At 71.2% G+C, this 56,144-nt stretch carries 53 protein-coding genes (1 of these 53 running past the window's edge); 15 read left to right on the top strand and 38 right to left on the bottom strand.

Going from position 1 to position 56,144, the window contains the following annotated elements; all coding sequences use genetic code 11:
* Window positions 1-246, bottom strand: partial view of a translation initiation factor IF-3 gene (gene infC, locus AB0411_RS24565; RefSeq protein ID WP_366419445.1) — the start only. Its footprint begins 465 nt before the window's first position; 246 of the gene's 711 nt are visible here — the first part of the coding sequence; its start codon is at window positions 244-246; the stop codon falls past the left edge of the window.
* 332 nt (window positions 247-578) lie between these two features.
* Here infC and AB0411_RS24560 point away from each other — a divergent pair, with 332 nt between their 5' ends.
* On the top strand, window positions 579-959 hold the full coding sequence (locus tag AB0411_RS24560; protein WP_086719722.1) for a DUF1844 domain-containing protein: 381 nt from the start codon (window positions 579-581) through the stop codon (window positions 957-959).
* A gap of 82 nt (window positions 960-1,041) precedes the next feature.
* On the opposite strand, the gene AB0411_RS24555 is transcribed toward AB0411_RS24560, so the two are convergent.
* From AB0411_RS24555 to AB0411_RS24540, 4 genes are all read right to left on the bottom strand, one after another.
* Window positions 1,042-1,803: an aquaporin gene (locus AB0411_RS24555; protein ID WP_366419444.1), complete on the bottom strand. Its 762-nt coding sequence runs from the start codon at window positions 1,801-1,803 to the stop codon at window positions 1,042-1,044.
* 115 nt (window positions 1,804-1,918) lie between these two features.
* On the bottom strand, window positions 1,919-2,650 hold the full coding sequence (locus tag AB0411_RS24550; protein WP_366419443.1) for an SseB family protein: 732 nt from the start codon (window positions 2,648-2,650) through the stop codon (window positions 1,919-1,921).
* A 77-nt stretch (window positions 2,651-2,727) separates the two neighbouring features.
* A complete protein-coding gene (gene mycP / locus AB0411_RS24545; RefSeq protein WP_366419442.1) occupies window positions 2,728-3,897 on the bottom strand; it encodes a type VII secretion-associated serine protease mycosin in 1,170 nt (389 codons plus the stop codon).
* Window positions 3,894-5,165, bottom strand: a complete 1,272-nt coding sequence (locus tag AB0411_RS24540; protein WP_366419441.1) for a hypothetical protein — start codon at window positions 5,163-5,165, stop codon at window positions 3,894-3,896. Before AB0411_RS24540 ends, mycP begins: the two co-directional genes overlap by 4 nt.
* Before the next feature lie 203 nt (window positions 5,166-5,368).
* Here AB0411_RS24540 and AB0411_RS24535 point away from each other — a divergent pair, with 203 nt between their 5' ends.
* On the top strand, window positions 5,369-6,589 hold the full coding sequence (locus tag AB0411_RS24535) for an amino acid deaminase/aldolase (protein ID WP_366419440.1): 1,221 nt from the start codon (window positions 5,369-5,371) through the stop codon (window positions 6,587-6,589).
* A 42-nt stretch (window positions 6,590-6,631) separates the two neighbouring features.
* Here AB0411_RS24535 and AB0411_RS24530 read toward each other — a convergent pair whose 3' ends face one another.
* The 4 genes from AB0411_RS24530 to AB0411_RS24515 all read right to left on the bottom strand — a co-directional run bounded on the left by AB0411_RS24530 (window position 6,632) and on the right by AB0411_RS24515 (window position 11,542).
* Window positions 6,632-7,900: a haloacid dehalogenase-like hydrolase gene (locus tag AB0411_RS24530; protein WP_366419439.1), complete on the bottom strand. Its 1,269-nt coding sequence runs from the start codon at window positions 7,898-7,900 to the stop codon at window positions 6,632-6,634.
* A gap of 112 nt (window positions 7,901-8,012) precedes the next feature.
* Window positions 8,013-8,798, bottom strand: a complete 786-nt coding sequence (locus AB0411_RS24525) for a 3-oxoacyl-ACP reductase (protein ID WP_366419438.1) — start codon at window positions 8,796-8,798, stop codon at window positions 8,013-8,015.
* A complete protein-coding gene (locus AB0411_RS24520; protein ID WP_366419437.1) occupies window positions 8,795-10,165 on the bottom strand; it encodes an aldehyde dehydrogenase family protein in 1,371 nt (456 codons plus the stop codon). The genes AB0411_RS24525 and AB0411_RS24520 overlap by 4 nt, the downstream gene beginning before the upstream one ends.
* Window positions 10,166-10,174: 9 nt before the next feature.
* Window positions 10,175-11,542, bottom strand: a complete 1,368-nt coding sequence (locus AB0411_RS24515; RefSeq protein WP_366419436.1) for a glutamine synthetase family protein — start codon at window positions 11,540-11,542, stop codon at window positions 10,175-10,177.
* 73 nt (window positions 11,543-11,615) lie between these two features.
* Here AB0411_RS24515 and AB0411_RS24510 point away from each other — a divergent pair, with 73 nt between their 5' ends.
* From AB0411_RS24510 to AB0411_RS24500, 3 genes are all read left to right on the top strand, one after another.
* Window positions 11,616-12,347 (top strand): FadR/GntR family transcriptional regulator, encoded by a 732-nt coding sequence (locus AB0411_RS24510; protein ID WP_366419435.1) that lies wholly within the window; start codon window positions 11,616-11,618, stop codon window positions 12,345-12,347.
* A gap of 149 nt (window positions 12,348-12,496) precedes the next feature.
* Window positions 12,497-13,966 carry an ethanolamine permease gene (gene eat, locus AB0411_RS24505; protein WP_366419434.1) on the top strand — a complete coding sequence of 490 codons (1,470 nt, stop codon included), beginning with the start codon at window positions 12,497-12,499 and terminating at the stop codon, window positions 13,964-13,966.
* A gap of 107 nt (window positions 13,967-14,073) precedes the next feature.
* Entirely contained in the window at window positions 14,074-14,772 is a 699-nt protein-coding gene (locus AB0411_RS24500) for a gamma-glutamyl-gamma-aminobutyrate hydrolase family protein (RefSeq protein WP_366419433.1), read from the top strand.
* Between the two features lie 37 nt (window positions 14,773-14,809).
* On the opposite strand, the gene AB0411_RS24495 is transcribed toward AB0411_RS24500, so the two are convergent.
* Window positions 14,810-15,742, bottom strand: a complete 933-nt coding sequence (locus AB0411_RS24495) for a LysR family transcriptional regulator (protein ID WP_366419432.1) — start codon at window positions 15,740-15,742, stop codon at window positions 14,810-14,812.
* An 86-nt stretch (window positions 15,743-15,828) separates the two neighbouring features.
* Between AB0411_RS24495 and AB0411_RS24490 the strand changes: the two genes are divergently transcribed.
* Entirely contained in the window at window positions 15,829-16,971 is a 1,143-nt protein-coding gene (locus tag AB0411_RS24490) for a TDT family transporter (RefSeq protein WP_366419431.1), read from the top strand.
* Between the two features lie 18 nt (window positions 16,972-16,989).
* On the opposite strand, the gene AB0411_RS24485 is transcribed toward AB0411_RS24490, so the two are convergent.
* Window positions 16,990-17,727: a helical backbone metal receptor gene (locus tag AB0411_RS24485; protein WP_366419430.1), complete on the bottom strand. Its 738-nt coding sequence runs from the start codon at window positions 17,725-17,727 to the stop codon at window positions 16,990-16,992.
* Window positions 17,728-17,863: 136 nt separating this feature from the next.
* Here AB0411_RS24485 and AB0411_RS24480 point away from each other — a divergent pair, with 136 nt between their 5' ends.
* Complete coding sequence (locus AB0411_RS24480) at window positions 17,864-18,244, top strand: hypothetical protein (RefSeq protein WP_366419429.1); 381 nt, start codon at window positions 17,864-17,866, stop codon at window positions 18,242-18,244.
* Between the two features lie 8 nt (window positions 18,245-18,252).
* A complete protein-coding gene (locus AB0411_RS24475) occupies window positions 18,253-18,600 on the top strand; it encodes a hypothetical protein (RefSeq protein WP_366419428.1) in 348 nt (115 codons plus the stop codon).
* A gap of 125 nt (window positions 18,601-18,725) precedes the next feature.
* Here the strand turns inward: AB0411_RS24475 and AB0411_RS24470 are convergent, their stop codons facing one another.
* Complete coding sequence (locus AB0411_RS24470; protein WP_366419427.1) at window positions 18,726-21,335, bottom strand: ABC transporter permease/substrate binding protein; 2,610 nt, start codon at window positions 21,333-21,335, stop codon at window positions 18,726-18,728.
* Window positions 21,328-22,560 (bottom strand): quaternary amine ABC transporter ATP-binding protein, encoded by a 1,233-nt coding sequence (locus tag AB0411_RS24465; RefSeq protein ID WP_366419426.1) that lies wholly within the window; start codon window positions 22,558-22,560, stop codon window positions 21,328-21,330. Before AB0411_RS24465 ends, AB0411_RS24470 begins: the two co-directional genes overlap by 8 nt.
* Window positions 22,561-22,787: 227 nt before the next feature.
* Here AB0411_RS24465 and AB0411_RS24460 point away from each other — a divergent pair, with 227 nt between their 5' ends.
* On the top strand, window positions 22,788-23,702 hold the full coding sequence (locus tag AB0411_RS24460) for a 5'-3' exonuclease (RefSeq protein ID WP_366419525.1): 915 nt from the start codon (window positions 22,788-22,790) through the stop codon (window positions 23,700-23,702).
* Between the two features lie 51 nt (window positions 23,703-23,753).
* Window positions 23,754-24,611 (top strand): siderophore-interacting protein, encoded by an 858-nt coding sequence (locus tag AB0411_RS24455; RefSeq protein WP_366419425.1) that lies wholly within the window; start codon window positions 23,754-23,756, stop codon window positions 24,609-24,611.
* 27 nt (window positions 24,612-24,638) lie between these two features.
* On the opposite strand, the gene AB0411_RS24450 is transcribed toward AB0411_RS24455, so the two are convergent.
* Window positions 24,639-24,995, bottom strand: a complete 357-nt coding sequence (locus AB0411_RS24450) for an L-rhamnose mutarotase (RefSeq protein ID WP_366419424.1) — start codon at window positions 24,993-24,995, stop codon at window positions 24,639-24,641.
* A gap of 301 nt (window positions 24,996-25,296) precedes the next feature.
* Here AB0411_RS24450 and AB0411_RS24445 point away from each other — a divergent pair, with 301 nt between their 5' ends.
* Window positions 25,297-26,418 (top strand): LLM class flavin-dependent oxidoreductase, encoded by a 1,122-nt coding sequence (locus tag AB0411_RS24445; protein WP_366419423.1) that lies wholly within the window; start codon window positions 25,297-25,299, stop codon window positions 26,416-26,418.
* A gap of 91 nt (window positions 26,419-26,509) precedes the next feature.
* On the opposite strand, the gene AB0411_RS24440 is transcribed toward AB0411_RS24445, so the two are convergent.
* The 11 genes from AB0411_RS24440 to AB0411_RS24390 form a co-directional block, all read right to left on the bottom strand.
* Window positions 26,510-29,326, bottom strand: coding sequence for a DEAD/DEAH box helicase (locus tag AB0411_RS24440; RefSeq protein WP_366419422.1), 2,817 nt, complete (start codon window positions 29,324-29,326; stop codon window positions 26,510-26,512).
* 243 nt (window positions 29,327-29,569) lie between these two features.
* Window positions 29,570-30,535, bottom strand: coding sequence for a twin-arginine translocase subunit TatC (gene tatC, locus AB0411_RS24435; RefSeq protein ID WP_366419421.1), 966 nt, complete (start codon window positions 30,533-30,535; stop codon window positions 29,570-29,572).
* Between the two features lie 65 nt (window positions 30,536-30,600).
* Window positions 30,601-30,900, bottom strand: coding sequence for a Sec-independent protein translocase subunit TatA (gene tatA, locus AB0411_RS24430; RefSeq protein WP_366419420.1), 300 nt, complete (start codon window positions 30,898-30,900; stop codon window positions 30,601-30,603).
* 222 nt (window positions 30,901-31,122) lie between these two features.
* On the bottom strand, window positions 31,123-31,326 hold the full coding sequence (locus AB0411_RS24425; protein ID WP_366419419.1) for a hypothetical protein: 204 nt from the start codon (window positions 31,324-31,326) through the stop codon (window positions 31,123-31,125).
* 17 nt (window positions 31,327-31,343) lie between these two features.
* Entirely contained in the window at window positions 31,344-31,598 is a 255-nt protein-coding gene (locus tag AB0411_RS24420; protein WP_260637983.1) for a hypothetical protein, read from the bottom strand.
* 55 nt (window positions 31,599-31,653) lie between these two features.
* On the bottom strand, window positions 31,654-32,604 hold the full coding sequence (locus AB0411_RS24415) for a helix-turn-helix transcriptional regulator (protein WP_366419418.1): 951 nt from the start codon (window positions 32,602-32,604) through the stop codon (window positions 31,654-31,656).
* Window positions 32,605-32,620: 16 nt separating this feature from the next.
* A complete protein-coding gene (locus AB0411_RS24410) occupies window positions 32,621-33,589 on the bottom strand; it encodes a helix-turn-helix transcriptional regulator (protein ID WP_366419417.1) in 969 nt (322 codons plus the stop codon).
* Between the two features lie 194 nt (window positions 33,590-33,783).
* On the bottom strand, window positions 33,784-34,158 hold the full coding sequence (locus tag AB0411_RS24405) for an FKBP-type peptidyl-prolyl cis-trans isomerase (RefSeq protein ID WP_018087767.1): 375 nt from the start codon (window positions 34,156-34,158) through the stop codon (window positions 33,784-33,786).
* Window positions 34,159-34,226: 68 nt separating this feature from the next.
* Window positions 34,227-35,216 (bottom strand): FKBP-type peptidyl-prolyl cis-trans isomerase, encoded by a 990-nt coding sequence (locus tag AB0411_RS24400; RefSeq protein WP_366419416.1) that lies wholly within the window; start codon window positions 35,214-35,216, stop codon window positions 34,227-34,229.
* Between the two features lie 135 nt (window positions 35,217-35,351).
* On the bottom strand, window positions 35,352-36,713 hold the full coding sequence (pafA, locus tag AB0411_RS24395) for a Pup--protein ligase (protein ID WP_366419415.1): 1,362 nt from the start codon (window positions 36,711-36,713) through the stop codon (window positions 35,352-35,354).
* Window positions 36,714-36,722: 9 nt separating this feature from the next.
* Window positions 36,723-37,982 carry an MFS transporter gene (locus tag AB0411_RS24390; RefSeq protein ID WP_366419414.1) on the bottom strand — a complete coding sequence of 420 codons (1,260 nt, stop codon included), beginning with the start codon at window positions 37,980-37,982 and terminating at the stop codon, window positions 36,723-36,725.
* Between the two features lie 122 nt (window positions 37,983-38,104).
* Here AB0411_RS24390 and AB0411_RS24385 point away from each other — a divergent pair, with 122 nt between their 5' ends.
* Window positions 38,105-39,181 carry a LacI family DNA-binding transcriptional regulator gene (locus tag AB0411_RS24385; protein WP_366419413.1) on the top strand — a complete coding sequence of 359 codons (1,077 nt, stop codon included), beginning with the start codon at window positions 38,105-38,107 and terminating at the stop codon, window positions 39,179-39,181.
* Window positions 39,182-39,224: 43 nt separating this feature from the next.
* Here the strand turns inward: AB0411_RS24385 and prcA are convergent, their stop codons facing one another.
* The 6 genes from prcA to arc form a co-directional block, all read right to left on the bottom strand.
* A complete protein-coding gene (prcA, locus tag AB0411_RS24380; RefSeq protein WP_366419412.1) occupies window positions 39,225-40,082 on the bottom strand; it encodes a proteasome subunit alpha in 858 nt (285 codons plus the stop codon).
* Between the two features lie 68 nt (window positions 40,083-40,150).
* Window positions 40,151-40,996, bottom strand: coding sequence for a proteasome subunit beta (prcB, locus tag AB0411_RS24375; RefSeq protein WP_366419411.1), 846 nt, complete (start codon window positions 40,994-40,996; stop codon window positions 40,151-40,153).
* Window positions 40,911-41,183 carry an endonuclease domain-containing protein gene (locus AB0411_RS24370; RefSeq protein WP_366419410.1) on the bottom strand — a complete coding sequence of 91 codons (273 nt, stop codon included), beginning with the start codon at window positions 41,181-41,183 and terminating at the stop codon, window positions 40,911-40,913. The genes prcB and AB0411_RS24370 overlap by 86 nt, the downstream gene beginning before the upstream one ends.
* A gap of 251 nt (window positions 41,184-41,434) precedes the next feature.
* Window positions 41,435-41,653 (bottom strand): ubiquitin-like protein Pup, encoded by a 219-nt coding sequence (locus AB0411_RS24365; protein WP_006607619.1) that lies wholly within the window; start codon window positions 41,651-41,653, stop codon window positions 41,435-41,437.
* Between the two features lie 189 nt (window positions 41,654-41,842).
* Entirely contained in the window at window positions 41,843-43,354 is a 1,512-nt protein-coding gene (gene dop / locus AB0411_RS24360) for a depupylase/deamidase Dop (RefSeq protein ID WP_086718561.1), read from the bottom strand.
* A 276-nt stretch (window positions 43,355-43,630) separates the two neighbouring features.
* The gene (gene arc, locus AB0411_RS24355; protein WP_366419409.1) at window positions 43,631-45,397 is read right to left on the bottom strand and encodes a proteasome ATPase; all 1,767 of its coding nucleotides are present in this window, start codon (window positions 45,395-45,397) and stop codon (window positions 43,631-43,633) included.
* A gap of 249 nt (window positions 45,398-45,646) precedes the next feature.
* Here arc and AB0411_RS24350 point away from each other — a divergent pair, with 249 nt between their 5' ends.
* Entirely contained in the window at window positions 45,647-45,940 is a 294-nt protein-coding gene (locus AB0411_RS24350; RefSeq protein ID WP_366419408.1) for a ferredoxin, read from the top strand.
* A 46-nt stretch (window positions 45,941-45,986) separates the two neighbouring features.
* Here AB0411_RS24350 and AB0411_RS24345 read toward each other — a convergent pair whose 3' ends face one another.
* The 3 genes from AB0411_RS24345 to AB0411_RS24335 form a co-directional block, all read right to left on the bottom strand.
* Window positions 45,987-46,568 carry a hypothetical protein gene (locus AB0411_RS24345; RefSeq protein ID WP_366419524.1) on the bottom strand — a complete coding sequence of 194 codons (582 nt, stop codon included), beginning with the start codon at window positions 46,566-46,568 and terminating at the stop codon, window positions 45,987-45,989.
* A 202-nt stretch (window positions 46,569-46,770) separates the two neighbouring features.
* Window positions 46,771-47,697, bottom strand: coding sequence for a tRNA (adenine-N1)-methyltransferase (locus AB0411_RS24340; protein ID WP_366419407.1), 927 nt, complete (start codon window positions 47,695-47,697; stop codon window positions 46,771-46,773).
* A 99-nt stretch (window positions 47,698-47,796) separates the two neighbouring features.
* On the bottom strand, window positions 47,797-49,062 hold the full coding sequence (locus AB0411_RS24335; RefSeq protein WP_366419406.1) for a site-2 protease family protein: 1,266 nt from the start codon (window positions 49,060-49,062) through the stop codon (window positions 47,797-47,799).
* A 173-nt stretch (window positions 49,063-49,235) separates the two neighbouring features.
* On the opposite strand from AB0411_RS24335, the gene AB0411_RS24330 reads away from it, so the two are divergent.
* Window positions 49,236-50,201, top strand: a complete 966-nt coding sequence (locus tag AB0411_RS24330) for a RecB family exonuclease (RefSeq protein ID WP_366419405.1) — start codon at window positions 49,236-49,238, stop codon at window positions 50,199-50,201.
* A 38-nt stretch (window positions 50,202-50,239) separates the two neighbouring features.
* The gene (locus tag AB0411_RS24325; RefSeq protein ID WP_020929992.1) at window positions 50,240-50,911 is read left to right on the top strand and encodes a response regulator; all 672 of its coding nucleotides are present in this window, start codon (window positions 50,240-50,242) and stop codon (window positions 50,909-50,911) included.
* A gap of 103 nt (window positions 50,912-51,014) precedes the next feature.
* Here the strand turns inward: AB0411_RS24325 and AB0411_RS24320 are convergent, their stop codons facing one another.
* The 4 genes from AB0411_RS24320 to AB0411_RS24305 form a co-directional block, all read right to left on the bottom strand.
* Window positions 51,015-52,613 carry an ABC transporter substrate-binding protein gene (locus AB0411_RS24320; RefSeq protein ID WP_366419404.1) on the bottom strand — a complete coding sequence of 533 codons (1,599 nt, stop codon included), beginning with the start codon at window positions 52,611-52,613 and terminating at the stop codon, window positions 51,015-51,017.
* A gap of 89 nt (window positions 52,614-52,702) precedes the next feature.
* Entirely contained in the window at window positions 52,703-54,310 is a 1,608-nt protein-coding gene (locus tag AB0411_RS24315) for an ABC transporter substrate-binding protein (protein ID WP_366419403.1), read from the bottom strand.
* Window positions 54,311-54,673: 363 nt separating this feature from the next.
* Entirely contained in the window at window positions 54,674-55,387 is a 714-nt protein-coding gene (locus tag AB0411_RS24310) for an HAD family hydrolase (RefSeq protein ID WP_366419402.1), read from the bottom strand.
* Window positions 55,388-55,635: 248 nt separating this feature from the next.
* On the bottom strand, window positions 55,636-56,144 hold a 509-nt coding region (locus AB0411_RS24305), incomplete at its 5' end, for a vitamin B12 dependent-methionine synthase activation domain-containing protein (protein WP_366419401.1).

Genomic DNA, 56,144 nt, shown 5'->3' with positions numbered 1-56,144 from the left:
GAGCTTGCAGACGGGCGGGCGAGCGTTCGCCGCCACCTCGACCAGGTCGAGGTCGTACTCCTGAGCAAGCTCAAGGGCCTTGGCAAGCGGAACAATCCCGACCTGCTCGCCGCTGGGACCGACAAGTCGCACTTCGGGAACGCGAATCCGGTCGTTGATGCGGGGCTCGGCGCTGATGGATCCTCCTCGGTAGCACCACGCGACGGCCTGGCGGACTGCCGCGTAACGTCTTTTCGGTGTGACCAACCGCGCCGGTACATGAAAAATGCCCCGGACGGGACACAGGCGGGGCTCCACATAGATCTGGAGCACCGTCGCGAGTCTCGCGGGGCGCAGCCGGACCGTTGACCCGCCAACCGTGAGGTCGGCCGGGTGGGAGATCGGAGCCTCCACTTGTGGGCCGGTCACATGCGTGTCCGGCCGGTCGGAACACCAGAATACACGAGTCAAGGGGTGGCACCCACTCCTGTGCCGCCGGGGCCGGGTCCCCGCGCCAGGATGACACTCCCGGACGCGGGGCCCGGGCCCGGTGCCCATAGGCTGGAGCCGAAGCCCTCAGCAGGAAGAAGCCCGAAGACATGAGCGACCAGACACCGCAGCAGCCCGATGCGCCCGACGCGGCGAACCCCGACTTCGACTCCATGACCCGTGACATCGCCGAGGTGCCGGCGGTCGAGGTGATCACCACGGTCGCGGTGCATCTGATGAGTTCGGCGGCGGTCAACCTCGGGCTCGCCGAGGAGGGTGCGGCGCACAAGGACCTGGACGAGGCACGCAAGCTCATCCAGGCGCTGGCCGGGCTGGTCACCGCCAGTGCCACCGAGATCGGCTCGTACCACGCGGCACCGCTGCGGGACGGGCTGAAGTCGCTGCAGCTGGCGTTCCGCGAGGCCTCGGTCGTGCCGGACGAGCCGGGCCAGGGCCCCGGGGAGAAGTTCACCGGCCCGGTCTACGGCTGAGAGCCGCGCCACCGCGATCCGACGACGAGCCCCGGCCCGGGAAGGGCCGGGGCTCGTCGCGTACGGGCGGCGGGCGCGGGGGTCAGTCGGATCCGGCCGCGGGCTCGTGCGGCACCGCGTCGTCGGCGACGAGGACCGGCTCGTGCGGCGGATGGGTGACCTGGTGCACCACCGCGGCGAGGGCGCCGCCGATCAGCGGCGCGACGATGAACAGCCACAGCTGGGCGATGGCCGCGCCGCCCGCGAACAGCGCGGGGCCGATGGAGCGTGCCGGGTTCACCGAGGTGCCGTCCAGGGGGATGCCGAGGAGGTGGACGGTGGCCAGGGCCAGGCCGATCGCCATGCCGTTGAAGCCGATCACGGCGATCTTGTGGGTGACCGACAGCCACACGTAGACCAGCAGGAACGTCATCAGTATTTCGAGGACGAAGGCGCCGCCGAGGTTGATGTGGACCGCCGAGCGGTCGCCCCAGCCGTTCGTGCCGAAGGACCCGTGGGTCTGCAGCCCCGGGACCTGCCGGGCCACCAGGAACAGCAGCGCCGAGCCGGCGATGGCGCCGACCACCTGGGCGATCCAGTACTCGGCCGCGGTGCGCAGGGTGAGCCTGCGGGCCAGCAGCATGCCCAGCGTCACCGCGGGGTTGAGATGGCAGCCCGAGATCGGGCCGAGGGCGTAGGCAAGCGCCACCAGGGTGAAGCCGAAGGCCAGGGCGATGCCGAAGGTGCCGATGTATTCGCCGGCCAGCACTGCCGAGCCGACGGCGAAGAACACCAGGAGCAGCGTGCCGAGGAACTCGGATACGACCGGGCGGGTCAGTACCGTCGAGATCTCCGTTTTCTCCATGGGGGGCTCTCCTCGCGTGGATCTTGAGCTCTCCTCGCATTGTGCGGCCCTGGAGAGGAACCCGCCCGTCGGCGGCCGGGGGCCCGGGCGTCGCACCCGCGCCCCGGCTCCGGGGTCAGCGCCGGTAGAACGGCTCCTGTGCCGTCGTGGCACCGGGCGGCAGAAGTGCCAGGTCCAGGCCCCGTACGAGGCGCTCGCGCAGGATCTCGTCGGCGGCCAGCGCGCGGGCCAGCCGCTGGGCGACCTCGGCGGCCGGGGCGTCGGCGGCGAGGCCGACGGCGAGGGTGCCGTCGGTCTCGGCGGACGGGGCGAGACGGGCGACGAGCACGCCGGGTTCGGCGTCGAGCAGGGCGCGCAGGGCACCCGTGACGGCCGGGTCGTCGAGCGGGTCGGCGCTCGTGCGGCCCTCGGCCAGCGCCCGCAGGGCCGATCCGGTGAGCTGGTAGGTGACCGGGCCCGCGAGGTCGACGACGACCGTGTCGGCCTTCTCGTGGGACGCGGCGAGCAGCGCCTGCGGGAGCGGGACCGCGACCGGGCGGGCGTCGGGCCGCCAGCGCCGGAGGGTCTCCATGGACGTGAAGGCCGGCAGGGCGCGGCGCCCGTCGGGGGCCTGGAGCGTGGGGACGGCCATGTCGCTGGTCTTCTCGCGGCGCAGCCCGTCGGGCCCGGTCTCGACCTCGCCGAGGACGGCCACCACGGGCACCAGGACGCGCGCGCCGGCCAGCGCCGACAGGAGCCGGGGCTCGGCGGCCCGGTCGGAGGCGTACGCCGCCAGGGCCGCCGCGAGTGCGGGGTCGGCGGAGCCGTCGTCGTCGGAGAAACCGGGATCCGGGATGTTCTTCTGCACGACGTGAGCGTATCGGCCGGGTACGGGGCCCCTGCCGTGCGGGCCGGTGGGAGGCCCGCCCGGTGGGGGCCGGCCGGTCAGTGCTGCCCGGGCCGGCCGCGCCAGAGGACGACGGCGGCCGTGAGGAGGGCCAGGCCGGCGGCGCCGGCGGCCCAGGGCAGCCAGTTGACCGGGGTGTTCTCGGCGGCGTCGGCGGTGGGGCCGGGACCGAAGTAGCGGCCGGTGTAGCGGGCGGGGGCGGGCTTCTGCGGGGCGGGCTCGAGGTCCGCCGCGGCCTCCAGGGCGGCGGCGGGATCGATCAGCCCGGCGCCGTAGTCGTCGTCGCGGCCGCCCTCGGGCCGGTCCTGGGCGGTGGAGGTCAGCAGCCGGCGGATCTGGTCCGGGCTCAGGCCGGGGTGCGCGGAGCGGATCAGGGCGACGGCGCCGGAGACGAACGCGGCGGCGGGGCTGGTGCCCCAGCCCGAGAGGTAGCCGTCGCCGGTGTCGGCCATGACGATGTCGAAGCCCGGCGCGCTGACCGTGGCGTACCAGTGCCGGGTGGAGAACTTGGCCCGGCCGCCCAGGTGGGTGACGGCGGTGGCCGCGATGACGCCCGGGTAGGCGGCGGGGTAGGAGACGTGGTTGCCCTTCTGGCCGCCGTTGCCCGCGGAGGCGACGACGGGGATGCCCTTGCCGAGGGCGTACTGGATGGCGGCGTCCTCGCGGGGTTCGGGGTGCGCGGATTCGCTGTCGTCGCCCAGCGACATGTTGATCACGTCGGCCCCGTGGTCGGCGGCCCAGCGGATCCCGTCGGCGAGCGCGCCCGCCTTCTCGGTGCGGGCCCGCTCGCGCTGGGAGTCGGCGTCCTCCAGGATCACCCGGACCGGCAGGACCTTGGCGGCCGGGGCGATCCCGAGCACGCCGTTCTCGCGGCCCGGGCCGTGGCCGTGCCCCGCGATGATGCTGGCCATGCCGGTGCCGTGCTGGGCCCAGGCGGAGTCCCCCGGCCCGGCGCCGAAGCCCACCAGGTCCTGCTCGGGCAGCACCTGGCCTTCGAGGTCGGGGTGGTTGGCGTCCACGCCGGTGTCCAGGACGGCGACGGTGATGCCCTCGCCCTTGGTGGTGCGCCAGGCCTTCTGGGCGTGGACGGCCTGCAGGGCCCACTCCTGGGCGCGCAGGGCGTCGGCACGTGCGGGGACGGCCGGGAGCACGGTGAGCACCGAGGAGGCCAGCGCGAGGGCGGCGCCGCGCAGCGCGGTCTTCGTCATGACGCATCCTCGCTCTTGTGCGCCGGGCTGCCGGCCGCCTTGCGCAGGTCCGCCTCGATGCGGTCCGCCAGGTCCTTGGCGTCGTGGCCCAGGCCGGATTCGGCCGGGGCGGTGGTGGTGCCGGGCCGCACCGCGGCCTCGGCGGGCTGCGGATCGGTGAAGGTGCGGCCGTCGGCGAACCCGGAGACGGCGTAGACGACGGCGGGGAGGTCGGTGAGCACCCGGACGGTCCAACTGGCCCGCTGGGCGCGCCCGAAGTCCGCCGCCGGGGTGGCCTTCTTCGCGTACGGCAGCGGCATCAGGTCCGTGCGCAGGCCCAGGTTCTTGGTGCTGAAGCGGGCGTTGAGGGCCATCATCCCGGCCGCGTCGGCCTTGGTGATCTGTGCGCCGACCGTGATGACGGAGCTGTGGGTGGCATCGATGTAGGTGGCGCGCAGCAGCCGGACGCAGCCCGCCGGGGCGAGCGCGGCGGCGAGCTTCGCGTCGTACGCGCCGGTGCAGCCGCTGTCGGGGGCGACGGCGATCCGGGTCCAGGTGCGGTCGGCGCCGCCCGGGCCGACGCCCAGGCCGTCGACGACGCGCGGGAAGAGCGTGTCGACGGGGGTGGCGTGCCAGACGTCGCGGCCCTTGGCGAAGACGGCCTCGGCCGTGGGGGCGGCGCCGGAGGCGTCCTCGGTGAGCCAACTCCCGGCCGCCGCACCGCCGATGAGGCCGATGCCGAGGACCAGGCAGGCCGCGGCCAGGAGCACCCGGGCGCCGGGGCGGCGCCAGGAGGCGGCCGGTGCGCCGGGGGCGGACCCGCCGTGCCGGGGCGGGAGCGGGGTGCGGGGCCACGGCACATTGCCGGGCGGCGCGGCGGAGGGGGGCCTGCGGGTGTCCGGCCCGGCGCCGGCGCCGCTCCACAGGTCCTGGCTGTGGGCCAGGTGGAAGGCGGCGGTGTCACGGAAGGCGGTGGGCGGCGCGGCCTCGGGGGCAGGCGGTGCGGTGGGGGCCGGGGAGCCGGGGGCGCGGTCCGGGCGGGGCGGCAGCGGCGCGCCGGCGGCGGGGGGTTGCGCACGGGGCGGGACGGTGGGGCGGGGCGGGACGGGGCGTGCGCCGGGGCCGGACGGGGCGGCGGGCACGGACGGCGGCATCGGCGGCTCGGGAGGTACCCGGCGCAGCACGGCCGTGTGGGGGTCCTCGGCCGGCGCCGGGGCGGGCCGTCGGGGCGGCTGCGGGGGTATGGGCGGGATGTGCCGCGTCTCGGCGAATTCAGCGTCGGTGCTCACCCGCGCTCCCCCTTGCGCCGCTGACCTCCGGCCTCGATCCGCAATCGGGGCACGGTGGTTCGTATCCGGACAACACGCCGCTGACCTGCTGGTTGCGGTGTCGAGCCACTGTAAGGGCTGGCGCCCTGGGTGCTCCAACCCATGTCCGCTCTGTCGCAAACTCCCCTCTACCCAGCGGTAGGACGGTCTGGCAGGCTGCGGCCATGTCCCCGCACACAGTCGATACGTATGCCGACAAAGCCCGTTACGACCAGGCCACCGCCGCTCTCGACGCGCCGCTGGCCGTCGTCGACCTGCGGGCCTTCGACGCCAACGCCGCCGATCTGGTGCGCCGCGCGAAGGGGAAGCCGGTCCGGGTGGCGAGCAAGTCGGTGCGCTGCCGGGCGCTGCTGGAGCGGGTGCTGGCGCGGGACGGCTTCGCGGGGATCATGAGTTTCACGCTCGCCGAGTCGCTGTGGCTGGCGCGCTCGGGCTTCACGGACGTCCTGCTGGCCTATCCGTCGGCGGACCGGGCGGGCTTCGCCGAGCTGACGGGCGCCCCGGAGCCGGCTGCCGCCGTGACCGTGATGGTCGACGACCCGGCCCAGCTGGATCTGATCGACGCGGCCCGGCCGGCCGGCGGGCCGGGCGAGGAGGTGCGGGTGTGCCTGGAACTCGACACCTCCTACCGGCTGCTGGGCGGGCAGGTACGGATCGGTGCCCGCCGCTCGCCGCTGCGGGCGCCCGACCAACTGGCCGCTCTGGCCCGGATGGTGGCGCGCCGCCCCGGCTTCCGGCTGGTGGGGCTGATGGCGTACGAGGGGCATGTGGCCGGGGTGGGCGACGAGGTCGCCGGGCGGCCGGTGTTCTCCCGGGCGATCCGGACGATGCAGGCGGCGGCCCGCAAGGAGCTGGCGCAGCGCCGCTGGGAGGCCGTGCGTGCGGTGCGGGCGGTGGCGCCGCGGCTGGAGTTCGTCAACGGCGGCGGGACCGGGAGTGTGCAGCACACCGCGGCGGAGGCGGCGGTCACCGAGGTCGCGGCCGGGTCGGGGCTGTACGTGCCGCGGCTGTTCGACAACTTCCGTTCGTTCAGCGGGCGTCCGGCGGCGCTGTTCGCCCTGCCCGTCGTGCGCCGCCCGGGGCCCGGTGTGGTCACGGTGCTGGGCGGCGGCTATCCGGCGTCGGGGGTGGCGGGTGCGGACCGGCTGCCGGTGCCGTGTCTGCCGGCCGGGCTGCGCTACGACCCGCAGGAGGGCCCGGGCGAGGTGCAGACGCCGTTGCTGGGGCCGGCCGCCGACGGCCTGCGGGTCGGCGACAAGGTGTGGTTCCGGCATGCGAAGGCCGGTGAGCTCTGCGAGCGGTTCACGGAGCTGCACCTGGTCGACGGGGACCGGGTGGTGGGGACGGTGCCGACGTACCGCGGCGAGGGCCACGCCTTTCTTTAGGGGCGGCCCTCGCCGGTGAGCGGTGAGCGGTGCGCAGTGCGCTCAGTACACCGTGTCCTTCTGGTCCTCGATCACCGAGCCGTCGGGGCGGTGGACCGGGCCGAGGGTGCCGTCCGGCCGGGTGTAGCCCGTGGTCGCGCACGGGTACGGGTCGGCCTGGCGCTTCTTCGGCTCGATGAACATCGGGTTCACCAGCCACCGGTGGTCGGCGTTGTCGTACGCCCGGCACATCAGCTCGGCCTTGTTGCGGTTGATGGCCAGGTGCCCCGCGGTGGCGTCGCCGACGAAGGTCACATCGGTCTCGGCGTCGCCCGCGGCGAAGGCCGGGCGGTGCGCCCGGTCCTGCTGCTGCCAGGCCTTGGCGCCCTTGACGTGGAAGATCTCCTGGTTGATCCAGCAGCGCTTGCCGTCCATGTACGTCAGGACCTCGCCGTGGGTGTCCTTGACGTCGCCGCAGCCCTGGACGCCGGTGGTGAGCCGGCCGTGGCTGACGAGGTTGCGGATGCCGATGGTGTGCTCGCGGTCGATGCCCACGCCGGGCGCCCAGGCGCGGACGAGCGGCTCCGCCGACGCGGAGACGATGTAGACGTTGAAGCCGGCCTTCTTGAGGGTGCGGATGAGGTCGCGCTGCTGGTCGTAGTAGCGGACGTACCCCTCCATCGTGTGCGTGCCGACCTTCTGCTCCGTGCCGACGGGCGCGGCGAGGTTCTCGGCGCGGGCGGCGCGGGCGAACCCGGTCAGCTGCGCGGGGCTGTGGCCGGCGAACAGCTGGGTGATCCACACGTACTCGGGGACGGTGCGGCGGTGGTTCCACTCGCCGGTGAACGCCTTCTTCCCGGTGGAGGTCTTGGCGTCCTGGTAGACGTCGAGGATCTCGTCGGTGCAGCCGGTGTCGGTCGACGTCGGCAGCGGACGGCCGGCGGGCACGGAGGTGCCGCAGGCCTTGGTGAGGGCGCGGGCGGCGTCCGCGGTCAGCCACTTGTTGGTGGCCTGCCAGCTCGCGGGGCGCAGCACCTTGTCGTTCCGCAGCATCCAGGCGAGCGTGGCGTCGGAGATGTCGTTCTTGACGACGGTGTTGTCCCAGTCGAAGGTCGCGACCGGCCGCGCACCGTCGGAGCCGGCGCAGCTGCCCCGCTCGTCGATCATCTTCTGCAGCTTGGCACGGTTGTCGCCGTACCAGCCCTTGGAGACATGGAGGGTGGGGCAGTGGCGCGGGGCCGGGCCCGCCGTGGCCGTCTGGGCGACCGCGACACCGCCGCCCATGACCGCGAGGGCAGCACCCGCTGCAAGCCAGCGACGCTTGGTGAGCATGGAACGCACTCCTGTCGAACGAGGATCCGAAGGCGGACGCTAGCGCATGGCGGCCGGGCGTCGTACGACGTCCGGCCGCCATCGCGCTGACGCGGAGGTGAACAGCGAGCGGTTACACCGGGGTGACGTAGGCGCCCGCGATGCCGCCGTCGACCAGGAATTCGGCGGCGTTGACGAACGAGGAGTCGTCGCTGGCGAGGAAGGCGACGGCGGAGGCGATCTCCTCGGGCTCGGCGAACCGGCCGACGGGGACGTGCACCAGGCGGCGGGCCGCGCGCTCGGGGTCCTTGGCGAACAGCTCCTGCAGCAGCGGGGTGTTGACCGGTCCGGGGCACAGGGCGTTGACCCGGATGCCCTCGCGGGCGAACTGCACGCCCAGTTCGCGGGACATCGACAGCACGCCGCCCTTGGAGGCGGTGTAGCTGATCTGGGAGGTGGCGGCGCCCATCACGGCCACGAAGGACGCGGTGTTGATGATGGAGCCGCGGCCCTGCTCGCGCATGTAGGGCAGCGCGTGCTTGCAGCAGAGGTAGACCGAGGTGAGGTTGACCTCCTGGACCCGCTTCCAGGCGTCCAGGCCGGTGGTGAGGATCGAGTCGTCGTCGTCCGGGGAGATACCGGCGTTGTTGAAGGCGATGTCGACCGAGCCGTAGGTGTCGAAGGCGGTCTTGTAGAGCGCCTCGACCTGGTCGGAGTCGGTCACGTCGACCTGGACGAAGAGGCCGCCGACCTCGGCGGCGGCGGCCTTGCCCGCCGTCTCGTCGATGTCGGCGCAGACGACGTTCGCGCCTTCGGAGGCCAGCCGGCGGGCGGTGGCCAGGCCGATGCCGCTGCCGGCACCGGTGATCACGGCGGTACGGCCGACGAGGCGGCGGCACACTGCGGTCTGGTCGGTCACGGGGTCTCCTCGGTGCTGATGAAGATGTTCTTGGTCTCGGTGAAGGCGGTCAGTGCGTCCGGGCCCAGCTCGCGGCCGAGGCCGGACTGCTTGAACCCGCCGAAGGGGGTCCAATAGCGCACGGCGCTGTGGGAGTTGACGGAGAGGTTGCCGGCCGCGACGCCGCGCGAGACCCGCAGGGCGCGGCCGACGTCACGGGTCCACAGCGAGCCGGCCAGGCCGTAGTCGCCGGCGTTGGCGAGCCGGACGGCGTCGGCCTCGTCGTCGAAGGGCAGGACGACGGCGACCGGGCCGAAGATCTCCTCGACGGCCGTACGGTCCTCGGGGCGGCCCTCCAGGACGGTGGCCGGGTACCAGAAGCCCTTCCCCGCGGGTGCCTCGCCGCGGATGGCGGCCGGGGCGTCCTCGGGGACGAAGGACCGCACCCGCTCGCGCTGGGCGGCGGAGATCAGCGGTCCCATCTGGGTGGCGGGGTCGGCCGGGTCGCCCACGGTGAACGCCTTGACCGCGGGCTCCAGCAGCTCCAGGAAGCGGTCGTAGACGGAGCGCTGGACGAGGATGCGGCTGCGGGCGCAGCAGTCCTGGCCGGTGTTGTCGAGGAAGGAGCCGGGGGCGGCGGCCGCCGCGGCCTCGATGTCCGCGTCGGCGAAGACGATGTTGGGGCTCTTGCCGCCGAGTTCGAGGGTGAGCCGCTTGGTCTGCGCGGCGCAGCGGGCGGCGATCTGCCGGCCGGTGGTGGTGGAGCCGGTGAAGACGACCTTGGCGACGCCGGGGTGGTCGACCAGCGCGGTGCCGGTGACCGGCCCCTCGCCGGGCAGGACCTGGAAGAGGCCCTCGGGCAGGCCGGCCTCCAGGGCGAGTTCGGCGAGCCGGAGCGCGGTGAGCGGGGTGGTCTCGGCGGGCTTGAGGAGCACGGCGTTGCCGGCCGCGAGCGCGGGGGCGGTGCCCCAGGCGGCGATCGGCATCGGGAAGTTCCAGGGCGCGATGACCGCGACCACACCGAGCGGTTCCTGGACGGTGACGTTCAGGCCGCCGGCGACCGGGATCTGGGTGCCGGTCAGGCGCTCCACTCCCCCGGCCGCGTAGTGCAGCAGATCGCGGACGTTGCCCGCTTCCCACCGGGCGTTGCCCAGCGGGTGGCCGGCCTCCTTCAGTTCGAGCGCGGCGAGCGGCTCGATGTGGGCGTCGACGACGTCGGCGAAGCGGCGCAGGAGACGCGCCCGGTCGCCGGGGGCCACCGCGGCCCAGGCCTCCTGGGCCGCGGCTGCCCGGCGGACCGCGGCGTCGACCGCTTCGGGGGAGGTGGTGGGGACGGTGGCCACCACCTCCTCGGTGGCCGGGTTGAGAATGTTCAGCTCGTGCAACACGTGCGGTCCTTACATGCGCTCGAAGGAGCGGAAGCGCTCCCAGTCCGTGACGGCGGCGTCGTAGGAGTCCTGCTCGACGCGGGCCATGTGGCGGTAGTGGTCGACGACCTCGTCGCCGAAGGCCTCGCGGGCGATCGGGCTCTTCTCCCACAGCTCGGCGGCCTCGCGCAGCGTGGTGGGGACGTGCGCGGCGTCGCCGTTGTAGGCGTTGCCGGTGGTCGCCTCGGGCAGTTCCAGCTCGTGCTCTATGCCGTACAGGCCGGCCGCGACCATGCCGGCGACCGCGAGGTAGGGGTTCACATCGCCGCCGGGCAGGCGGTTCTCCAGGCGGTGGGCGCGGCCGTGGCCGACCACCCGCAGGGCGCAGGTGCGGTTGTCGGGTCCCCAGGCGACGGCGGTGGGCGCGAAGGAGCCGGGGCGGAAGCGCTTGTAGGAGTTGATGTTGGGGGCGTAGAAGAGCGTGAAGTCACGCATCGCGGCGACCTGGCCCGCCAGGAAGTGCTGCATGGTCTTCGACATGCCGTACGGGCCGTCGTCGTCGGCCAGCACCGGCCGGCCGTCCTCGTCCTGCAGCGAGAGGTGGATATGACAGGAGTTGCCCTCGCGCTCGTCGTACTTCGCCATGAAGGTGAGCGACATGCCCTCCTGGGCGGCGATCTCCTTGGCGCCGGTCTTGTAGATGCTGTGCTGGTCGCAGGTGGTGAGCGCCTCGTCGTAGACGAACACGATCTCGTGCTGGCCGAGGTTGCACTCGCCCTTGGCGGACTCGACGGTCATCCCGGCCGCGCCCATCTCGTTGCGGATGCGGCGCAGAACGGGCTCGACCCGGCCGGTGCCGAGGACGGAGTAGTCGCCGTTCCACTGGTTCGCGGGGTTCATGCCGCGGTAGCCGCGGGACCAGGCGTCCTCGTAGGAGTCCTTGAAGAGCATGAACTCCAGCTCGGTGCCGGCGTAGGCGCTCCAGCCGCGCTCGGCGAGCCGGTCGAGCTGGCGGCGCAGGATCTGCCGGGGCGAGGCGGCGACCGGGGAGCGGTCGTGCCAGGCGAGGTCGGCGGTGATCAGGGCGGTGCCGGGGTTCCAGGGGGTGCGGCGCAGCGTGCCGGGGTCGCCGTGCATGGCGAAGTCGCCGTAGCCGCGCTCCCACGAGGACATCTCATAGCCCTCGACGGTGTTGAGGTCGACGTCCACGGCGAGGAGGTAGTTGCAGCCCTCCGTGCCGTGGTCGAGGACGGTGTCGAGAAAGTATCGGGCCGCGAACCGCTTGCCCTGGAGCCTGCCTTGCATATCGGTGAAGGCGAGGACGACAGTGTCGATCTCCCCGGCGTCGACGAGGACTCTGAGCTCCTCGACGGAGAGTGGGGGCGTGCGGTCTGCCACGGTGTTGCCTCCTGTCACTGCATCCGGAGGTCATAAGGTAGGCACACGAACCATTGATTGGGAAGGGGTGCCGATGGACGGCGCTGATGACCGGCTGGCACCCGTACTGCGACCGGTACGGGCGGGCAACGGTTTCGAGGAGGCGCTGGAGCAGATACTCCAGGTCGTCCGGCTCGGTCTGGTGCCCCAGGGCGAACGGCTGCCCGCCGAGCGCGAGTTGGCCGAGCGGCTGCAGATCAGCCGGGTCACCCTGCGCGAGGTGCTGAAGGTGCTGCAGGACGAGGGCCTGGTGGAGAGCCGGCGCGGGCGCTACGGCGGCACGTTCGTCCGGATGCGCACCGAGAACCCGGGCGAGGCGGAGCTGCGCCGCCGGATCGGGAAGATCGACGTCGAGGACACCCTCCGCTTCCGTGAGGTGCTGGAGGTGGGCGCGGCCGGGCTGTGCGCGGCCCACGGACTTTCCGACCAGCAGAGCGACCGGCTGCGGGCAGCGCTCGCCGCGACCCAGGACGCGCCGCTCACCGACTACCGCCGGCGCGACACCCTGCTGCATCTGACCCTCGCGGAGCTGTCCGGGTCCCCCTCGCTGGCGGCGCAGTACGCGGCGGTGCGGGCGGGCGTGAACGACCTCCTGGACTGCATTCCGCTGCTGGTGCGGAACCTGGAGCACTCCCAGGCCCAGCACACCGCGCTGGTGGAGGCGGTACTGGAGGGCGACGCGGACGGTGCGCGCGAGGTGATGCGCGAGCACTGCTGCGGGACCGCGGCGCTGCTGCGCGGCTTCCTCACGGCCCCCTCCCCCTGACCGCTCCGTCACCGTGCGCGCCCGCCCGGGGACCGTGAGCGCGCGTTCACCATTCTTTTACTTCCAGGTCTTGCGCTGAGCCGACCCGCCAGCAAAGGTATGCGGCTAAACCATTGCTCGTTATCCCCTCGGCGAGGCAGGAGCGGCTCATGGCCGACAACGTGGAATCGCAGACCGCACCGCCCACCGGGCCCTCGGGCGGCGCATCGCCCGACGAGAGTTATCTGGAGCGCCGGACGCTGCGCCGCGGCAGCGCGGGCCCCCTGCTGCTGACCGGCCTGGGCGTCGCCTACGTCGTCTCCGGCGACTTCTCGGGATGGAACAACGGTCTGGCGCAGGGCGGCTTCGGCGGCCTGGCGATCGCCGCCGTCCTGATGGGCCTGATGTACACCTGTCTGGTCTTCGCCCTGGCGGAGCTGGCCTCGATCCTGCCGACCGCCGGCGGCGGCTACGGCTTCGCCCGGCGCGCCCTGGGCACCTGGGGCGGCTTCCTGACCGGCACCGCGATCCTGATCGAATATGTGCTGGCACCCGCCGCGATCTCCATCTTCATCGGTGACTACGTCGAATCGCTCGGCCTCTTCGGCCTGCACTCCAGCTGGCCGGTCTATCTCGCCTGCTTTGCGATCTTCATCGGGATCCACCTGTGGGGCGTGGGCGAGGCGCTGCGCTTCAGCCTGATCGTCACCGCCATAGCGGTCGCCGCGATCGTCGTCTTCGCGATCGCCGCGCTGACCGACTTCCATGTGGACACCCTCAACGACATCCCCGTGCAGGCCGGCGCCTTCGGGGCCAACTCCTGGCTGCCGTTCGGCATCCTGGGGATCTGGGCGGCCTTCCCGTTCGGCATGTGGTTCTTCCTCGGCGTCGAGGGCGTCCCGCTGGCGGCCGAGGAGACCAAGGACCCGGCCCGTTCCCTGCCCAAGGCGATGGCCGCCGCGATGGGCATCCTGCTGGTGCTGGCGCTGATCACCTTCACCGCCGCCACCGGCGCGCGCGGCTCGGCCGCGATCCAGTCGGTGGGCGACCCGCTGGTCCAGGCGCTGCAGCCGCACGGCACGCCGACCACCGTCAGCCGGATCGTCAACTACGCGGGTCTCGCGGGCCTGGTCGCGTCCTTCTTCTCCCTGATCTTCGCCGGTTCGCGCCAGCTCTTCGCGCTCTCCCGGGCCGGCTACCTGCCCCGCTTCCTCTCCCTGACCAGCCGCCGCAAGGCCCCCTACCTCGGGCTGCTGGTGCCCGGGGCGCTGGGCTTCGCGCTCGCCGCGGCCACCGGCGACGGCGCCCGGATGCTCAATGTCGCGGTCTTCGGCGCCACCATCTCCTACGCGCTGATGGCGCTCTCGCACATCGTGCTGCGCCGCCGCGAGCCCGGGCTGCCCCGCCCCTACCGCACCCCCGGCGGCATGCTGACCTCGTCCGTCGCGTTCGTGCTGGCCTGCTCGGCGCTGGTGGCGACGTTCCTGGTCGACAAGGAAGCCGCCTTCATCGCCCTCGGCGTCTACGTCGTGGCGCTCGCCTACTTCGCCTTCTACTCCCGCCACCGGCTGGTGGCCGCGGCCCCCGAGGAGGAGTTCGCCGCGCTGGCGGCGGCCGAGGCGGAGCTCGAACGCACCTAGGGAGTGTCCCGCACCCTCGGGACGCAGCGACGGCCGGCCGGGGTCTCCCCGGCCGGCCCGCGCCCGTCCCCGCACCACCCGCACCCACCCACGGAGGACCCCACCCCATGTCCCAGCCCCTCATCGGCATCAGCACGTACCAGGAAGAGGCCCGGTGGGGGGTGTGGACCCTGCCCGCCGCGCTGGTACCCGCCGGATACCCGAAGCTGGTGCAGCGCGCGGGCGGGCTGGCCGCGCTGCTGCCGCCGGACGACCCGGCCGCGGCCGCCGCGGCCGTCGCCCGCCTGGACGGGCTGGTGATCGCGGGCGGCGCCGACGTCCAGCCGGCCCGCTACGGCGCGGAGCCGCACCCCAGGACCGGCCCGCCCGCCCTGGACCGGGACGCCTGGGAACTGGCCCTGATCGAGGCGGCGTTGGCGGGCGGCGTACCGCTGCTGGGCATCTGCCGCGGGCTGCAACTGCTGAACGTGGTGCTGGGCGGCACCCTCGTCCAGCACCTCGACGGGCACGCCGGGGCCCCCGGCGTCTTCGACCGGCACGACATCAAGCCGGTCCCCGGGACACTGCTGGGCCGTACGCTGCCCGAGCCGGTCTCCGTGCCGACCTACCACCACCAGGCGGTGGACCGGATCGGCCGCGGGCTGGTGCCGTCCGCCTACGCGGAGGACGGCACCATCGAGGCGCTGGAACTCCCCGGCGCGTACGGCTTCACCCTGGCGGTGCAGTGGCACCCGGAGGCCGGGGAGGACACCCGGGTGATGGACGCCCTGGTGACGGCGGCGCGCGAGGCGGCCGCCGTCAAGTGACAGCGGGGCGCGCGGCGGGCGGCCCGCGGCGGCACGGTCACGGCGTCGCGCGGGTCAGCCCCAGCAGTTCGCGGGCCGGTCCCACGGGCCGCTGACCGGCGGGCCACACGGCCCGCAGCGCGCGGGCGAGCCGCAGGTCGCCCACCGGTACCTCCACCAGCCGGCGCGCGGTCAGCTCCTCGCCGACGGCGAGCTCGCTGAGGACGGAGGGCGCCGCCTCGCTCACCACGGCCGCCTTCACCGCGGTGGTGGAGGCGAGTTCGAGCAGCGGTTCGGCCAGCCCGCCGTGCCGGGCGAGCGCCGCGTCCAGCACCTGGCGGGTCCCCGAGCCCCGCTCGCGCAGGATCAGCGGGGTACCGGCGAGTTCGGCGGCGGTCAGCTCCGTACGGCGCCGGGCCCAGGGGTGGGACGGGGCGGCGACCACCACCAGCCGGTCGTGCCCGATGACCGTCCCGTCCAGCCCCTCCGGCACCTCCAGCCCCTCCACGAAGCCGAGGTCCGCCTCGCCGCCCAGCAACCGCCCGGCCACCACGCTGGAATTGCCCGCGAGCAGCGAGACGGCGGTGCCGGGCCGCTGGGCGCGCAGGGCGATCAGCCACCCCGGCAGCAGGTACTCGGCGATGGTCATGCTGGCCGCGACCCGCAGCCGGGAATCGCGCTGCCCCCGCAGCGCCTGCGCACCGGCGTCGAAGGCCTCGGCGGCCTCCACCACCCGGCGCGCCCAGTCCGTCACCAGCGCACCGGCGTCCGTCAGCCGGGAGCCGCGCGGCGAGCGTTCGACCAGCGCCACCCCCAACTGCCGCTCCATCGACCGGATGCGGCTGCTGGCGGCGGGCTGGGAGATGCCCCGCGCCCGGGCGGCGCGCCCCAGACTGCCGAGCCGGGCGACCGCGAGCAGCAGTTCCAGCGCCCCGAGGTCCGGGACCCGGTGCGACAGCGGCACGGCGGCCGGCCCGTTCTCCTCACCCATAAGTTCCCCTGCACATAACCCCAGCTTATGCCCTCATAGACACGAGGTCCCTGGTGGCGGCCGTCCGGGGCGACGACGCTGGTCCCATGGCAACCCTCGCGCACGCACCTTCCCGCAGCACCGCCGCCACCGGCCCCCGCCTACCCGACACCGCGCCCTCGGTCCGCCACCTCGGGCCGAACTGGTACGCCGCCGTCATGGGCACCGCCATCGTCGCCAACGCCGGTGCCGTGCTGCCGCTCGACGTCCCCGGCCTGGGCGTCGCCTACCGGGTCGTCTGGGCGCTGTCGGCGCTGATGCTGCTGACGCTGCTGGCCGCGCGGGCCGTGCACTGGGCCCGCCACGGCGACCAGGCGCGCCGCCATCTGCTCGACCCGGCCGTCGCGCCGTTCTACGGATGTCTGGCGATGGCCCTGCTCGCGGTGGGCGGCGGCACGCTCGCCGTGGGCCGGGAGGTCATCGGCGAACCGGCCGCGGTGGCCGCCGACGCCGCGCTGTGGGTCCTGGGCACCCTCGTCGGCCTCACGTGCGCCGTGGCCGTCCCGTATCTGATGGTGACCCGGCACCGCATCGAGCCCAGCAGCGCCTCGCCCGTCTGGCTGCTGCCGCTGGTCGCCCCCATGGTCTCGGCGGCGCTGGGCCCGGCCCTGGTGCCGTATCTGCCGGCCGGCCAGTGGCGGGCGGCCCTGCTGTTCGCCTGTTACGCCCTGTTCGGCATGTCGCTGCTGGCCACGCTGCTCGTCCTGCCGCTCGTGGTGTCCCGGCTGATCCACCACGGGCCGCTCCCCCTCGCGCTCACCCCCACGCTGTTCCTGGTCCTGGGGCCGTTGGGGCAGTCCACCACCGCGCTGGCCAACCTCGCCCATGCCGCACCGGGCGCCGTCGACGCCTCCGCCGCGCACGCCATGGGGGCCTTCGCGGTGCTCTACGGCGTCCCGGTGATGGGCTTCGCGCTCCTCTGGCTGGCGCTCGCGACCGCGATGGTGGTGCGCGCCGTCCGCAACGGCATGGGTTTCGCGATGACCTGGTGGGGCTTCACCTTCCCGCTCGGCACCTGCGTCACCGGGGCGGCGGGCCTGGCCCGGAGCACCGGCCTGGCCGCCTTCGACGCTCTCGCGGTGGGCCTGTTCGTGCTCCTCGTCGCGGCCGTGGCGGTGGCCGGCACCCGCACCGCCGTGGGCCTGGCCCGCGGAAACCTGCCGGCACCGCCGCAGCCGGCCACGACCTGAAGGCCGTTTGCCGCTCCCTCACCCGGCAGCGGCCAAGGCTTTCGCAAGGACAGCCGGAGCCCGGACCAGGGACGGCCCGTACCAGGTCAGGTCCCGGCCGCTCACCAGGGCGGCGGGCAGGCCGGGGAACGCCTCGGGGCCGTCCTCGGCGCTGAAGCGGTACGGCTCGTCGGGCAGCACCACCAGGTCGGCACCGGAGGCCTGGAGTGCGTCGAGCGGGACTCGGGGGTAGCGGTCGGCGTGGTCCGCGTAGACATTGCGCACGCCCAGACGTGCCAGGACATCACCGGCGAAGGTGTCGCTCCCCAGGACCATCCACGGCCGGCGCCAGATCGGCACCACGGCCGTCCGCTCCGCCGCCCGGACCGGCAGCGCGCGCCAGGCGTCCTGGGCGGCGTCCAGCCACGCGGGCCTGGCCAGCCCGCAGCCGTCGACGAGGACCCGCGCCAGCTCCGCGAACGCCTGCGGCAGCGTCCGCACTTCGGTGACCAGCACCGCGAGCCCGGCGGCGCGCAGCGCGGCGAGATCCGGCTCCCGGTTCTCCTCCTCGTTGGCGATCACGAGGTCGGGGGCGAGGGCGGCGATCCGCTCGGTGTCCGGGTTCTTGGTGCCGCCGATGCGCACGACATCGAGCCCGGCCGGCTCACTGCACCAGTCGGTGGCCCCCACCAGCAGGCCGGGCGCGGTCCGCGCGACCGCCTCCGTCAGCGAGGGCACGAGCGAGACCACGCGGCGCGGCGGAGTGCGGCTCATCATGGTGCGAGCGTACGCAAGACGACGCCGCCGGGGCGCGGTTGTTCCCCTTCGGACAATAGCGGGGACCGTCCTCGTCTCCCTAGGGTCGACATGAGTCGATCACACATCCCCGAGGGAGAACAGAGAGATTTTCTGTATGCACAGCCACCGCCGAAAGGGCACTCTCCTCAGCGTGCTGGCCACGGGTCTCGCACTCGTTTCGCCCTTGGCGCTCAGCGCGCCGGCGCAGGCCGCGCCGGTCAAGGGATTCCATTCCAAATCGGGCGGCACGGGATGCCCGGGCGCCTATGACACCGCGTTCATCTACGTCAAGGGCGCCGCGAAGTTCCGGGTCAGCTGGCGGGTGCCGAGCGGAAAAGTGCACACCCAGGAGTACTGGAACGACCCGTCCGGCATCTCGTCCAAGGCCATTCCGACCTGGCGGCACCAGGTCTACTGGAAGGTGACCTCGGTCTGGGGCACCAAGAAGACCCTGGTGAAGGTGTACGGATTCTGCAGCGTGAAGGGAAACCGGTGATCCCCCGCATGAAGAAGATCGCTGCGGTGCTGGCCGCCGCCGGTGCCACCCTGCTCCTCGCCCCGGGCGCCGCGCACGCCACCGAGAAGGAGGGCGGCTACAAGCGCTGCGGCAAGGGCCAGGAAGTCATCATCATCTCCAAGGCCGTCGGCCACATCGTGCACAAGTTCAAGATCCCGGGAAAGGGCCACCACGTCTGGACCCAGGACTTCGGCCGCAAGAACTATCTGCTCTCGGAACGGCCCACCCCGACCGGACTGCGTTCGGTGAAATACCGGATCTATGCGCTGGACGTGCCGGGAAAGTTCGACGGAGCCAAAGTCGAGGACTTCAGGCTCCTGTGCCGCAAGTTCTGAGGCATCTCCCGCCGGACCGCTGATCCGTGCACCTGCCCTTCGTACGCGGACCGAAAACGGCCGGGCCCCGCCACCGAACGATCCGGTGGCGGGGCCCGCCGCGGCGAAATGGACGCCGGTGAGGATTACTTCACGGGTGCCATCTTGTCGACGATGCCCGGGTGGGCATCGATCCACTTCTCGACGCCCTTGTTCTCGTTGCCCTTGCCGGCCGCCTGAATCTCCTTCTCCAGGCTGCCGAGCTCCGCAGCGCTCATCTTCCAGTTCTTCAACCAGCCGTTGAACTCCGGGAATTTCTTCGGGAAGCTCTTGTTGCCGATCGTCTTGATCTGGTTGTTGGCGCCCCACGTGCCCTGGGGGTCCTTGAGCTTGGTGAGGTGGTACTTGCTGTACGCCCAGTGCGGGGACCAGAGGACCACCGCGATGGGCTCCTTCTTGGCGTACGCCCGCTCCAGCTCGGTGAGCATGGCGCTGGTGCCCGCCTCGGTGACGTCGAAGCCGTCCAGCCCGTACGCGGGGGACACCACGCTCTTGAGGCGCTTCATCTCACCGGTGCCGGGCTCGATCCCGATGATCTTGCCGCCGAAGGTGTCCTTGTGCTTGCGCAGGTCGTCCAGGGTCTTCACGCCCTTGACGTAGGACGGTACGGCGATCTCCAGGGAGGTCTTGTCGTACCAGGCCCCGACATCGACGAGATCCTTCTTGTACTTGTCCCAGTACTGCTTCTGCGCCACCGGGAGCCAGGCGTCGGTTTCGACGTCGATCTGCCCCGTCGACAAGCCGGTCCACATCGGGCCGACATCGAGGTTCTGGAGCTTGGGCCGGTAGCCCCGCTTCTCCAGGATGTTCTTCCACAGGTACGTCGTGGCGATGCCCTCGTCCCAGGCCGGGTAGCCCAGGGTCGGGGTCTTCCCGGCGTCCTTGCCCTTGGCGTAGTCGGCCTTGGCGGACGGCGCCAGCTTGTTGACCAGGCCCGGGTGCTGCTTGAGCCAGGCGCGCACGCCGTCCTGCTCGTGCCCGGTGCCGGCGTTCTTGACCTCGCTCTCCAGGCTGGTGAGCTGCTTCTCGTCCAGGTGGAAGTTCTTCATCCAGTTGGCGACCTGGGGCTCGTCCTTCGAGAAGCCCTTGCGGCCCAGCATGTGCAGGCTGTCCCCGGAGCCGAAGGAGCCCTTGGGGTCCTTGAGCTTGGTCAGCTTGTACTTGTCGTAGGCCCAGTGCGGCGACCACAGCGTGACGGCGATCGGCTTCTTGTCGTGGATCGAGCGGTCCAGCTCGGTGAGCATGGACGAGGTGCTCGACTCCATGACCTTGTACTCGCCGCCCAGGCCGTAGTCCTTGAGGACCTTGTCCTTGAGCAGCTTCATCTCGCCCGCGCCCGGCTCGATGCCGACGATCTTGCCGCCGAACGTGCCGCCCTTGCCCTTGAGGTCGTCGAGGGTCTTGATGCCCTTCATGTAGGACGGGACCGCGATCTCCAGGGAGGTCTTGTCGTACCAGGCGCCCAGGTCCTCGAGCTTGTCCTTGTACTTCTTCCAGTACTCCGCGTGGGTCGTCGGCAGCCAGGCGTTGGTCTGCACGTCGATGTCGCCACGGGCCTGGCCGGTGAAGAGCGGCCCGGCGTCCAGGGCCTCGGCCCTGGGCTTGTACCCGCGCTGTTCGAGGATCTCCTTCCAGAGGAAGGTCGTGGCCTTGCCCTCGTCCCAGTTGACGTAGCCGAGGCTGATGGGCCGGCCGTTGCCGTCGGTGCCCGCCGCGCCGCTGCCCTTGTCCTTGCCGAGGACGCTCATCCCGCCGGCGACCAGCGCGAGCACGACCACGGCGACCGTCGCCAGGGAGGTCGCGGGCTTCCACTGGAGGAACTTCAGGCCGCCGAGGGCGGCCTGTGCCTTGGCCAGCGCGCGCCGGCCGAGCGGGGAGACCCGCTGGTTGAGCGCGCTGGTCATCCGGTCCAGGTACACCGCGAGGATGACGACCGCGAGACCGCCCTCCGCGCCCAGCTTCACATCGACCGAGCTGAGCGAGAGGTAGACGGTCCCGCCGAGACCGGCGCCACCGACCATGCCGGCGATGACGACCATGGACAGCGCCAGCATGATGACCTGGTTGATACCGGCCATGATCGTCGGCAGTGCGAGCGGCAGCTGGACGCGGAAGAGCGTGCGCCGCGGATGGGTGCCGAACGCGTCGGCCGCCTCGACCAGTTCGCCGTCCACCTGCCGGATGCCCAGTTCGGTCATACGGACCGCGGGCGGCATGGAGAAGACGATGGTCGAGACGATGCCGGGGACGGCGCCCAGGCCGAAGAAGAGGATGCCGGGGATCAGGTAGACCATCGCCGGCATCGTCTGCATCAGGTCCAGAACCGGCCGCACCGCCCCGCTCACGGCGCGGTTGCGGGCCGCCCAGACACCCAGCGGTACGGCGACCGCGACGGTGATGATGCAGGCCACGAGCACCAGCGAGAGCGACTGCATGGTCTGGTGCCACTGCTCGATCGAGTCGATCAGCGCGAAGCCGATGAACGTCAGCACGGCGGCCGGCAGACCCCGCAGCCACCAGGCGATCACTGCGAAGATGCCGGTCAGGAGCAGCGGCTCGGGGCCGGAGAGGACCGCGAGGATCCCGTCGTAGAAGCCGCCCAGCACGGTCGTGACGAAGTGGAAGAGCCACTCGGCATGGTCCCGCAGCCACTCCACCAGGCTGTCGGCCCAACTGCCTATCGGAATCCTAGGCACCGGCGCTCACCTTGTCCTCGGGGTCGTGGTCCGTGTCCGTGTCCCCGGACGTGTGCGCGGCGGTCTTCTCCACCGATGTCGCCTTCGCCAGCGTCTGCTCGGCGGCCGCCGTGCCGTCGGCCTCGGCCGGGACGGGACCGGCCGGGGCCGGGCTCTGCTCCGCGGCCTCCCCGAGGACGGAGAGCAGCCGCTCGGCCGTCACGGCGCCGACCAGCGAGCCCTGCTCATCGGTCACGGCGACCGGAACACTGCCGGCCGCGCAGGGCGTGAACAGCTCGACCAGCGGGGTGCCGGCCCCGACCACGGCGGGCGCCGCGGCCCGGAACTCCGCCGCGGTGGTGAGCTTCGTGCCGTCCGGGGCCGTGGCGCCGAGCACCGTCCCGACCTCGGTCATGATCGCGCCCGCGGTCAGCACCCGGGTGCGGTCCACGTCCTGGGTGAAGGAGGCGACATAGTCGTTGGCCGGCGTGACGAGGATGTCCTCGGCACTGCCGATCTGCACGATCCGGCCGTCGCGCATCACGGCGATCCGGTCACCGAGCCGCATGGCCTCGTTGAGGTCGTGGGTGATGAAGACGATCGTCTTCTTCAGCGACTTCTGCAGCTCCAGCAGCTGGTCCTGCATATCGCGGCGGATCAGCGGGTCGAGCGCGCTGAAGGACTCGTCCATCAGCAGCAGGTCGGCATTGGTGGCCAGCGCCCGGGCCAGGCCCACACGCTGCTGCATACCGCCGGACAGCTCGTCGGGCCAGGACTTCTCCCAGCCCTTGAGCCCGGTGAGTTCGAGCGCTTCGGTGGCACGCGCGGTGCGCTCGGCGCGCGGTACGCCCTGCACTTCGAGGCCGTAGGCGGCGTTCTCCAGCACGCTGCGGTGCGGGAAGAGCGCGAAGTGCTGGAAGACCATGGAGATCTTCTCGGAGCGGACCTTGCGCAGTTCCTTGTCGCTGAGCGAGGTGAGGTCCTGGCCGTCGAAGCGGACGGTCCCCGATGTCGGCTCCAGCAGCCCGTTGAGCGTGCGCAGCAGGGTGGACTTGCCCGATCCGGACAGGCCCATGACGACGAATATCTGGCCCTCGTCCACCTCGATGGAGGCGTCGATCACCGCGGCTGTGGTGCCTTCGGCCCGCAGCTCCTCCCGGCCGGCGCCGGCTTCGAGCCTGCGGACCGCGTCCTCGGGTCGTCTGCCGAACACTTTGTACAGGTGCTCGGCTTGCAGCCTGGACACATATGCCTCTCTTGTTGATCGTGTGACGACCTGCCACCCCCGTAGCCAGGTCGTGGAGCGGCACGGGTTCCGCCCGCCTTTACCGCCCGAATAGTTGAATCTCGATCGGGTCCACTCCGGCTGCGCGCCTGCCCTTCTTTATCTGGCTCAAACAATGCAGTGATTCAGCTCACACCCGCGTGACGTATGGGGCATACGGCAAGATGCGGGATGTGACTCGACGCCTGATGCTCCTCGACACCGCCTCTCTCTACTTCCGCGCCTATTTCGGGGTACCGGAATCAGTCAAGGCTCCCGACGGCACGCCGGTGAACGCGGTACGCGGCCTGCTGGACTTCATCGCCCGGCTCGTCCAGGACCACCACCCCGACGACCTGGTCGCCTGCATGGACTTCGACTGGCGCCCCCAGTGGCGGGTCGACCTGATCCCCTCGTACAAGGCGCACCGGGTCGCCGAGGAGGCCCCGGCCGGCTCCGCCGGACCCGACGAGGAGGAGATCCCCGACACCCTCTCGCCCCAGGTCCCGGTCATCGAGGAGGTCCTGGACGCCCTGGGCATCGCCCGCGTCGGGGCGGCCGGCTACGAGGCCGACGACGTCATCAGCACCCTCACCGCACGGGCCGAGGGCCCGGTGGACATCGTCACCGGCGACCGCGACCTCTTCCAGCTCGTCGACGACCGGCGCGGCATCCGCATCCTGTATCCGCTCAAGGGCGTCGGCACCCTCCAGGTGACCGACGAGGCGCTGCTGCGCGAGAAGTACGGGGTGGACGGCCCCGGTTACGCCGATCTGGCACTGCTGCGCGGCGACCCCAGCGACGGCCTGCCCGGCGTACCGGGGATCGGCGAGAAGACCGCCGCCAAACTGCTGGCCTCCTACGGCGACCTGGCGGGCATCATGGCCGCCGCCGACGACCCCGCCTCGAAGGTGACCCCCGCCCAGCGCAAGCGGCTGCTGGAGGCGCGCCCCTATGTCGCCGTCGCCCCGAAGGTCGTGCAGGTGGCCACCGACGTGCCCGTCCCCGCCGTCGACGCCGCCCTGCCGGCCGAACCGGCCGACCCCGAGCGCCTGGAGGCACTGGCCGCCCGATGGGGCCTCGGCGGCGCCCTGCAGCGGCTGCTCCTCACCCTCCGCCACTGACACCTGTTAAGTTAGGTATACCTAATTAATTGCGCATCAGGGGAGATTGCCGTGGCAGCAGAGCGTTCGTCCCGCACCAAGCCCAGCCTGCACCGTGCCCGGGTGCAGCGCACGGAGCAGCTCACCCCGCACATGGTCCGCGTGGTGCTGGGCGGTGACGGGCTGGCGGAGTTCGCGGCGGGCGAGTACTCCGACCACTACGTGAAGCTGGTCTTTCCGCAGCCCGGCGTCCGCTACCCCGAGCCGTTCGACATCGCGCAGATCCGCGCGGACTTCCCGCGCCACCAGTGGCCCAGCACCCGCACCTACACCGTCCGCGCCTGGGACGCCGCAGCCCGCGAGCTGACCGTGGACTTCGTGGTGCACGGCGACGAGGGCCTGGCCGGACCGTGGGCGGCCGCGGCGAAGCCCGGCGACGAGATCCACCTGCTCGGGCCCGGCGGCGCCTACGTCCCCGAGGCGAGCGCCGACTGGCACCTGCTGGCGGGCGACGAGAGCGCGCTGCCGGCCATCGCGGCCTCCCTGGCCCGGATGCCGGCGGGCGTGCCGGTGCACGCCTTCATCGAGGTGGCGGGGCCGGAGGAGCACCAGGAGCTGGAGGCACCGGCGGGCGCCGAGATCAGCTGGCTCCACCGCGGCGCCGCGCCGGTCGGCCGCGAACTGGTCGCCGCCGTGCAGGCGCTGGAGTTCCCGGCCGGCCGGGTCCAGGCGTTCGTGCACGGCGAGGCCGGGTTCGTGAAGGAGCTGCGCCGCCTGCTCCGCGTCGAGCACGCGATCCCCCGCGAGGCGCTGTCCATCTCCGGCTACTGGCGCAGCGGCCACGACGAGGACGGCTGGCAGGCCGGCAAGCGCGAGTGGAACCAGCAGGTCGAGGCCGAGCAGGAATCCGCCGCGGCAACAGCCTCCTGACCCCGCTCGTCCGCGGCGCCGGCCGGTTCAGTCGTGGTGGAAGACCTCCTGCATCGGAGTCCACCACTCCCCCGGCACGGCGCCCCCGGTCTGCTCCTGGCAGGGGTCGGTGAGCTGCCACCACCGCCGGGTCACGGGATCGGCCGCCATCCTGGCCATGTCGGCGGCGTAGTCCTCGCCGACGTACTCGGCGTACGAGAACAGCAGCTCACCCTCCAGGAAGATCGAGTAGTTGCGGAGACGGCAGGCGGTGATCATCGCCAGCACCTCCGGCCAGACCTCCGCATGCAGCCGCAGGTACTCCGCGCGGTGTTCCGGGCGCAGCCTGATGAGCTTCCCGAACCGCCGTACCGGCGCGGCGCCCTCGTCCCCTGTCGCACTCATGGCGGCATCCTTCCCCGCCGGCCCGGCGGCCGCACCCGGCCGTCCGGCCCGCGTGAACTCCTCGCGGCGCCCCAGGAATTGGTTGACGGCACATACATCCACCTGTTCCACTGAGGCCATGCGTCCTCAGCAGCGGCTGGTCACCCGTGACCACATCGACTTCGGCCGGGTGTGGTCGGCCTCCTGTTGCCGCTGACTTCTCCGTAGCGCACCACCCCTCGCCGTACGGCCCTGCCGTACGTCCGCATGCCTCCTGTGCATGCCCTGAGCGCACGACCCACGAGAAGACGAGGCCCTTCCCATGCCTGTCGAGTTCCTCGGCATCGCCGCGACCAACGACGGTTCCGAAGTCACCCCCCGCTCCGGCGCGTCCTTCGACAAGGACTACACCCTCAAACTGGCCCGCGCCCACGAGGAGTACGGCTGGGACCGGGTGCTGTTCGCCTACGGCTCCGGCTCCCCCGACCCGTCACCGGCCGCCGCCTATGTCGCGGCACGTACCGAAACCCTGCAGATCCTGGTGGCGCACCGCCCCAACGTCTCGTACCCCACCTTCGCCGCGAAGACCTTCGCGACGCTGGACCGGATCAGCGACGGGCGGCTCGCGGTGCACTTCATCACCGGCGGCAACGACCACGAACAGGGCCGCGAGGGCGACACCCTCACCAAGGACGAGCGCTACGCCCGCACCCGCGAGTACATCCGCCTCGTCAAGAAGATCTGGACCACCCACGAGCCCTTCGACCACGAGGGCACCCACTACCGCTTCCACGACTTCGTCTCGGACACCTTCCCCCTCCAACAGCCGCACCCTCCGGTGTCGTTCGGGGGCTCCTCGCCGGCGGCGTACGCGGCGGGCGGGGCCGAGGCGGACATCTACTGCCTGTGGGGCGAACCGCTGGCGCAGACCGCCGAGCAGATCGCCTCGGTACGGGCCGCGGCACAGGCGGCGGGCCGCACCGATGTGCCCAGGATCCAGGTCGCGTTCCGGCCGATCATCGCCCCCACCGAGGAGCTGGCCTGGGAGAAGGCCCATCGCACCCTGGAGCGGATCAAGGCCCGCAAGGCGGGCGGCGCGCTCAGCCGCCGGCATCCGCTGACGAACCCTCAGAACGCCGGGTCGCAGCGGCTGCTCGCGGTGGCCGCGGAGGGCGAGCGGCACGACCGGGCACTGTGGACCCCGACCGCCGCGGAGACCGGCGGCGCCGGAAACTCCACCGCCCTCGTCGGTACGCCGGAGACGGTCGCACAGGCCCTGCTCGACTACTACGACCTGGGCGTGGACATCCTCTCCGCGCGCGGCTACGACCTGCTGGACGACGCCATCGACTTCGGCCGGTACGTCATCCCGATCGTGCGCGAGGAGGTCGCCAAGCGCGACGCGGAGCGGGCGGGCGCCGACGGCGCCCGGCAGGCGTCGTAGCCGCCGTCCCTCCGCCCGATGGCAGCAGCCGGCGCCGCACCCCGCAGTTCGGGGGTGCGGCGCCGTCGCTCTGCCGGACGGGCCCGGCCGCTCAGCCCACCGACGAGTACGCCACCACGCCGCGCAGCACACCGTCCATGGCCTTGCGGGCCGTCCGGGCGACCGTACCGCCGGGCGGGGCCGCGGCCGCGATCTGGCCCAGGACATCGATCAGCTGCTTGCACCAGCGGACGAAGTCACCGGCGGGCATCTCCGCCTCCCGGAGCACCTCGTCGAGGCCGAAGCCGGAGGCCCAGCGGTAGGCGGCCCAGGCGAAGCCGAGGTCCGGCTCGCGCTGGCCGACGCCCTCCGCCTGGTTGATCTTGTGGTCCTCCTCCAGGGCGTCCAGCCGGCCCCAGATGCGGACCATCTCGCCCAGCGCGTCCCTGGCCTTGCCGGCCGGCAGCTTGGGCGCCACCGCATCGTCCGCCTGCCGGGCCTCGTACACCAGCGCCGAGGCGCAGGCCGCCAGCTCCGCCGGGCCGAGGCCCTCCCAGACGCCCTCGCGCAGGCACTCGCTCGCCAGCAGGTCCAGCTCGCCGTAGAGCCTCGCCAGCCGGCGGCCCTCGTCGGTGACGGTGTCACCCTCCAGGTAGTCCAGCTCCGTCAGCAGGGCGCAGATCCGGTCGAAGGTGCGGGCGATGGTGTTGGTCCGCCCCTCGATCCGGCGCTCCAGCTGGCGGGTGTCCCGCAGCAGCCGGTGGTAGCGCTCCGCCCAGCGGGCGTGGTCCTCGCGCTCGGCGCAGCCATGGCAGGGGTGCGCCCGGATCTCCGTGCGCAGCCGGGCGATCTCGCGGTCGTCGGCCGCCGCCGAGCGGGGCTTGCGGTGCCGCGACGGCACCCGGTGGCCGGCCTTCGTCCGCAGCGCGGAGGCCAGATCACGGCGCGACTGCGGGCTGCGGGCGTTGAAGGACTTGGGGATCCGCATCCGGTCCAGCGCCTCGACCGGCACCGGGAAGTCCATCGACGCCAGCCGCTTGACCTGCCGCTCGGCGGTCAGCACCAGCGGCCGCGGGCCGTCCTGCGCCTCGAAGCCGCGATGGCCGTTGGTGCGCCCCGAGGGCATACCGGGGTCGAGGACCAGCGCGAGACCGGCGTACTTGCCCGTCGGCACATGGATGACGTCGCCGGGCTTCAGCTTCTCCAGCGCCGCCGCTGCCGCCACCCGCCGCTGCGTCGCGCCCTGCCGGGCGAGCTCCGTCTCCCGCTCCTTCAACTCCCGCCGCAGCCGGGAGTACTCCTCGAAGTCGCCGAGGTGACAGGTCATCGAGCCGCGGTAGCCCTCCAGCCCCTCCTCGTTCTTCTGCACCTGCCGTGAGATCCCGACCACCGACTTGTCGGCCTGGAACTGCGCGAAGGACATCTCCAGCAGCTCGCGCGAACGGTGCCTGCCGAACTGCGAGACGAGGTTGACCGCCATGTTGTACGACGGCTTGAAGGAGGACCGCAGCGGATAGGTACGCGTCCCGGCGAGCCCGGCCAGCGCGCCCGGGTTCATCCCCCGCTGCCACAGGACCACCGCATGGCCCTCGACGTCGATCCCGCGGCGCCCCGCGCGGCCGGTCAGCTGGGTGTACTCGCCGGGCGTGATGTCGGCGTGCTGTTCGCCGTTCCACTTCACCAGCTTCTCCAACACCACGGACCGCGCGGGCATGTTGATGCCCAGCGCCAGCGTCTCGGTGGCGAAGACGGCCTTGACCAGGCCCTTGACGAAGAGTTCCTCGACGACCTCCTTGAACGTCGGCAGCATGCCGGCGTGGTGCGCCGCGATGCCCCGCTCCAGGCCCTCCAGCCACTCGAAGTAGCCCAGCACATGGAGGTCGTCGTCCGGGATGCCGGCCGTCCGCGCCTCCACTATGCGGCGGACCTCCTCGCGGCCCTCCTGGTCGTTGAGCCGCAGGCCCGAATACAGGCACTGCTGGACGGCGGCCTCGCAGGCGGCGCGGCTGAAGATGAAGGTGATCGCGGGCAGCAGCCCCTCGTTGTCGAGGCGGTCGATGACCTCCGGACGGCTGGGGGTCCAGATCCGGGCGCGCTGACGCCGCTCCCGCTCGCGGTCCGCCTCGCGCATGGTGCGGCCCCGCCGCTTGTCCCGGCCGAACGTCGGCCGGCTGTTCTCCATCCGCGCCAGCCGCTCCAGATCGGGATTGACCTCGCGGCGGCCGCCGCTCTGCCCGTCCCGCTCCTCGAACAGGTCGTATATCCGGCGGCCCGCGAGGACGTGCTGCCACAGCGGCACCGGGCGGTGCTCGGAGACGATCACGGCCGTGTCACCACGGACCGTGTCCAGCCAGTCACCGAACTCCTCGGCATTGGAGACCGTCGCCGACAGGGACACCAGGGTCACCGACTCGGGGAGGTGGATGATCACCTCTTCCCAGACGGCGCCGCGGAAGCGGTCGGAGAGGTAGTGCACCTCGTCCATCACCACATAGCCGAGGCCGACCAGCGACTGGGAGCCGGCGTAGAGCATGTTCCGCAGCACCTCGGTGGTCATCACGACCACCGGAGCCTCGGAGTTGACGCTGTTGTCGCCGGTCAGCAGACCGACCTTCTCGGCGCCGTAACGTCTCACCAGATCCTGGTACTTCTGGTTGGACAGCGCCTTGATGGGCGTGGTGTAGAAGCATTTTCGGCCCTGCTCCAGGGCCAGGTGGACGGCGAATTCGCCGACGATCGTCTTTCCGGATCCGGTAGGGGCCGCGACCAGCACGCCCTTGCCGGCCTCCAGGGCCTGGCACGCCTCGACCTGGAACGGGTCCAGTCCGAAGTCGTACATCTCTCGGAAAGGGGCGAGTGCGGTGGCCTGCTCGGCCGCCCGGAGCTTGGCGGCGGCATAGCGCTCAGCAGGGGACATGTCCTCGGTCATCGTGCTTACGAGCCTACCGGCCACCTCTGACAACGACCCGATCTTTATGGCGGCCCTTTACCGAACGGGCACCGGCGCTGCCAGGCACTGCCACAGGAGCGGCTGCCGGGGCGGGACCCGATGCCCCGGCGGCATCCACCGCCCCCGCCACCCCGCCCCGCACGGCGAACGGCCCCCGGCTCGTCGAGCACAGGGACCGTCGCACGCCCACCAGGGCGCCGTGTCACGTCAGGTAACCAGCCGTCACGTCACGTCGTCGTACCCGCCGCGGCGCCGCGCCTCGCCGTCGGCCGCGTCGCCGCTCGCCTGCTCCGGCAGCATCCGGCCGGAGGCGACCGGCTCGATCTCACCGACCGCGGAAGGCGTCAGGTCGAGTTCCGAGGCCTCGTCGTCGCTCAGTCCCGCGTCCGGGTTGCCCCGCTTGCGGCGGCGGTCGTTGATCAGGCAGATGCCGGCGGCACCGAAGTACAGCACCACGATCGGAGCGGCCAGCAGCCCCATGGTCAGCGGGTCACCGGTCGGGGTGGCGATGGCCGCGAAGACCGTGATGCCCAGCACCATGAACCGCCACCAGCTCAGGATCCGGCGGCCGGTCAGCACCCCGCCGAAGTTGAGCAGCACCAGGAGCAGCGGCAGCTCGAAGGCGAGACCGAAGACCACGATCATGCGCGTGACGATGTCGAAGAAGTCGTCGGCCGGGAAGAAGTTGGCCCAGTCGCCGGGCGTCAGGCCGACCAGGGCACCGGCCGTGGTGGGCAGCACCGCGTAGGCGAGGTAGGCACCGGCGAGGAAGAGCGGTACTCCGGCGCCGACGAAGCTCAGCGCGTACTTCTTCTCGCTCCGGTGCAGCCCCGGCGCGAGGAAGGCCCAGAGCTGGTAGAGCCACACCGGGCTGGAGCCGACGACACCGGTCGTCAGGGACAGTTTGAGCAGGATGGTGAACGGCGCCAGCAGGCCGTTCGCCGTGACCTGCGCACACGGGTGATCACGCTGGACGGTGGCCGAGGTGCCGCGGGGACAGCCGACCGTGTCGATCACCGGCCCCGTGATGAAGTGGGCGATGGCGTCGTACTGCCACATGGCGATGACGGTGACCACGCCCATCGCCAGCACCGACTTCAGCAGCCGGTTGCGCAGCTCGCGCAGATGCGCCGCCAGCGGCATCCGCCCCTCGGGGTCCTTCTCCTGCTTGCGGGCAGACTTGGGCAACCCACGTCCTCGTCTCGTGCGTCAGCCTCTCCCGAAACGGATCGGTGCGGCTGGATCGGTTCGGCTCAGCTCTGGTTGGTGCGGTGCGGCTCGGCCACCGGGCGCGAGCTGCTGACATCACCGGGCGCTGCCTGAATCGTACGAGGAGCCTGCTGTGCGGCGTCGGCGGGCGCCTCGGACGTGGTGCCGGTCGTGGCACCGCCCTCCGTGTCGCCGTCCTTCTTCATCGCCTTGGCTTCGCTCTTGAGAATGCGGGCCGACTTGCCGAGCGACCGCGCCATGTCCGGAAGTTTCTTCGCGCCGAAGAGCAGCACAATCACGACGAGGATCAGGATGATCTCGGGGGCCCTCAGGTTGCTGAGCATCTGCGACTACCTTCTCGCCGGGGCGGCGTCTGCTGTGGTGCCTGCCGATAGGGGTCGGACTGGCTTCCTGGTGCTGGCACGATCGTAACGTTCGGTGGTGAACGCCGGGCAATCCCCTCGCGTACGCGCGATTGCCGCGGGCACCGTGCTCTTTGAACCGCTGATGCAGCGTACCTCTCCGCCCGGCGCGGCAGCAGAGCGCCGACGCCCCCGGCTACCTCTTCAGTCCCGGCCGGCCTCGTGCATCTGGGACGCGAGCGGAACGGCCGCCCGCTCCAGGTCCTCCGCGGCCCGCTGGATCCGCCCCGAGGTCGCTTCGACCTGGCGGGCCAGCCGGCGCACCTCGGCGAAGACGCGGACGGCGAGGATGCCCAGCACGGCGATCCCGGCGAAGCCGAGGGCGATTGCGATCATGGACCAGAGCATGGGGACGAGCCTATCGGTCAGCCCGTGTGCAGCCGCAGCGTACGGACCCCGCCGCCGGTGAGCAGCTCCACGATCCGCTCGCCGGCCGGTTTGCGCACCGCGCGGCGGCAGTCGGGGCAGGTGAAGGAGTAGAAGGTGGTGCGGCTGCTGGCGCCGATCGCGAGCCGGAAGGCGTCCGAGGCCAGTTCGAAGCGGCCCCGGCAGTCCGGGCAGGCTGCCTTGAACAGCACCGGAGCGGTCCGGCCCGGCAAGGTGGTGGTCGCCATCGTCATCCTTCGCCGCCTCGTCCTCCGCGCCGCCCCCCATGGCCCGCCCGGCTCACCGCGCTCACGCGCCGTACGCCGCGAGCGCCTGCTCGGCGGCCTGCCGCGCGCTGTCGGCGAGCTCCCGCGGCGCCACGATCCGGCCGTCCCGGCCCAGGCGCAGCGCCAGCCGCCGCAGCGACGCCGGGTCCGGGGTGCGCAGGGTGATCCGCAGTCCGCCGTCGGGCAGCTCCTCGGCGCTGTCGTGCGGGTAGTACTCGGCGACCCAGCGGCCGCCGGGCCCGACCTCGATCGACACCTCGGGGTCCTCGGCCGCGGGCTGCACCAGCCCCTCGGACAGATCGCGCAGCTCGACCGGCGGCGGGTCGGCGGGGGCGTCCAGCAGTCTGATCTCGGCGACCCGGTCGAGCCGGAAGGTGCGCCGGGCCTCGGAGAGCCGGCACCACGCCTCCATATAGGTGTGTCCGACGGCGAACAGCCGGATCGGGTCGACCTCGCGCTCGGTCAGCTCGTCGCGGGCCGGGGAGTAGTAGCGCAGCCACAGCCGCCGCCGCTCGGCGATGGCGCGGTCCACGTCGGCGAAGACCCCGCCCTCGGACTCGAAGGTGACCGACAGCCGGGCGCTGGCACCGGCCGCCTCGCCGGCCGCCGCCTCCAGCTTGGCGGTGGCCCGCAGCAGCGCCTGCCGGTCGCCTTCGCGCAGGCCGGGGAGAGTGGCCACCGCGCGGGCCGCGACCAGCAGGGCGGTCGCCTCGTCGGCCGCCAGCCGCAGCGGCTCGGCGACGTCGTCGGGGTTGTGCCACCAGATGCGGTCGCCGTCGGTGTCGATGTCCAGGAGGTCGCCGCCGCGGAAGCTCGTCCCGCACATCGGCAGGATGTCGAGGTCGGCGATCAGCTCGTCCTCGGTGATGCCGAAGGCACGGGCGACGTCGCCGACGCGGGCGCCGGGGCGCTCGCGCAGGTAGGTCACCAGGGACAGCATCCGGCGGGTCTGGTCGATCGCGTTCGTCGCCATGGGTCTCGTGTTCCTCTCAGCCCTTGGCCACGGCGCGCAGCCGGTCGATGACCTCGGCGCGCAGCTCGGCGGGTTCCAGTACGACCACATCGGGCCCGAACTCCACCAGCCAGGCGTCGAGGCCGTGGCCGTTGGGGATCTCCAGCTCGTCCCAGCCGTCGCCCAGCTCGCGGACGGTGAGGGCGCGGGCCCGCAGCGGATAGCCGTGCTCGGCGCGGAGCCGGATCCTGGCGGTGCCGGTCGCGGTCTCGCCGGCCCAGCTCTCGACGGTCTCGCGGACGGTGACGTGGTCGGGCACCGGCGCGGTGAACGCCCCTTGGCGGGAGCGGACCTTGCCGGTGATCCGGGAGAGCCGGAAGACCCGCTCGGCCTGGCGCTCGCGGTCCCAGCCGGCGACGTACCAGTGGCCCCGCCAGCATTCGAGGATCCACGGTTCGACCTGCCGCTGCTCGGGGCGGGCGGCGTTGGACTTGCGGTAGTCGAAGACGACCGGCCGGCGGTCGCGGCAGGCCAGCATCAGCGGCTCGAAGGCGGCCTCGTGGGCGGGGATCCGGGGTTCCAGGGCGCTGTGCGGCTGCCCGGCGTCGTAGTCCGTACCGTCCCCGGCCAGCGGCATCCCGGCCGCGCGCAGCTTCTGGAGGGCGCCGCTGGCGGCGCCGGCCAGCCGGGCCTGTTGCCAGATCTTGGCGGCGAGCCCGAGGGCCGCGGCCTCCTCGGCGTCCAGGGTGATCGGGGGCAGGCGGTTGCTGTCGCGGCGGGCGAGGTAGCCGATGTCGCCCTCGATGCCCTCGACGGTCTCGATGACCAGGCCGAGCTCGCGCAGGTCGTCCTTGTCGCGCTCGAACATGCGGTTGAACGCGTCGTCGGCGCCGGCCTCGATATAGGCCTCGATGGACGACCTCAGCTCACGCTTGGTCAGCGGGCGTCGCGTCCCCAGCAGGCACAGCGCCAGATTCATCAGCCGCTCGGCCTTGGCAATGGCCATCGACGCCCTTTCTCGTTGAACTCCCGATCGTTGACCGTACCGCTCGGGGAGGTCAGGGCAAAAGCCGGACGGGCGGGCTGCGGCCCCCTTCTCCGCCCGCGAGACCGGGACGCAGACGCACGAGGGCCCGTGCCTGCCCGGCACGGGCCCTCGGCTGCGTCAGCAGCGGCCGCCGGCGGCGGCCGTCAGCGGTCTCAGACGGAGACCAGGTCGCAGACGAAGATCAGCGTCTCGCCCGGGGCGATCCGGCCGCCGCCGGCGCCGCGGTCGCCGTACGCGAGGTGCGCGGGGATGGTCAGCCGGCGGCGGCCGCCGACCTTCATGCCCTGCACGCCCTGGTCCCAGCCGGCGATGACCTGGCCGGCGCCCAGCTGGAACTGCAGCGGCTTGCCGCGGTTCCAGCTCGCGTCGAACTCCTCGCCGGTGCTGAACGACACGCCGACGTAGTGGACGGAGACGGTGTCCCCGGCCTTGGCGACCGGCCCGTCGCCCTCCGTCAGGTCCACGATCTCGAGCTCGGTGGGAGCCGGGCCCTCAGGAAAGTCGATCTCGGGCTTGTCGATGCTCACGAATGTGCTCCTACTTACGAATCTTTACGATTACCGGGCCAGTCTTGCAGATCTTGCCGGGGCCGCTGTCAGACCGTGCCGACGATGTCGACCACGAAGACCAGGGTGTTCTTGTCCAGCCCGCTCTGCGGGTTGCTGCCGTAGGCCAGCTTCGGCGGGATCACGATCTCCACCCGGTCACCGACACGCTTGCCGACCAGCGCCTTGTCCCAGCCCTGGACCACGCTGCCGGTGCCGATCTGGAAGGCGGTCGCGCCACCGTGGTCCCAGGAGGAGTCGAACTTCTTGCCGTCCTCCCACTTCACACCGGTGTACTGCGCGATCAGGCCCTGGCCCGCCTTCACCTCGGGGCCCTTGCCGTGGATCAGGACCTGCTCCTTGAGGTCCTTGGGTGCCTTCTCCCCCTTGGGGATGGTGATCTTCGCGGCCTTCTCGTCCGCGGCCTTCACCTCGGGCATCCCGCTCTCCGGCGACGCCTGCTCGCCCTCGGCCTGGGCCTTCTTGTCGACCTTCTTGGCACCGACCACGTCGACGACCCACACCAGGCCGTCCTGCGGCTTGATGCCGGACTGCGGGTTCAGGCCCGCACCGATCAGCGCCTTGGCGGTGCCCTCGACCTCGAAGCGGCTGCCGACCTTCTGCCCGGTGACTGCGGACATCACCTTCGGCGGCAGCATCTGCTGGGTCGGCTGGTCGGAGACCTCACCGACGACCTGGGTGCGCGGGCCGCCCGGCTTGGCGCCGGGCTGCGGCGTCCAGCTGCTGCCGAGGTTCTGGCCCTTCATCGACTTCGCGGTGAAGTCCAGCCGGACCACATCGCCCTTCTTGACCGTGGCGCCCTTGCCCTGGACGAGGGTCTTGGTGACGGCCTTGTCGGACGGCTTGGCGCCCTTCGGCACCGTGATCTTGGGCTGCGCCCCTGTCTTGCCCTCGACCTTGACGACGGCATCGCCCGACGCGCCCTCGCCGTTGTCGGACCCGCAGGCGGCGGTGAACAGCAGGACGGGCACGGTCAGCGCAGCGGCAGCGGCGCGACGGGTGTTCTTCGTGAGGTTCATTCGACCAACTCGGGCTCGTGGGGTGGGTGGGCAATGCCCGCCACTCTACGACCTGACCCCCCGCACGTTTCCCGGCACAACACGGCAATGTGCCGGGAGCTTCCACTCCCGGCACATTTCCGCATTCCCCGCGGGTCACATACCTGCGATCAGCTTCTCCACCCGGTCGTCCACCGACCGGAAGGGGTCCTTGCACAGGACCGTCCGCTGCGCCTGGTCGTTCAACTTGAGGTGTACCCAGTCCACCGTGAAATCACGGCGCTGTTCCTGCGCACGGCGGATGAAGTCACCGCGCAGCCTGGCCCGCGTGGTCTGCGGCGGCACCGACTTGCCCTCGAAGATCTTCAAGTCGTTGCAGATCCGCGCCGCTTGCCCCTTGCGCTCCAGGAGGTAGTAGAGCCCCCGCCGGCGGTGGATGTCGTGGTACGCGAGGTCTATCTGCGCCACCCGGGGGTGGGACATGGTGATGTTGTTCTTGGTGCGATACCGCTCGATGAGCTGATGTTTCATCACCCAGTCGATCTCGGTGGAGATGCGGTCGAGCTGCTCGTCCCGGATCGCCTCGAGCGTACGGCCCCACAGCTCCAGGACCCGCTCGACGGTGCCCGTACGGATGCCGCGGCGGTCGCAGAAGTCCACGGCCTTCTCGTAGTACTCCTGCTGGACCTCCAGCGCCGAGGCCTCGCGCCCGCTGGCCAGCCGCACCTTGCGCTGGCCGGTGATGTCGTGACTGACCTCACGGATGGCCCGGATCGGGTTCTCCAGCGTCAGGTCGCGCATGACCGTGCCCGCCTCGATCATGCGCAGCACGAGGTCGGTGGCCCCGACCTTCAGCATCATGGTCGTCTCGGACATGTTGGAGTCGCCGACGATGACATGCAGCCGGCGGTAGCGCTCGGCGTCGGCATGCGGTTCGTCGCGGGTGTTGATGATCGGCCGGGAACGGGTCGTCGCCGAGGAGACGCCCTCCCAGATGTGCTCCGCACGCTGGCTGACGCAGTAGACGGCGCCCCGCGGCGTCTGCAGCACCTTGCCCGCGCCGCACAGCAGCTGACGGGTGACGAGGAACGGAATGAGGATGTCCGCGAGCCGGGAGAACTCACCATGACGGGCGACGAGATAATTCTCGTGACACCCGTAGGAGTTTCCCGCCGAATCGGTGTTGTTCTTGAAGAGATAGACGTCGCCCGCGATTCCCTCCTCATGCAGGCGGCGCTCGGCGTCGACGAGCAGGCCCTCGAGAATGCGCTCGCCGGACTTGTCGTGCGTGACCAGCTCGGTCACGTTGTCGCACTCGGGAGTTGCATATTCCGGGTGCGAACCCACGTCCAAGTACAGGCGGGCACCGTTCCGCAGGAAGACATTGCTGCTGCGGCCCCATGACACGACACGGCGGAAGAGGTACCGCGCCACTTCGTCAGGCGACAGTCGGCGCTGTCCCCTGAACGTGCACGTGACGCCGTACTCGTTCTCCAGCCCGAAAATGCGGCGGTCCATGACTGAACATTACGCCTGACGGCCTGCTCTGAAACCGGGTTCGACGGTCCCGTTTCGATCATTTTCCGCCGGAGCCGCACCTGGCGGGCGCGGCACGGGATCCCCGAGAAATCGCTTCGTCGACAAAAGGACGAGCAGCGCGGCGAGCCCGCCGGCCCCGGCGACCGCGAATCCCGCCACCGCGCCACCGCCCTCCACGGCCGGTCCCACCACGGACGCACCCACCGCCGAGCCGACACCGAACGTGGTCACCAGCCAGGAGAACGCCTCCGTCACCGTGCCCCGCGGCGCATGACGGTCCACCACCACGAACGCACAGGCCAGCACCGGCGCCAGGAACACCCCCGCGACACCCGTCAAGACCGTCATCCCGGCCACCCCCGGCACCAGCACCAGCGGCAGATAGCCCAGCGCCAGCAGCGTGACCAGCAGCCGCAGCCTGCTCTCCGGCCGTCCCGGCCACTCGCGTGCGCCGTAGCCGAGCCCCCCGATCAGCGCACCGACCCCCAGCGCGGACAGCAGCAGGCTGGAGACCATCCCGCCGCCGTGCTCGTCGGCGTACGCCACCGCGGCGACCGCGATCGACCCCAGCGCCAGTCCCACGAAGAGGAACGCCCCGATCAGCACCAACATCCCGGCCGAGCGCAGCGCCCCCAGCCAGTGCGCCTCACGCGGCCCGCTGCGCCACCGCCGGGACGGCTCGGAGACGACCACGGAGAGCGCCCCGAGCACCCCCAGCAAGTTGATCACCAGCAGGGCGACCCCTTCGGACCAGGCCGCCACGCACAGCGTCACCAGCAACGGTCCCACCGCGAACATGACTTCCTGCGCCACCGCGTCCAGCGCATAGGCGGCGTGCACCCGGTCGGCGCGCTGGAGGACCCCGGGCCACAGTGCCCGCAGGCCGCCCTCCAGGGGCGGGGTGAAGAAACCGGCGATCACCATGGCGGCGTAGGCGAGCCACAGCACGTCCAGGCCGACGCCCGCGAGCAGCGCCATCCCGAGCGCGGAGAGCACCGAGGCGGGCAGCATCACCCGCGGCTGGCCGTAGAGGTCCACCGCCCGGCCCAGCAGCGGCTGGCCGAGGGCGTTGCAGACGCCGTAGACGGCGGAGAGCGCGCCGGCCAGGGCGTAGCTGCCGCCCTCGGCGCGTACGAAGAGGACGACGGCCAGCGCCGCCGTGGCGTTCGGCAGCCTGCCGACCAGCGTCCCCGTCAGGAGCCGGGCCGCGTGCCGGGTTCTGAGCAGCTCCGCATATCCCGCGGCCATCCCTGCCCCTTTCCCGTCCGGTCCGGCCGGACGTGTTACGTATAACTGCCGTCGTTATACGTACCATGAGCCTCACCCCCAGTCCACCCCGCAACGGCCGCACGCGAGGAGCGAAGCACCCGGTGACCAGCAACGAGACCGCCGCAGCCGGCCGGCATCCGGCCGCCGTCCGCACGACCAGCCGGGACGTGGCCCGCGCCGCCGGGGTCTCCCAGGCCGCCGTCTCGCTCGTCCTGGGCGACAAATGGCGCGGCCGGGTCTCCCCCGCCAAGGCCGAAGCCGTCCGTACCGCCGCCCGGGAGCTGGGCTACCGCCCCAACCTCGCCGCCCGCAGCCTGCGGATGGGCCGCACCCGCACCGCGCTCCTGGTCGTCCCCGCCCTGACCACCGAGTTCTTCGCCCGGGTCTACACCGGCGCGGCCCGGGTCGCCGCCGACCACGGCTTCGGGGTGGTCCTCTACCCCTCCCCCGAGGGCATCGGCCCGGCCCGCGACCCCTTCGACTCCGCCGCGGCCACCCTGGACGGCGTGATCGCCTCGTCCATGGCCGCCGAGGCCCTCACCGCGCTCCGCGACGCGGACCTGCCGCTGGTCATGCTGGACAGCGACCCCGCCGACGACCGGGCCACCGCCACCGTCAACCTCGACATCGCCGACGGCGTACGCCGGTTGACCACCCATCTGACGGCCCTCGGCCACCGCCGCATCACCCACCTCGCGGCCGACGTGGACTCCTGGACCTTCGCGCTGCGCGCCCGTGCCGTCAGCGAGGCCCTGGAGCACATCCCCGGGGCCCGGCTGCGCCGGCAGCCGGCCGCCCTCGCCGTCGACGCCGGGCTGCACGCCGCGCACGCCGCACTGACCGCCCCCGGCCCCCGCCCCACGGCCCTGCTGTGCGACGACGACATCATCGCCGCCGGCGCCTGCAAGGCCGTGCGCCGGCTGGGCCTGCGGATCCCCGAGGACGTCTCCGTCACCGGCTTCGACGACCTGGCCCTGGCCGTCGCCGTCGAACCGGAGCTGACGACCGTACGCCTGCCCGCCGAGGAGTTCGGCGAGGCCGGGATGCGGGCGCTGATGAGCGTGCTCGACGGCCGCCCGGCCCAGGCGCCCACCCTGCCGGTCGACCTGGTCACCCGGGGCTCCACCGCACCGCCCGCGGACGCCCCCGACAACGCCGCGCGCCCCGGCGGGCAGTGACCCACCGGGGCGCGACCGGGGCGCTTAGGCCCTCGGCGGTACGTCAGAGCAGGGGCTCCCCTTCGGAGCCGTCCTCGCCCGCCGGGCCCGTGCCCTTTTTGCCGTTGTCCTTGCTTCCGCTGTCCTTGGCGCCCTTGCCGCCGGTGGCCCCGGACTCCCCGGCGCCGGCGTCGGCCGCCGCGTCCCCGGCGTCCGCCCCGCCGCTCTCGTCCAGCAGCCGGGACAGCTGCCGCCCCAGGATCCGCTTGAACTTGCGCTGCTGGGGGCGGGTGCGGTCCAGGGTCGCGACCTCCAGCTGCTCGGCGGTCAGCCGGCGCTCACCGCCGTTGTTGTCCCGCGACAGGGACTCCACCGCCAGCTTGAGCGCCTCGGCCAGCGTCATGCCGTCGCGGTGGCGCTGGTCGAGATAGCTGCTGATCTGGTCCGCATTGCCGCCGACCGCCACCGAGCCGTGCTCGTCGACGATCGAGCCGTCGTGCGGCAGCCGGTAGATCTGGTCGTCCTCGGGGGCCGCGCCGACCTCGGCGACGATCAGCTCGACCTCGTAGGGCTTCTCGGCGGCGCTGGAGAAGATCGTGCCGAGCGTCTGGGCGTAGACGTTCGCCAGGCCCCGCGCGGTCACGTCCTCACGGTCGTAGGTGTAGCCCCGCAGATCGGCGTAGCGCACACCGCCGATCCGCAGATTCTCGAACTCGTTGTACTTGCCGACCGCGGCGAACGCGATCCGGTCGTAGATCTCGCTGACCTTGTGCAGGGCGCGGGAGGGATTCTCGGCGACGAAGACCACGCCGTCGGTGTACTGCAGCACCACGACACTCCGGCCGCGCGCGATGCCCTTGCGGGCGTACTCGGCGCGGTCCGCCATGGCCTGCTGGGGTGAGACATAGAACGGCGTCGACACCGGCTATCCGTCCCTTCCTGTCAAAAGCTCTCTCGGTAGCTGGGGGAGCATGGGGAACATCCGTCCCGTCAGAGCAGCGCGGCGCGCGGGCCGTCGGGCTGTTCGAGGCGGCGCTCGTGCACGGCACGGGCGATCTCGGAGACCTCGTCCTCGGTGAGCTTCCTGAAGCCGTCCTCGGTGATCACCGTGACGATGGGGTAGATCCTGCGCCCCAGATCGGGCCCGCCGGTCGCGGAATCGTCGTCGGCCGCGTCATAGAGCGCCTGGATGACGGCGGTGGCGGCCTGATCCTCCGTGAAATCTTCCCGGAAGAGCTTCTTCAGGGCACTGCGCGCGAAGACCGAGCCGGAACCCGTCGCCGCGTAACCGTGCTCCTCCGACCGCCCGCCGGTCACGTCGTACGAGAAGATGCGGCCCTTCTCGCGGTCGAGGTCGTATCCGGCGAACAACGGCACCACGGCCAGGCCCTGCATGGCCATCCCCAGATTGCTGCGAATCATCGTCGACAGACGATTCGCCTTGCCCTCCAAGGAGAGTTGGGCACCCTCGACCTTCTCGAAGTGCTCCAGCTCCAGCTGGAAGAGCTTGACCATCTCCACCGCGAGGCCCGCCGTGCCCGCGATGCCGACCGCCGAATACTCGTCGGCCGGGAAAACCTTCTCGATATCACGCTGCGCGATGACATTGCCCATGGTCGCCCGCCGGTCGCCGGCGAGCACCACGCCTCCGGGGAACGCCGCGGCAACGATCGTCGTGCCGTGCGGCGCCTCGATGGCACCCTGCACCGGCGGCAACGGGCGGTTGCCCGGCAGCAGGGCGGGCGAGTGCTCACCGAGGAAATCCATGAAGGACGAGGATCCGGGCGTCAGGAAGGCAGCTGGTAGACGCCCGGTGCTTCGAGTATTGGCTTCCACACGATTCCTTCCAGATATGCGATGGCCCGGCGCAGGGCGTCGGGGGTACATCCCTCAACTTGCCGAGTGCCGAGTTGCAGTTGGAGCACAGTACGTCTCGGACCTTACCCGTATCGTCGTCGTGATCCACATGCCCGGGACCTGGCTCGGGACGGATCGGGCGGATACCGGACCGCCCCTTGGTCATCGCGCCGCGGTGGGGCCAGAACGGCGCTTCACGACACTGCGGACACCGCTCGGCTCCCCGGAGCGACGTTCCCGGCGGCCGGCCCGCCCCGGCCGCCGGGACTGCCGGGAGTGCTCTGCGGAGCACTCCCGGCCATACGCCTGAAGGCCGTTTCCTGTCGACGTGCTACCGGAGAATGCCGCGGTCGGCAGCGCCCGCTCGGAGCGCGGAGCGCCTTTCCGTCCCCCGTGCCGACCGTGCCCGTCCGGCCTCTACTGTCCGCCCTTCTGGACAAAGGACCGCACAAAGTCTTCCGCGTTCTCCTCGAGCACGTCGTCGATTTCGTCCAGGACGGAATCGACGTCGTCCGACAACTTCTCCTGGCGTTCCTTGAGGTCTTCGGAGGCCTGCGCGTCCTGTGTCTGCTCCTCGACCTCTTCGGTGGAACGCGTGGCCTTCGCCTGTCCGCCGCCGCTGTCCTTGGTCGCCATGTCCCTCACCCCGCTCGGTTCGCCCCGCTCGATGTGACCTTCAAGATCCGACCCTACAAGCAGGGTCCGACATCGGCCCTGCAGTTGCTGCAACGCCCGGGAGTCACCTCGATGATTCCCGCACCGCGACGATTTCAGCCGCGGATCGGCTGTGGATCTTGAGGAATTCTGTCGTGCACCTGCCGAAGCTCAGCGGCCGGACAGCGTCCTCACCAGCTCTTCCGCAGTACGGCAGCGGTCGAGGAGCTCCTTGACGTGTTTCCGGGTCCCCCGCAGCGGCTCCAGCGTGGGCACCCGTTGCAGGGAGTCACGTCCGGGCAGGTCGAAGATGACCGAATCCCATGAGGCGGCCGCGACGTCGTCCGCGTACTGCTCCAGGCAGCGGCCGCGGAAGTAGGCCCTGGTGTCCTCTGGAGGCTTCTGCTCGGCCCGCTCGACCTGGGACTCGTCCAGGAGGCGCTTCATCTTGCCGCGGGCCGCCAGACGGTTGTACAGCCCCTTCTCGGGCCGCACGTCGGCGTACTGCAGGTCGATGAGGTGCAGCCGGGCGGCGTCCCACTCCAGGCCGTCACGGCGCCGGTAGCCCTCCATCAGCTCGCGCTTGGCGACCCAGTCCAGCTCGCCGGACAGGCTCATCGGGTCGTTCTCCAGCCGGCCGAGCACGTCCTCCCACCGGGTCAGGACGTCCTTGGTCTGCTCGTCCGCATCCGCTCCGTAGCGGTCCTCGACGTACTTGCGGGCCAGCTCGAAGTACTCCATCTGGAGCTGTACCCCGGTGAGCGTGCGGCCGCTGCGGAGCGTGATCAGGTGTTGCAGAGTGGGGTCGTGCGAGACCTGGTGGAGGGTGCGGACGGGCTGGTCGACGGCCAGGTCGACGGCGATGAAGCCGTCCTCGATCATGGAGAGCACCAGAGAGGTGGTGCCCAGCTTCAGGTACGTCGAGATCTCGGAGAGGTTGGCGTCCCCGATGATCACGTGGAGCCTGCGGTACTTCTCCGCGTCCGCGTGCGGTTCGTCGCGGGTGTTGATGATGGGCCGTTTGAGCGTCGTCTCCAGCCCGACCTCCACCTCGAAGTAGTCGGCGCGCTGGCTGAGCTGGAAGCCGTGCTCGTGCCCGTCCTGGCCGATGCCGACCCGGCCGGCGCCGGTGACCACCTGCCGGGAGACGAAGAACGGCGTCAGGTGCCGCACGATGTCCGAGAAGGGGGTCTCCCGCTTCATCAGGTAGTTCTCGTGCGTCCCGTAGGAGGCGCCCTTGTTGTCGGTGTTGTTCTTGTAGAGGTGGATCGGCTGGGCGCCGGGGACCTGGGCGGCCCGTTCGGCCGCCTCGGCCATGATCCGCTCGCCGGCCTTGTCCCACAGCACCGCGTCCCGCGGATTGGTGACCTCGGGGGCGCTGTATTCGGGGTGGGCATGGTCGACGTAGAGCCTGGCGCCATTGGTGAGGATCACGTTCGCCAGGCCGATGTCCTCGTCCGTGAGCTGGCTGGCGTCCGCGTTCTCGCGTGCGAGGTCGAAGCCGCGGGCGTCCCGCAGCGGGTTCTCCTCCTCGAAGTCCCAGCGGGCACGGCGTGCCCGGTGCATCGCGGCCGCGTAGGCGTTGACGACCTGGGACGAGGTGAGCATGGCATTGGCGTTCGGGTGACCGGGGACGGAGATCCCGTACTCCGTCTCGATTCCCATTACTCGCCGTACGGTCATGCGGCCCTCCTTGCCCGGCGGCGCCCCCGGATGGGGTCGGCGCTCAAGTACCGCTGCGGTTCCGGTCCGTGTGCGTGCCCCCCGCCCGCACAGCGTGACGCAGCGGTACCGACGAGCCTAGAACGCCTCTGCGGCGCTGGGGAGATCATTACAGTCATTGCTCCAGTCCGGTTTTCCCTGGTCCACCGCGCCCTTATGGGGTGCGGTTCTGGCGCCCCCGGAAAAGCGTCCGGCTGCGGACGCCCCGTGCAGGACATCCGCAGCCGGAGAGCGGTGTTACAGGTATTGGCCGGTATTCGCCACCGTGTCGATGGAGCGACCGGTGTCCGCGCCCTGCTTTCCGGTGACGAGCGTACGGATGTATACGATCCGCTCGCCCTTCTTGCCGGAGATACGGGCCCAGTCGTCCGGGTTGGTGGTGTTGGGCAGGTCCTCGTTCTCCTTGAACTCGTCCACGCATGCCTGGAGGAGATGGGAGACGCGAAGCCCCTTCTGATTGTGTTCGAGGAAGGCCTTGATGGCCATCTTCTTTGCGCGTCCCACGATGTTTTCGATCATCGCGCCGGAGTTGAAGTCCTTGAAGTAGAGGACTTCCTTGTCACCATTGGCATAGGTGACCTCCAGGAACCGGTTTTCCTCGGATTCCGCGTACATCTGCTCGACGACGGATTGAATCATTCCGCTCACTGCGGCCTTCCGCGAGTCGCCGTGTTCGGCGAGATCGTCGGAGTGCAGCGGAAGATTTTCCGTGAGGTACTTCGAGAAGATGTCCTTGGCGGCCTCCGCGTCCGGGCGCTCGATCTTGATCTTGACGTCGAGGCGGCCGGGGCGCAGGATCGCCGGGTCGATCATGTCCTCGCGGTTGGAGGCACCGATCACGATCACGTTTTCCAGGCCCTCGACACCGTCGATCTCGGAGAGCAGCTGGGGGACGATGGTGTTCTCCACGTCCGAGCTGACGCCGGATCCCCGGGTGCGGAAGAGGGAGTCCATCTCGTCGAAGAAGACGATGACGGGCGTGCCCTCGCTCGCCTTCTCCCTGGCGCGCTGGAAGACCAGCCGGATGTGCCGCTCCGTCTCGCCGACGTACTTGTTGAGCAGCTCGGGGCCCTTGATGTTGAGGAAGAAGCTCTTCCCCGCGGGCTGCCCGGTCACCTCGGCGACCTTCTTGGCAAGGGAGTTGGCGACCGCCTTGGCGATGAGGGTCTTGCCGCAGCCCGGCGGGCCGTAGAGCAAGACACCCTTGGGCGGGCGGAGTTCGTGCTCCTTGAAGAGGTCGGGGTAGAGGTACGGAAGCTCGACCGCGTCCCGGATCAGTTCGATCTGGCCGCCCAGACCGCCGATCTTGGTGTAGTCGATGTCCGGGACCTCTTCGAGGACGAGTTCCTCGACCTCGCTCTTCGGGATGACTTCGTAGACGTAGCCGGAGCGGGGCTCGAGGAGCAGGGCGTCGCCGGGGCGGATGGTGGTGTCCAGCAGCGGCTCGGCGAGCCTCACCACCCGTTCCTCGTCGGTGTGCCCGATCACCAGGGCGCGCTCGCCGTCCTCCAGGATCTCCTTGAGGGTGACGATGTCGCCGGCGCTCTCGTACTTCATGGCCTCGACCACGTTGAGCGCCTCGTTGAGCATGACCTCCTGGCCGCGCCTGAGGTCCCCCGTCTCCACGCTGGGGCTGACATTCACCCGGAGCTTTCTGCCTCCGGTGAAAATGTCGACCGTGTCGTCCTCGTTCGCCTGCAGGAAGACACCGAAGCCGGCCGGCGGCTGTGCGAGCCGGTCGACCTCCTCCTTGAGCGCGACGATCTGGTCGCGGGCCTCGCGGAGAGTATTGGCGAGACGCTCGTTCTGCGCCGAGACGCCGGCCAGGTTGGTCTGCAGCTCGACGATCCGCTCTTCGAGAATCCTCGTGTGCCGCGGAGAGTCGGCGAGCTTGCGTCGCAGGACGGCGATCTCCTGCTCGAGATAGGCAACCTGGCCGGCGGGATCTTCAGACCCCCGCCCCGGCCGGATGCCGCGGTTGATGTCGTCGTCGTGGGCTGCCACGGTCCTCACCTCCTCCAAGGAGCTGGACGCTTCCTGACCCTACCTGGGCCGGTGCAGGTTGAAACCCCTAGATCGAAAAGACTGTCGGGGCGTGTCCGATCTTCACCCTTGCGCACGTCCTCACGCCAAGGGAATACCCACCCAACAACATCGGAAAGCGAGCGGTTGTATCGTCGAGTCGGTCAACACCCGTCAGGGCTGGCGCCACTTAGACAAAAACGGTTCACGTACGCAGGAACGGCAGGCGAGATGACCGCGCAGGACGAAGCCCCAGAGCTGGAAGTGTGGATCGACCAGGATCTGTGCACCGGGGACGGCATCTGTGCGCAGTATGCGCCGGAGGTCTTCGAGCTCGACATCGACGGGCTGGCGTATGTGAAGAGCAGCGAGGACGAGCTGCTGCAGGACAAGGGGGCGACAACCCCCGTCCCGCTGAAGCTGCTCGATGACGTCCGGGATTCCGCGAAGGAGTGCCCCGGGGACTGCATCCACGTCCGCCGTGTCAAGGACATGGTCGAGGTCTACGGCCCGGACGCGGAGTAGCCGGCGCGGCGCGGAACGCACCGGGCCGGCCACATCATGTGACAGATCACAGACTCTGGGTGCCCATGGCGGCGGGGAGTTCGCTCTGAACGAACTTCCCGCCGCGCCATTGCCACTTGAGGCTCTGGTGCACGTCCGGGCAGCAGCGCGGGACGTCGAGCGTGGAGTAGCCCAGGAGGGCCGCCGAGATCGCGCCATCCTTGACAGCGAGGGTTTGGACGCTGCGCTGCCGGGCGGGCGCGAGGAGTGTCGCCACGATCCGCGGCGCGGCCTTGGCGTCGCGGGGCTGGGCGAGGACGTAGACGCCGCTGGGCGGCGTGCCGGTCCCGCTGTGGCAGCGGACCGCCGCGACGGTCTCGAGCGTCCCGTCGCCGTCGAGGTCGCCGGAGACCTTCTTCACCACGTCGAGGCGGTTGGGTCCGCAGTCCACCGGGAACGTCACCCGGCCCGGGTCGGGGGCGGCGGCCGCCACGGGGCGGGCGCCGGCAGCGGCATCGCGGGAGGTCGTGGCCTTGGCGTCGGGGGGCTGGAGGAAGGAGGCGGCCGCCACGACCGCCGAGACGGCAGTGGCGGTGGCGAGCCAGTGCATGGGGCGCGGCTGGGTGTGCAAGAGGTCCTGGCCTGCCATGGGCTGCACGCGGGGTAACTCCTGTGAAGTGCTGTACCGGTGGGAGTGCCCAGCATCGTTCCACAGGAGGGTGCGGCAAGGAACCGGCCGGGCCGGAGTTTTCCGTGCAGATCCGGTGGGGGAAACGACGGGGCGCCGCCGGCGGTCCCCGCTGGGGAACTCGTCGGCGGCGCCAGGTGGTTCGGTGGCCGGATCCGGGCGGTCAGCCGCGCTCGGCGGAGGTGCCTCCGGAGGCCGCCGCCTGGTCCTTGCCCGGCCCCGTGTAGTCGTCGCCGTAGGCCCCCTTGGCGGGACGGCGGCGGCGCAGCGGGGGCTCGACGCCGTCGGCGAGGCGGCGGGCGGTCAGCAGGAAGCCGGTGTGACCGATCATGCGGTGGTCCGGGCGGACGGCGAGGCCCTCGACGTGCCAGGTGCGGACCATGGTCTCCCAGGCCGACGGCTCGTTGAAGGTGCCGTGCTCGCGGATCGCCTCGACGGTGCGGGCCATCTGCGTGGTCGTCGCGACGTAGGCACAGAGGATGCCGCCGGGGACCAGGGCCTTGGAGACGGCCTCCAGGCACTCCCAGGGGGCGAGCATGTCGAGGATGACGCGGTCGACGTCGGTGTCGGAGAGGTTGTCCTGCAGGTCACCGACGGTGAGCGTCCACGCGGGGTGCGGGCCGCCGAAGTAGCGCTCGACGTTCTGCGTGGCGATCTCGGCGAAGTCGGCGCGGCGCTCGTAGGAGTGCAGCATGCCGTCGTCGCCGATGGCGCGCAGCAGGAAGCTGCTGAGCGAGCCGGAGCCCACACCGGCCTCGACGACGCGGGCGCCGGGGAAGATGTCGGCCATCGCCAGGATCTGCCCCGCGTCCTTGGGGTAGACCACGGCGGCACCGCGGGGCATGGACAGGACATAGTCGGGGAGCAGCGGGCGCAGCGCGAGGTAGGCGACGTTCCCGGTGGTACGGACAACACTGCCCTCGGGAGCACCGATCAGCTCGTCGTGGGGGAAGGCTCCCTTGTGGGTGTGGAAGCTCTTGCCCTCTTCGAGCGTGAAGGTGTAGTGGCGTCCCTTGGGGTCGGTGAGCTGGACCTGGTCCCCGACCTTGAAGGGCCCGCGACGACGGGCGGCACCGGTCGGTTCGGACATGTGACCAGCCTACCGGCCCGTTGGGACGCCGCCGACCAGTGGGGCCGGGGGCGAGTGAGCCGACACCGGGTTCCGCGCTCCTAGAGGCGGACCGAGCCCTCAAGCGGCCTTGCGGGCCATGGCGGAGACGAAGGCCCGCTCGACGTCGGCGGTGGACAGCACGCCGTAGATCTCGCCGGTCTCCTCGACGACGAGGTACTCCGTGGCGGGGGTGGCGCGCAGGTACTCCAGGAGGTCCTCACCGGCGAGTTCGGCGGAGACCCGCATGCCGTCCTTGAGGTCCTGGGCGAGGGTGCCGACGGCGACCCAGGGGCGGCGGTGGTCGGGGACGCCGACGATGGCGGCCTCCCGGACGAGAGCGGTGGGGGCGCCCTGGGTGTCGACGACGACCAGGGCGCGGGCGCCGGCGTCGTTGGCCCGGCGCAGCGCCTCGGAGAGCGGGGTGCCGGTCTCCACGGGGACGGCGCGCCGGGTCAGGGTGCGGGCGGTGAGGTCGGGGAGCCGTTCGCGCAGGCGGGCCATGCGCAGGCTGTTGCCGGCGCCGGTCCAGATGATGGCGGCGAGGATCGCGGCGAGCAGGGCGTCGGTGAGCGAGTCGGCGCCGCCGATCTCGGGGCGGGTGGTGCCGAGAACGCCGGTGTGGGTGAGCAGCGGCAGGCCGATGAGGACGGTGACGGCGAGCGCGCGGCCGACCCAGGCGGCGGCGACGGTGCCGCTCATGGGCCTGCCGGTGATCTTCCAGACGATGGCGCGCAGCATCCGGCCGCCGTCCAGCGGGAGGCCGGGCAGCAGGTTGAAGACCGCGACGATCAGGTTGGAGATCATCAGGCCGGCGAGCAGGACGCCCGGGACGGTGCCGGGCTCGACCAGCTGCATACCGGCGTAGAAGGCCCCGGCGAGGACGAGGGAGAGCAGCGGGCCGACGAAGGCGAGGACGAACTCCCTGCCCGGGGTCTCGGTCTCCTTCTCGATCTCCGAGACGCCGCCGAAGAACTGGAGCTGGATGCGCCGGACGGGGAGCTTGAAGCGGAGCGCGGCGACGGTGTGGGCCAGTTCGTGGACGAGCACCGAGGCGTAGAAGGCGACCGCGAAGAAGAGCGAGACGAGGTAGCGGGCGGCGCCGAGCTCGGGCAGCACCCGCTCCAGCTGGCCGCCGAAGACCCAGGTGATCAGGGCGGCGACGAGGAACCAGCTGGGGGCGACGTAGACGGGCACACCGAAGGGACGGCCCATCAGGATGCCGCCCCCGCTGCCCTTCTTCCTGCCCGGCGCGGGCGTCCTGGGCTCGTTGCGGTGCTCGGGCGGCTCGGGCGGCTGGGGCCGCACGGACTCCTCGGGGTCCTGCGACTTCCCGCTCTCGTCCACGGCGTCCCCTCATCGAATACGGCATTCGCCCCTGCTCGGCCTGATGTCTCGATCATGCAGGGCGCAGGGGTTCATGGTCGATGGTATGCGGAGTGCCCCGGCCCCATCCGCTGCGGGGCCCCGGGGGGTGAGCCGTCCGCGCCTGTCAGTGGCGGGCCGTAGGGTTTTGTGGCATGGGATGGAGCACGGAGCAGGCCGGGGCGGGCACACAGGGCGGGGAAGCCGGGGCGGGCGCGCAGCCCGCGGACGCGGCGGCTGCCGGGACGCAGGAGCGGGACGCGGAGCAGCCGCGGCCACCGGTGGCGCTCTCGCCGTCGCGGGCGAGCGATTTCATGCAGTGTCCGCTGCTGTACCGCTTCCGGGTGATCGACAGGCTGCCCGAGAAGCCCAGCGCGGCGGCGACCCGCGGCACGGTCGTGCATGCGGTGCTGGAGCGGCTCTTCGACGCTCCGGCGGCGGAGCGTACGGCCGTCGGGGCGCGGGCGATGGTGCCGGGCGAGTGGGAGAAGCTGCTGGCCAAGCGGCCGGAGCTGGCGGAGCTCTTCGCGGACGACGCGGAGGGCGAGCGGCTGGCGCAGTGGCTGGCGGAGGCCGAGGCGCTGGTGGAGCGGTGGTTCTCGCTGGAGGATCCGACGCGGCTGGAGCCGGCCGACCGTGAGCTCTACGTCGAGACGGTGCTGGACTCGGGGCTGCGGCTGCGGGGGTTCATCGACCGGGTGGATGTCGCGCCGACCGGCGAAGTGCGGATCGTCGACTACAAGACCGGCAAGGCGCCGCGGCCGCAGTTCGCCGAGGGCGCGCTGTTCCAGATGAAGTTCTATGCGCTGGTGGTGTGGCGGCTGCGCGGTGTGGTGCCGCGGCGGCTGCAGCTGGTCTACCTGGGCAGCGGCGATGTGGTGACGTACGACCCGGGTGAGGCCGATCTGCGGGCCGTGGAGCGGAAGTTGCTGGCGCTGTGGGAGGCGATCCGGCTGGCGACGGAGACCGGCGACTGGCGGCCGCGGCCGACGAAGCTGTGCGGCTGGTGCGACCACCAGGCGCACTGTCCGGAATTCGGCGGCACTCCCCCGGTGTATCCGCTCCAGGTCCGCCCGGCGGACGGCGGAGTGGTGCCGCAGGGCAGAATGGGGGAAATCTAGGCGCTGATCGCCCGGACAGGCCTATCAAAGGAGAGCTCGTGGCCATCCGCGTCCTGCTGGTCGACGACCAGCCCCTGCTGCGTACGGGATTCCGGATGATTCTGGAGGCGGAGCAGGACCTGGCGGTCGTCGGGGAGGCCGGCGACGGGCTGCAGGCGCTGGAGCAGGTGCGCGCGTTGCAGCCCGATGTGGTGCTGATGGACATCCGGATGCCCCGGATGGACGGTGTCGAGGCGACCCGGCAGATCACCGGGCCGGCGAAGGACGGCCCGGCGAAGGTGCTGGTGCTGACGACGTTCGATCTGGACGAGTACGTCGTCGAGGCGCTGCGGGCGGGGGCGAGCGGCTTCCTGCTCAAGGACGCGCCGGCCAATGAACTGGTGCAGGCGATCCGGGTGGTGGCGGGCGGCGAGGCGATGCTCGCGCCGAGCATCACCCGGCGGCTGCTGGACAAGTACGCCGGGCATCTGCCCTCGGGCGAGGAGCCGGTTCCCGACACGCTGCACACCCTCACCGAACGCGAGGTGGAGGTGCTGAAGCTGGTGGCGCGCGGGCTGTCGAACGCGGAGATCGCCGCGGACCTGTTCGTGAGCGAGACGACGGTGAAGACCCATGTGGGCCATGTGCTGACGAAGCTGGGGCTGCGCGACCGGGTGCAGGCGGCGGTGTACGCGTACGAGAGCGGTCTGGTGCGCCCCGGCGCGCAGTAGCGCCGGCGGGTCCGGGTGCCGGCGGCCCGGCACAACGACGACGGCGGGGCCGGCCCGGGGAGATTCCTCCCGGGCCGGCCCCGCCGTCGTGTGACAGGTCCGGTCAGGCCTCGGACGACTTGCTGATCTCCCAGAAACGGAAGACGGTCGAGGGGTCCAGGGTCCATTCCAGGCCGGAGACGCCGTCGCGGGCCACGGCGTACTGCTTGCCCTGCCAGATCGGGATCATCGGCACGTCCTGCGCGACGATGTCCTGCAGCTCCCGGAACTCGGACTTGGTGGCGCCCCGGTCCGGCTGGTCGGCCGTCTTGGGCAGCAGCTGTCCGGTGATGGTGGGCGAGCTGTAGTGGTTGGACACCACGCTGTCCCTGCCGAAGAACGGCGCGGTGAAGTTGTCGGGGTCCGGATAGTCGGGGATCCAGCCCTTGACGTAGACGCCGAACCGGCCGGCGGCCACGCCGTCCTCGTACTGCTTGGTGGGCAGGGTGCGCACCTTGGCGTCGAACAGGCCGCTGGCGTTGAGCTGTTGGGCGATCTCCTCGAAGGCCGGGACGGTGCCGGGGCCGAAGCGGTCGGGGGTGGCCCACAGCGTGAGCGGCACCTTGCCGTTGAAGCCGGCGGAGCGCAGCGCGTCCTTCGCCTTGCCGGGCTTCGGGCGGTCGCCGTAGGTGTTGAAGAAGGAGGTGCTGTGGCCGGTGATGCCGGCCGGGACGATCGAGTACAGCGGCACCGCGGTGCGCTGGTAGACGTCCCGGACCAGGGTCGAGCGGTCCAGGAGGTAGGCGATCGCCTTGCGGACGCCCAGCTTGCCGGCGACCGGGTCCTTGAGGTTGAAGACCAGGTGCATGACCTCGGCGCTGGCGCCCTCCACGACCTGGGTGCCGTGCTGCTGCTTCAGCGAGGCGTTGTCCAGTGCCGCGATGTCCTTCATGGACAGACCGCGGTAGGCGACATCGACGTCGCCCTTCTCGACGGCCGTCTTGAGCTTGTCGGGGCGGTTGAAGAACTTCACGGTCATCCCGGAGTTCTTGACCTTGGCCGGACCCTTGTACGAGCCGTTGACCCCGAAGACGGCCTTCTGGGAGCTGTACTCCTTGAGGGTGTAGACGCCGGAGCCGGTGGCCTTGCCGTCGGTGCGCAGCCGGTCGGCGGGGTACTCGGCGTGGTCGACGATCGAGCCGGCGCCCGAGGCTATCTTCATCGGGAAGGTCGCGTCGGGCGACTTCAGCCGGAAGACCACGGTCTTGGCGTCCGGCGCCTCGACCGAGTCGAGCGCGGAGAACATCACGGCGGGGCCGTTTGCGTCCTTGATGCGCCGGGTGCGGTCGAAGGAGTACTTGACGTCCTTGGAGGTCAGCGCGTCACCGTTGCTGAACTTCAGGCCGTCCTTGAGGGTGCAGCGGTAGACCTTGCTGTCGCCGTCGGTGAAGCCGCAGCGTTCGGCGGCCTCCGGCTCGGGGGTGGTGCTTCCCTTGGGGAAGCTCAGCAGGGACTGGAAGACGTTGTTGAACAGCAGCCATGACCCCGGCTCGTAGCCGGATGCCGGGTCGGTGGACTGCACCTTGTCCGTCATTCCCATGACCACGGGCTCGCCGGTACCGGCCGCCCCCGAGTCGTCCGTGCCGCACCCGGCGACCGCGAGCAGGGCTGTGGCCAGCCCCGCTCCGATCGGGGCGGCCAGCCACTGGTCACGCTTCCTCACTAAACGGTCCTCACGTTCTGGGTGGTGCCTGTCGAGCCGCGACGGGGAGGCCGCGGCGGGTGGGTGCTGCATCGGTCGGCTCGGCCGGCTCAGTCCGCGACGCCGCGGCCGAGCTCCCAGATCTGCAACGACGAGGAGGAGTTGAGCGCCCACTCGATGCCGGTGACGTCGTCGCGCGCGACGACGTACTGCTTGCCCTGCCACAGCGGGAGGAGCGGCACATCGTCGGCGATGATGTCCTGCGCCTGCTTGAAGTTCGCCCCGGCGGCGTTGCGGTCGCTCTGCTGCCGGCTGTTCGGGATCAGCTGCGACTCGATCTTGGCGTTGCGGTACGGGGAGCCGAGGAAGTTCTGCTTGCCGATGAACGGCGCGATGTAGTTGTCCGGGTCCGGGATGTCCGCGTACCAGCCCATGTTGTAGACGCTGTACTTGCCGTCCAGGGAGTCGGTCCGGAACTGCTGCCAGCTGTCGACGCCCTTGGTCTTCACGTCGAACAGCTTGGTGCTGTTGAGCTGGGTCTGCAGCGCGCGCACTTCCTTGGCGGTGCTGGAGCCGTAGTGGTTCGTGGTGTACGTGAGGGTGAACTTGACCGGTGTGGTGATGTTCGCCTGCTGCAGCGTCTTGCGGGCGGCGGCCGCGCTGGGGTTCCCGTACTTGGTGAAGAACGAATTGATGTGCCCGGTGAGACCGGTGGGCACCATCGAGTAGAGCGGGTCGCCGGTGTAGGCGTAGACGTCACGCACCAGCTCCGAGCGGTTGACGATCTGCGCCATCGCCTTCCGCACGGCCTTGTTGGAGACGGCCGGGTCCTTGGTGTTGAACGCCAGGTACCGGATCTCCTGGCCCGGCATCTCCTGGAGCATGATGTGCTTGTCGCGGGCGTTCTCCAGGCCCTTGATCTGATCGGGCGACAGGCCGCGGTACATCAGGTCGACCTCGCCCTTGCGCAGCGCCTGCTCCGTGTCCTTGGAGCCGGCGAAGAAGCGCATCTCGACCTTTTCGTTCTTCACCTTCACGCCGCCCTTGTAGGTGGGGTTCTTGGTGAAGGTGGCCTTGGTGATGCGGTTGTTCTTGCGCTCGGTCTTCAGCGTGTACGGGCCGGAGCCGACCACGTCGAAGCCGCTGTAGAGGCGGCCCTTGGGGTACACCTCGCCGTCGACGATGGCCGCGGCGGGCGTGGCGAGCTTCTGCGGGAAGGTGGCGTCCGGCTTGCGGAGGTGGAAGACCACCTCCTTGTCGTTGGGCGTCTCGACCTTGTCGATGTCGTCGAGCAGCGACACCGGACCGTTGGTGTTGTTGATGGTCCGCATGCGGTCGAGGGAGAACTTGACGTCCTGTGCCGTCAGGGCGTGCCCGTTGGAGAACTTCAGGCCACTGCGCAGGGTGCAGCGGTACTGCTCGTTCTGGGTGTCGCGGAACCCGCAGGATTCGGCCGCCTCGGGCACCGGCGCGTTGCCGGTCCTGGGCAGCCGCATCAGCGTCTGGAGGGTGCCGCGCAGCATGTTCCAGGCGTCGACGTCATAGGCCTGCGCAGGATCGAGCGGGGCGGGGGCCGCCTTGGTCGCCTCGATCGCGGAGGAGACGCCCACGACGATCGGATCGCCGCCTTCGCCCGCGCCGTCCGTGCTGCCACAGGCGGCGAGGACGGGGGCGAGGAGACCGGCCAGCGCCGGCAGCACCAGGGTCTTGCGATTCATCGTCGGCAGGTTCCTTATCAGCGCAGAGGTGTTGCTCGCGTCGACATTAGTAGGAACGGCCAGCCGCGCTCAGACACAAAGGAGTTGCTTCGTTATGGGCCCCGGATAACGAAGGGCGGGTGATCGATATCCGGACGGCGGAACGATTCGCACGTTGCTCCACCAATCCGGACACTTACCCCCGCGTAAACCCCCTGCCGGACCCCCTGGAACACCCATGGGCCCCCTTGTCGACGGCCCGGCACGTGAGAAACGTCACGCATTCCAGGGGTCATGGCGAAGCAACAATTCAGTCAGCGCATTCGTCACGGAAAATGAGCGGGCCGCTCCCCTCAGTCCCGGGGGTCTTTCTCCGGGACACGCTCAGTGCACGACTCCACGGCTTTCGGTGATGAGCGTTCGGAGAAATGGGAGATCGACTTCTTCCAGCGAGGGTACGACCGTACGGCCCGCGGCCGGCGGGATCGGCGTCACGGACGGCACCGCCACGACCGGGCAGCCCGCCGCCTCGCCCGCGGTCACACCGGTCAGGGTGTCCTCGACGACCGCGCAGCACGCCGGGTCGGCGCCCAGCCGCGCGGCGGCCGTCAGATACGGGTCCGGGTGCGGTTTGGTGCGCTCCAGGTCGTCGCCCGCCAGGGTCAGCCGGAAGTTCTCCGGGCCCAGCGAATGCAGCATCTGGTCGACGATGGCGCGGTGGGAGGCGGAGACCAGGGCCGTCGGCACGTCATGGGCGGCCAGCTCGGCCAGCAGCCTGCGGGCGCCCGGCATCAGGGGGACGCCGCGCCCGATCCGGGCCAGGAAGGCGGCGTTCAGCAGCACGCTGAGCTCGGTCAGGCTGATGTCGACACCGGTGGCTTGAATCAGATACCCGGCACTGCGGGTCATCGGGCCGCCGACCACGACCTCGCGGTGGGTGTCGTCGAGGATGTGGCCGAGTTCGGCGAAGACCTCCGCTTCCGCCTCCCACCAGAACCCCTCGGTGTCGACGAGCGTGCCGTCCAGATCGAGGAACACGGCTTGGAGGGTCGCGGCTTCGGCCGTTCGGGTGCCGACTGCGGGGATGCTGCTGGTCATCCATCCACCTCCGTGTGCGACGTCCCCGAAGGGACGAAAGGGCCGGTCGCCATCCCCGGCTGGGGAAACGACCGGCCACTACCGGACCGATAAGTGTACGACGGTACGCGCCGAAATGCGTGGTGACCGAGGTCAGGGGCCCCCTGGCGGACGTGCACCGGCGCGTCCCGTCCGCTCACCCGGCATCACCGAGCGTCACCTCCGCGCCCGGGGCGGCCGTGGGACCGCCCCGGGTGGTGCGCAGCCCGCTACCGCGCGTTGAAGTACTTCGCTTCCGGGTGGTGGATGACGATGGCGTCGGTGGACTGCTCGGGGTGCAGCTGGAACTCCTCGGAGAGTTCGACGCCGATCCGCTCCGGCTGCAGCAGGTCGGCGATCTTGGCGCGGTCCTCCAGGTCGGGGCAGGCGCCGTAGCCCAGCGAGAAGCGCGCGCCGCGGTACTTGAGCGCGAACATGTCCTCGACGTCGGCCGGGTCCTCCCCCGCGAAGCCGAGCTCGGCGCGGACGCGGGCGTGCCAGTATTCGGCGAGGGCTTCGGCCAACTGGACGGACAGGCCGTGGAGTTCGAGGTAGTCACGGTAGGAGTTGGCGGCGAAGAGCTTGGCGGTCTCCTCGCCGATCCGGGAGCCGACGGTGACGACCTGGAGGCCGACGACGTCCTGCTCGCCGGTCTCCTCGGGGCGGAAGTAGTCGGCCAGGCACAGGCGGCGGCCGCGGCGTTGGCGGGGGAAGGTGAAGCGGGTGCGCTCGGTGCCGT

This window comes from Streptomyces angustmyceticus, from assembly GCF_040701845.1.
In the GTDB taxonomy this organism is placed as follows: domain Bacteria; phylum Actinomycetota; class Actinomycetes; order Streptomycetales; family Streptomycetaceae; genus Streptomyces; species Streptomyces angustmyceticus_A.
Note: the sequence above shows the minus strand (reverse complement) of the source record. Positions and strands in the feature narration are given on the sequence as shown.

Excerpts from the sequence above, each read along its gene's own strand:
- AB0411_RS24560 (WP_086719722.1), top strand. The coding sequence starts at position 579 with ATGAGCGACCAGACACCGCAGCAGCCCGATGCGCCCGACGCGGCGAAC.
- AB0411_RS24555 (WP_366419444.1), bottom strand. The coding sequence starts at position 1,803 with ATGGAGAAAACGGAGATCTCGACGGTACTGACCCGCCCGGTCGTATCC.
- mycP (WP_366419442.1), bottom strand. The coding sequence starts at position 3,897 with ATGACGAAGACCGCGCTGCGCGGCGCCGCCCTCGCGCTGGCCTCCTCG.
- AB0411_RS24535 (WP_366419440.1), top strand. The coding sequence starts at position 5,369 with ATGTCCCCGCACACAGTCGATACGTATGCCGACAAAGCCCGTTACGAC.
- AB0411_RS24530 (WP_366419439.1), bottom strand. The coding sequence starts at position 7,900 with ATGCTCACCAAGCGTCGCTGGCTTGCAGCGGGTGCTGCCCTCGCGGTC.
- AB0411_RS24510 (WP_366419435.1), top strand. The coding sequence starts at position 11,616 with ATGGACGGCGCTGATGACCGGCTGGCACCCGTACTGCGACCGGTACGG.
- eat (WP_366419434.1), top strand. The coding sequence starts at position 12,497 with ATGGCCGACAACGTGGAATCGCAGACCGCACCGCCCACCGGGCCCTCG.
- AB0411_RS24500 (WP_366419433.1), top strand. The coding sequence starts at position 14,074 with ATGTCCCAGCCCCTCATCGGCATCAGCACGTACCAGGAAGAGGCCCGG.
- AB0411_RS24495 (WP_366419432.1), bottom strand. The coding sequence starts at position 15,742 with ATGGGTGAGGAGAACGGGCCGGCCGCCGTGCCGCTGTCGCACCGGGTC.
- AB0411_RS24490 (WP_366419431.1), top strand. The coding sequence starts at position 15,829 with ATGGCAACCCTCGCGCACGCACCTTCCCGCAGCACCGCCGCCACCGGC.
- AB0411_RS24485 (WP_366419430.1), bottom strand. The coding sequence starts at position 17,727 with ATGATGAGCCGCACTCCGCCGCGCCGCGTGGTCTCGCTCGTGCCCTCG.
- AB0411_RS24480 (WP_366419429.1), top strand. The coding sequence starts at position 17,864 with ATGCACAGCCACCGCCGAAAGGGCACTCTCCTCAGCGTGCTGGCCACG.
- AB0411_RS24475 (WP_366419428.1), top strand. The coding sequence starts at position 18,253 with ATGAAGAAGATCGCTGCGGTGCTGGCCGCCGCCGGTGCCACCCTGCTC.
- AB0411_RS24460 (WP_366419525.1), top strand. The coding sequence starts at position 22,788 with ATGCTCCTCGACACCGCCTCTCTCTACTTCCGCGCCTATTTCGGGGTA.
- AB0411_RS24450 (WP_366419424.1), bottom strand. The coding sequence starts at position 24,995 with ATGAGTGCGACAGGGGACGAGGGCGCCGCGCCGGTACGGCGGTTCGGG.
- AB0411_RS24445 (WP_366419423.1), top strand. The coding sequence starts at position 25,297 with ATGCCTGTCGAGTTCCTCGGCATCGCCGCGACCAACGACGGTTCCGAA.
- AB0411_RS24440 (WP_366419422.1), bottom strand. The coding sequence starts at position 29,326 with ATGACCGAGGACATGTCCCCTGCTGAGCGCTATGCCGCCGCCAAGCTC.
- tatA (WP_366419420.1), bottom strand. The coding sequence starts at position 30,900 with ATGCTCAGCAACCTGAGGGCCCCCGAGATCATCCTGATCCTCGTCGTG.
- AB0411_RS24425 (WP_366419419.1), bottom strand. The coding sequence starts at position 31,326 with ATGCTCTGGTCCATGATCGCAATCGCCCTCGGCTTCGCCGGGATCGCC.
- AB0411_RS24420 (WP_260637983.1), bottom strand. The coding sequence starts at position 31,598 with ATGACGATGGCGACCACCACCTTGCCGGGCCGGACCGCTCCGGTGCTG.
- AB0411_RS24415 (WP_366419418.1), bottom strand. The coding sequence starts at position 32,604 with ATGGCGACGAACGCGATCGACCAGACCCGCCGGATGCTGTCCCTGGTG.
- AB0411_RS24410 (WP_366419417.1), bottom strand. The coding sequence starts at position 33,589 with ATGGCCATTGCCAAGGCCGAGCGGCTGATGAATCTGGCGCTGTGCCTG.
- AB0411_RS24400 (WP_366419416.1), bottom strand. The coding sequence starts at position 35,216 with ATGAACCTCACGAAGAACACCCGTCGCGCCGCTGCCGCTGCGCTGACC.
- pafA (WP_366419415.1), bottom strand. The coding sequence starts at position 36,713 with ATGGACCGCCGCATTTTCGGGCTGGAGAACGAGTACGGCGTCACGTGC.
- AB0411_RS24390 (WP_366419414.1), bottom strand. The coding sequence starts at position 37,982 with ATGGCCGCGGGATATGCGGAGCTGCTCAGAACCCGGCACGCGGCCCGG.
- AB0411_RS24370 (WP_366419410.1), bottom strand. The coding sequence starts at position 41,183 with ATGACCAAGGGGCGGTCCGGTATCCGCCCGATCCGTCCCGAGCCAGGT.
- AB0411_RS24365 (WP_006607619.1), bottom strand. The coding sequence starts at position 41,653 with ATGGCGACCAAGGACAGCGGCGGCGGACAGGCGAAGGCCACGCGTTCC.
- dop (WP_086718561.1), bottom strand. The coding sequence starts at position 43,354 with ATGACCGTACGGCGAGTAATGGGAATCGAGACGGAGTACGGGATCTCC.
- AB0411_RS24350 (WP_366419408.1), top strand. The coding sequence starts at position 45,647 with ATGACCGCGCAGGACGAAGCCCCAGAGCTGGAAGTGTGGATCGACCAG.
- AB0411_RS24345 (WP_366419524.1), bottom strand. The coding sequence starts at position 46,568 with ATGGCAGGCCAGGACCTCTTGCACACCCAGCCGCGCCCCATGCACTGG.
- AB0411_RS24340 (WP_366419407.1), bottom strand. The coding sequence starts at position 47,697 with ATGTCCGAACCGACCGGTGCCGCCCGTCGTCGCGGGCCCTTCAAGGTC.
- AB0411_RS24330 (WP_366419405.1), top strand. The coding sequence starts at position 49,236 with ATGGGATGGAGCACGGAGCAGGCCGGGGCGGGCACACAGGGCGGGGAA.
- AB0411_RS24315 (WP_366419403.1), bottom strand. The coding sequence starts at position 54,310 with ATGAATCGCAAGACCCTGGTGCTGCCGGCGCTGGCCGGTCTCCTCGCC.
- AB0411_RS24310 (WP_366419402.1), bottom strand. The coding sequence starts at position 55,387 with ATGACCAGCAGCATCCCCGCAGTCGGCACCCGAACGGCCGAAGCCGCG.